Annotated in this window: 57 protein-coding genes and 1 pseudogene (2 of these 58 cut by a window edge); 42 read left to right on the forward strand and 16 right to left on the reverse strand. The window is 63.2% G+C overall.

Going from position 1 to position 55,476, the window contains the following annotated elements; genetic code table 11:
• The 5 genes from TRP66_RS17725 to TRP66_RS17745 all read left to right on the forward strand — a co-directional run.
• Window positions 1-415 carry the 3' portion of a serine hydrolase domain-containing protein gene (locus TRP66_RS17725; protein WP_333405157.1) on the forward strand. The gene continues 734 nt to the left of window position 1, outside the view, so only the last 415 of its 1,149 coding nucleotides appear in the window; its start codon lies beyond the left edge, outside the window; the stop codon is at window positions 413-415.
• Window positions 416-567: 152 nt separating this feature from the next.
• Complete coding sequence (locus tag TRP66_RS17730; RefSeq protein WP_333405159.1) at window positions 568-1,377, forward strand: sugar phosphate isomerase/epimerase family protein; 810 nt, start codon at window positions 568-570, stop codon at window positions 1,375-1,377.
• A 28-nt stretch (window positions 1,378-1,405) separates the two neighbouring features.
• A complete protein-coding gene (locus TRP66_RS17735; protein WP_333405161.1) occupies window positions 1,406-2,803 on the forward strand; it encodes an amidohydrolase family protein in 1,398 nt (465 codons plus the stop codon).
• Between the two features lie 157 nt (window positions 2,804-2,960).
• On the forward strand, window positions 2,961-3,395 hold the full coding sequence (locus TRP66_RS17740; protein WP_333405163.1) for a DUF2946 domain-containing protein: 435 nt from the start codon (window positions 2,961-2,963) through the stop codon (window positions 3,393-3,395).
• A gap of 101 nt (window positions 3,396-3,496) precedes the next feature.
• Window positions 3,497-4,897: a PepSY-associated TM helix domain-containing protein gene (locus TRP66_RS17745; RefSeq protein WP_333405164.1), complete on the forward strand. Its 1,401-nt coding sequence runs from the start codon at window positions 3,497-3,499 to the stop codon at window positions 4,895-4,897.
• Between the two features lie 67 nt (window positions 4,898-4,964).
• Here TRP66_RS17745 and TRP66_RS17750 read toward each other — a convergent pair whose 3' ends face one another.
• Both TRP66_RS17750 and TRP66_RS17755 read right to left on the reverse strand, forming a co-directional pair.
• Window positions 4,965-5,975, reverse strand: a complete 1,011-nt coding sequence (locus TRP66_RS17750) for an NAD(P)H-quinone oxidoreductase (RefSeq protein WP_333405166.1) — start codon at window positions 5,973-5,975, stop codon at window positions 4,965-4,967.
• 66 nt (window positions 5,976-6,041) lie between these two features.
• Window positions 6,042-7,259, reverse strand: coding sequence for a YbfB/YjiJ family MFS transporter (locus TRP66_RS17755; RefSeq protein WP_333405168.1), 1,218 nt, complete (start codon window positions 7,257-7,259; stop codon window positions 6,042-6,044).
• 112 nt (window positions 7,260-7,371) lie between these two features.
• Here TRP66_RS17755 and TRP66_RS17760 point away from each other — a divergent pair, with 112 nt between their 5' ends.
• The gene (locus TRP66_RS17760; RefSeq protein WP_333405170.1) at window positions 7,372-8,244 is read left to right on the forward strand and encodes a LysR family transcriptional regulator; all 873 of its coding nucleotides are present in this window, start codon (window positions 7,372-7,374) and stop codon (window positions 8,242-8,244) included.
• Window positions 8,245-8,293: 49 nt separating this feature from the next.
• Here the strand turns inward: TRP66_RS17760 and TRP66_RS17765 are convergent, their stop codons facing one another.
• Window positions 8,294-8,518, reverse strand: coding sequence for a DUF2188 domain-containing protein (locus TRP66_RS17765; RefSeq protein WP_333405172.1), 225 nt, complete (start codon window positions 8,516-8,518; stop codon window positions 8,294-8,296).
• Window positions 8,519-8,556: 38 nt separating this feature from the next.
• Complete coding sequence (gene ligD, locus TRP66_RS17770; protein ID WP_333405174.1) at window positions 8,557-11,136, reverse strand: DNA ligase D; 2,580 nt, start codon at window positions 11,134-11,136, stop codon at window positions 8,557-8,559.
• 1,123 nt (window positions 11,137-12,259) lie between these two features.
• Here ligD and TRP66_RS17775 point away from each other — a divergent pair.
• The 11 genes from TRP66_RS17775 to TRP66_RS17825 all read left to right on the forward strand — a co-directional run bounded on the left by TRP66_RS17775 (window position 12,260) and on the right by TRP66_RS17825 (window position 21,464).
• A complete protein-coding gene (locus TRP66_RS17775; RefSeq protein ID WP_333405176.1) occupies window positions 12,260-12,802 on the forward strand; it encodes a hypothetical protein in 543 nt (180 codons plus the stop codon).
• A 22-nt stretch (window positions 12,803-12,824) separates the two neighbouring features.
• Window positions 12,825-13,067, forward strand: a complete 243-nt coding sequence (locus TRP66_RS17780; protein ID WP_333405178.1) for a hypothetical protein — start codon at window positions 12,825-12,827, stop codon at window positions 13,065-13,067.
• A gap of 75 nt (window positions 13,068-13,142) precedes the next feature.
• Window positions 13,143-14,729 (forward strand): sensor domain-containing diguanylate cyclase, encoded by a 1,587-nt coding sequence (locus TRP66_RS17785; RefSeq protein WP_442965219.1) that lies wholly within the window; start codon window positions 13,143-13,145, stop codon window positions 14,727-14,729.
• A gap of 98 nt (window positions 14,730-14,827) precedes the next feature.
• On the forward strand, window positions 14,828-15,139 hold the full coding sequence (locus tag TRP66_RS17790; protein ID WP_333405180.1) for a DUF6482 family protein: 312 nt from the start codon (window positions 14,828-14,830) through the stop codon (window positions 15,137-15,139).
• 520 nt (window positions 15,140-15,659) lie between these two features.
• Window positions 15,660-15,821 (forward strand): hypothetical protein, encoded by a 162-nt coding sequence (locus TRP66_RS17795; protein WP_333405182.1) that lies wholly within the window; start codon window positions 15,660-15,662, stop codon window positions 15,819-15,821.
• A 124-nt stretch (window positions 15,822-15,945) separates the two neighbouring features.
• Window positions 15,946-16,893: a SctD/MshK family protein gene (locus TRP66_RS17800; protein WP_333405184.1), complete on the forward strand. Its 948-nt coding sequence runs from the start codon at window positions 15,946-15,948 to the stop codon at window positions 16,891-16,893.
• A complete protein-coding gene (locus TRP66_RS17805; protein WP_333405186.1) occupies window positions 16,890-17,249 on the forward strand; it encodes a hypothetical protein in 360 nt (119 codons plus the stop codon). Before TRP66_RS17800 ends, TRP66_RS17805 begins: the two co-directional genes overlap by 4 nt.
• Window positions 17,246-17,584: a tetratricopeptide repeat protein gene (locus TRP66_RS17810; RefSeq protein WP_333405188.1), complete on the forward strand. Its 339-nt coding sequence runs from the start codon at window positions 17,246-17,248 to the stop codon at window positions 17,582-17,584. The genes TRP66_RS17805 and TRP66_RS17810 overlap by 4 nt, the downstream gene beginning before the upstream one ends.
• Window positions 17,581-19,722 carry a type III secretion system export apparatus subunit SctV gene (sctV, locus tag TRP66_RS17815; protein WP_333405190.1) on the forward strand — a complete coding sequence of 714 codons (2,142 nt, stop codon included), beginning with the start codon at window positions 17,581-17,583 and terminating at the stop codon, window positions 19,720-19,722. The genes TRP66_RS17810 and sctV overlap by 4 nt, the downstream gene beginning before the upstream one ends.
• A complete protein-coding gene (locus TRP66_RS17820) occupies window positions 19,719-21,017 on the forward strand; it encodes a type II and III secretion system protein family protein (protein WP_333405192.1) in 1,299 nt (432 codons plus the stop codon). The genes sctV and TRP66_RS17820 overlap by 4 nt, the downstream gene beginning before the upstream one ends.
• Before the next feature lie 30 nt (window positions 21,018-21,047).
• Entirely contained in the window at window positions 21,048-21,464 is a 417-nt protein-coding gene (locus TRP66_RS17825) for a hypothetical protein (RefSeq protein ID WP_333405194.1), read from the forward strand.
• 2 nt (window positions 21,465-21,466) lie between these two features.
• On the opposite strand, the gene TRP66_RS17830 is transcribed toward TRP66_RS17825, so the two are convergent.
• Window positions 21,467-22,249 (reverse strand): tetratricopeptide repeat protein, encoded by a 783-nt coding sequence (locus TRP66_RS17830; RefSeq protein ID WP_333405196.1) that lies wholly within the window; start codon window positions 22,247-22,249, stop codon window positions 21,467-21,469.
• 152 nt (window positions 22,250-22,401) lie between these two features.
• Here TRP66_RS17830 and TRP66_RS17835 point away from each other — a divergent pair, with 152 nt between their 5' ends.
• The 13 genes from TRP66_RS17835 to TRP66_RS17895 are packed head-to-tail and all read left to right on the forward strand — an operon-like array spanning window position 22,402 to window position 31,383.
• Window positions 22,402-23,001 carry a type III secretion protein gene (locus TRP66_RS17835; RefSeq protein WP_333405198.1) on the forward strand — a complete coding sequence of 200 codons (600 nt, stop codon included), beginning with the start codon at window positions 22,402-22,404 and terminating at the stop codon, window positions 22,999-23,001.
• Window positions 23,002-23,047: 46 nt separating this feature from the next.
• On the forward strand, window positions 23,048-23,266 hold the full coding sequence (locus tag TRP66_RS17840) for a hypothetical protein (protein WP_333405200.1): 219 nt from the start codon (window positions 23,048-23,050) through the stop codon (window positions 23,264-23,266).
• A gap of 9 nt (window positions 23,267-23,275) precedes the next feature.
• Complete coding sequence (locus TRP66_RS17845; protein ID WP_333405202.1) at window positions 23,276-23,707, forward strand: hypothetical protein; 432 nt, start codon at window positions 23,276-23,278, stop codon at window positions 23,705-23,707.
• Window positions 23,708-23,710: 3 nt separating this feature from the next.
• Window positions 23,711-24,490: a type III secretion system inner membrane ring lipoprotein SctJ gene (gene sctJ, locus TRP66_RS17850; protein WP_333405204.1), complete on the forward strand. Its 780-nt coding sequence runs from the start codon at window positions 23,711-23,713 to the stop codon at window positions 24,488-24,490.
• Window positions 24,487-25,125 (forward strand): type III secretion protein, encoded by a 639-nt coding sequence (locus TRP66_RS17855; protein ID WP_333405206.1) that lies wholly within the window; start codon window positions 24,487-24,489, stop codon window positions 25,123-25,125. Before sctJ ends, TRP66_RS17855 begins: the two co-directional genes overlap by 4 nt.
• Window positions 25,118-25,711, forward strand: a complete 594-nt coding sequence (locus tag TRP66_RS17860) for a FliH/SctL family protein (protein ID WP_333405208.1) — start codon at window positions 25,118-25,120, stop codon at window positions 25,709-25,711. Before TRP66_RS17855 ends, TRP66_RS17860 begins: the two co-directional genes overlap by 8 nt.
• A 17-nt stretch (window positions 25,712-25,728) precedes the next feature.
• Window positions 25,729-27,033, forward strand: a complete 1,305-nt coding sequence (locus TRP66_RS17865; protein WP_333405349.1) for a FliI/YscN family ATPase — start codon at window positions 25,729-25,731, stop codon at window positions 27,031-27,033.
• A gap of 36 nt (window positions 27,034-27,069) precedes the next feature.
• The gene (locus TRP66_RS17870) at window positions 27,070-27,543 is read left to right on the forward strand and encodes a hypothetical protein (RefSeq protein WP_333405210.1); all 474 of its coding nucleotides are present in this window, start codon (window positions 27,070-27,072) and stop codon (window positions 27,541-27,543) included.
• Between the two features lie 8 nt (window positions 27,544-27,551).
• Window positions 27,552-28,595 carry a type III secretion system cytoplasmic ring protein SctQ gene (sctQ, locus tag TRP66_RS17875; RefSeq protein WP_333405212.1) on the forward strand — a complete coding sequence of 348 codons (1,044 nt, stop codon included), beginning with the start codon at window positions 27,552-27,554 and terminating at the stop codon, window positions 28,593-28,595.
• Entirely contained in the window at window positions 28,592-29,248 is a 657-nt protein-coding gene (sctR, locus tag TRP66_RS17880; RefSeq protein ID WP_333405214.1) for a type III secretion system export apparatus subunit SctR, read from the forward strand. The genes sctQ and sctR overlap by 4 nt, the downstream gene beginning before the upstream one ends.
• 3 nt (window positions 29,249-29,251) lie before the next feature.
• Window positions 29,252-29,521 carry an EscS/YscS/HrcS family type III secretion system export apparatus protein gene (locus TRP66_RS17885; RefSeq protein ID WP_333405216.1) on the forward strand — a complete coding sequence of 90 codons (270 nt, stop codon included), beginning with the start codon at window positions 29,252-29,254 and terminating at the stop codon, window positions 29,519-29,521.
• A gap of 6 nt (window positions 29,522-29,527) precedes the next feature.
• Complete coding sequence (gene sctT / locus TRP66_RS17890) at window positions 29,528-30,340, forward strand: type III secretion system export apparatus subunit SctT (RefSeq protein WP_333405218.1); 813 nt, start codon at window positions 29,528-29,530, stop codon at window positions 30,338-30,340.
• Window positions 30,337-31,383, forward strand: a complete 1,047-nt coding sequence (locus TRP66_RS17895) for an EscU/YscU/HrcU family type III secretion system export apparatus switch protein (RefSeq protein WP_333405220.1) — start codon at window positions 30,337-30,339, stop codon at window positions 31,381-31,383. The genes sctT and TRP66_RS17895 overlap by 4 nt, the downstream gene beginning before the upstream one ends.
• Before the next feature lie 491 nt (window positions 31,384-31,874).
• Here the strand turns inward: TRP66_RS17895 and TRP66_RS17900 are convergent, their stop codons facing one another.
• A complete protein-coding gene (locus tag TRP66_RS17900) occupies window positions 31,875-34,697 on the reverse strand; it encodes an ATP-binding protein (RefSeq protein ID WP_333405222.1) in 2,823 nt (940 codons plus the stop codon).
• Between the two features lie 535 nt (window positions 34,698-35,232).
• Between TRP66_RS17900 and TRP66_RS17905 the strand changes: the two genes are divergently transcribed.
• Genes TRP66_RS17905 through TRP66_RS17915 form a run of 3 tightly spaced genes read left to right on the forward strand, consistent with a single transcriptional unit; the run spans window position 35,233 to window position 36,618 of the window.
• The gene (locus TRP66_RS17905) at window positions 35,233-35,382 is read left to right on the forward strand and encodes a hypothetical protein (protein WP_333405224.1); all 150 of its coding nucleotides are present in this window, start codon (window positions 35,233-35,235) and stop codon (window positions 35,380-35,382) included.
• A gap of 46 nt (window positions 35,383-35,428) precedes the next feature.
• On the forward strand, window positions 35,429-35,872 hold the full coding sequence (locus TRP66_RS17910; protein WP_442965220.1) for a DNA methylase: 444 nt from the start codon (window positions 35,429-35,431) through the stop codon (window positions 35,870-35,872).
• On the forward strand, window positions 35,869-36,618 hold the full coding sequence (locus TRP66_RS17915) for a DUF72 domain-containing protein (protein ID WP_333405228.1): 750 nt from the start codon (window positions 35,869-35,871) through the stop codon (window positions 36,616-36,618). Before TRP66_RS17910 ends, TRP66_RS17915 begins: the two co-directional genes overlap by 4 nt.
• A gap of 39 nt (window positions 36,619-36,657) precedes the next feature.
• Here the strand turns inward: TRP66_RS17915 and TRP66_RS17920 are convergent, their stop codons facing one another.
• On the reverse strand, window positions 36,658-36,891 hold the full coding sequence (locus tag TRP66_RS17920; protein WP_333405230.1) for a hypothetical protein: 234 nt from the start codon (window positions 36,889-36,891) through the stop codon (window positions 36,658-36,660).
• Window positions 36,892-36,951: 60 nt separating this feature from the next.
• On the reverse strand, window positions 36,952-37,827 hold the full coding sequence (locus TRP66_RS17925; RefSeq protein ID WP_333405232.1) for a LysR family transcriptional regulator: 876 nt from the start codon (window positions 37,825-37,827) through the stop codon (window positions 36,952-36,954).
• A 132-nt stretch (window positions 37,828-37,959) separates the two neighbouring features.
• Here TRP66_RS17925 and TRP66_RS17930 point away from each other — a divergent pair, with 132 nt between their 5' ends.
• Entirely contained in the window at window positions 37,960-38,385 is a 426-nt protein-coding gene (locus TRP66_RS17930; RefSeq protein WP_333405234.1) for a VOC family protein, read from the forward strand.
• A gap of 87 nt (window positions 38,386-38,472) precedes the next feature.
• Here TRP66_RS17930 and mqo read toward each other — a convergent pair whose 3' ends face one another.
• Window positions 38,473-40,125 carry a malate dehydrogenase (quinone) gene (mqo, locus tag TRP66_RS17935; protein WP_333405237.1) on the reverse strand — a complete coding sequence of 551 codons (1,653 nt, stop codon included), beginning with the start codon at window positions 40,123-40,125 and terminating at the stop codon, window positions 38,473-38,475.
• Between the two features lie 897 nt (window positions 40,126-41,022).
• Between mqo and TRP66_RS17940 the strand changes: the two genes are divergently transcribed.
• Genes TRP66_RS17940 through TRP66_RS17955 form a run of 4 tightly spaced genes read left to right on the forward strand, consistent with a single transcriptional unit; the run spans window position 41,023 to window position 45,916 of the window.
• The gene (locus TRP66_RS17940; RefSeq protein WP_333405239.1) at window positions 41,023-41,703 is read left to right on the forward strand and encodes a (2Fe-2S)-binding protein; all 681 of its coding nucleotides are present in this window, start codon (window positions 41,023-41,025) and stop codon (window positions 41,701-41,703) included.
• Window positions 41,703-42,698 (forward strand): FAD binding domain-containing protein, encoded by a 996-nt coding sequence (locus TRP66_RS17945; protein WP_333405240.1) that lies wholly within the window; start codon window positions 41,703-41,705, stop codon window positions 42,696-42,698. Before TRP66_RS17940 ends, TRP66_RS17945 begins: the two co-directional genes overlap by 1 nt.
• A 10-nt stretch (window positions 42,699-42,708) precedes the next feature.
• A complete protein-coding gene (locus TRP66_RS17950; protein ID WP_333405242.1) occupies window positions 42,709-44,925 on the forward strand; it encodes a xanthine dehydrogenase family protein molybdopterin-binding subunit in 2,217 nt (738 codons plus the stop codon).
• Window positions 44,926-44,947: 22 nt separating this feature from the next.
• Entirely contained in the window at window positions 44,948-45,916 is a 969-nt protein-coding gene (locus TRP66_RS17955; protein ID WP_333405244.1) for an XdhC family protein, read from the forward strand.
• Between the two features lie 101 nt (window positions 45,917-46,017).
• On the opposite strand, the gene TRP66_RS17960 is transcribed toward TRP66_RS17955, so the two are convergent.
• Entirely contained in the window at window positions 46,018-46,614 is a 597-nt protein-coding gene (locus TRP66_RS17960) for a nucleotidyltransferase family protein (protein ID WP_333405246.1), read from the reverse strand.
• A 94-nt stretch (window positions 46,615-46,708) separates the two neighbouring features.
• On the opposite strand from TRP66_RS17960, the gene TRP66_RS17965 reads away from it, so the two are divergent.
• Entirely contained in the window at window positions 46,709-47,296 is a 588-nt protein-coding gene (locus TRP66_RS17965; protein ID WP_333405248.1) for a flavin reductase family protein, read from the forward strand.
• 57 nt (window positions 47,297-47,353) lie between these two features.
• On the opposite strand, the gene TRP66_RS17970 is transcribed toward TRP66_RS17965, so the two are convergent.
• Window positions 47,354-48,745 carry an aldehyde dehydrogenase family protein gene (locus tag TRP66_RS17970; protein WP_333405250.1) on the reverse strand — a complete coding sequence of 464 codons (1,392 nt, stop codon included), beginning with the start codon at window positions 48,743-48,745 and terminating at the stop codon, window positions 47,354-47,356.
• Window positions 48,746-48,846: 101 nt separating this feature from the next.
• Here TRP66_RS17970 and ptrR point away from each other — a divergent pair, with 101 nt between their 5' ends.
• Window positions 48,847-49,722, forward strand: coding sequence for a putrescine utilization regulator PtrR (gene ptrR, locus TRP66_RS17975; RefSeq protein ID WP_333405252.1), 876 nt, complete (start codon window positions 48,847-48,849; stop codon window positions 49,720-49,722).
• A gap of 132 nt (window positions 49,723-49,854) precedes the next feature.
• On the opposite strand, the gene TRP66_RS23655 is transcribed toward ptrR, so the two are convergent.
• Window positions 49,855-50,622, reverse strand: coding sequence for a methyl-accepting chemotaxis protein (locus tag TRP66_RS23655; RefSeq protein WP_442965221.1), 768 nt, complete (start codon window positions 50,620-50,622; stop codon window positions 49,855-49,857).
• A 90-nt stretch (window positions 50,623-50,712) separates the two neighbouring features.
• A pseudogene (locus TRP66_RS23660) lies at window positions 50,713-51,795 on the reverse strand (cache domain-containing protein); the annotation flags it as partial.
• Window positions 51,796-52,204: 409 nt separating this feature from the next.
• Between TRP66_RS23660 and TRP66_RS17985 the strand changes: the two are divergent.
• The gene (locus TRP66_RS17985) at window positions 52,205-53,062 is read left to right on the forward strand and encodes an SDR family oxidoreductase (RefSeq protein WP_333405255.1); all 858 of its coding nucleotides are present in this window, start codon (window positions 52,205-52,207) and stop codon (window positions 53,060-53,062) included.
• A gap of 81 nt (window positions 53,063-53,143) precedes the next feature.
• Here TRP66_RS17985 and pbpG read toward each other — a convergent pair whose 3' ends face one another.
• Window positions 53,144-54,079 carry a D-alanyl-D-alanine endopeptidase gene (gene pbpG / locus TRP66_RS17990; RefSeq protein WP_333405257.1) on the reverse strand — a complete coding sequence of 312 codons (936 nt, stop codon included), beginning with the start codon at window positions 54,077-54,079 and terminating at the stop codon, window positions 53,144-53,146.
• Window positions 54,080-54,367: 288 nt separating this feature from the next.
• On the opposite strand from pbpG, the gene TRP66_RS17995 reads away from it, so the two are divergent.
• Window positions 54,368-54,928, forward strand: coding sequence for a hypothetical protein (locus TRP66_RS17995; protein WP_333405259.1), 561 nt, complete (start codon window positions 54,368-54,370; stop codon window positions 54,926-54,928).
• Window positions 54,929-55,012: 84 nt separating this feature from the next.
• Here TRP66_RS17995 and TRP66_RS18000 read toward each other — a convergent pair whose 3' ends face one another.
• On the reverse strand, window positions 55,013-55,195 hold the full coding sequence (locus TRP66_RS18000; protein WP_333405261.1) for a hypothetical protein: 183 nt from the start codon (window positions 55,193-55,195) through the stop codon (window positions 55,013-55,015).
• A 146-nt stretch (window positions 55,196-55,341) separates the two neighbouring features.
• A protein-coding gene (locus tag TRP66_RS18005; protein WP_333405263.1) for a hypothetical protein crosses the window boundary here: on the reverse strand, window positions 55,342-55,476 show its final stretch. Its footprint extends 228 nt past the window's final position; 135 of the gene's 363 nt are visible here — the last part of the coding sequence; the start codon falls outside the window, past its right edge; the stop codon is at window positions 55,342-55,344.

Genomic DNA, 55,476 nt, shown 5'->3' on the forward strand with positions numbered 1-55,476 from the left:
GGCACGCCTGTCGCCGGATCGGGCATTCGACCCCAGGCAGTATCCATCCGGCGGCGCCGGCATGCTGGGCTGCGCCGATGATTATCTTCGCTTGCTCGAATGCCTGCGTCTGGGCGGTGCGCCGCTGTTGCGCCCTGACACCACCGCCCGGTTGCTGAGCAATGCCATTGGCGACGTGCCGATCCAGAGCAGAGGCCCGGGCTGGGCTTTCGGACTCGGCCCCATGCTGCTTACCGATCCGCTGGCGGCGCGGCAGCCGCAGAACGCCGGGACCTGGTCCTGGTGCGGTCTGTATGGCAGCCATTACTGGGTCGATCCGGTCGCTGGCATCAGCCTCGTGGCGCTGACCAATACTGCCGTGGCCGGGGCCTGGGGACCTTTCGCCGATGGGTTGATACAGGCGCTGTACAGGTGACGGATTGTCCGGTGCTGGCACGCGATATCCGGGAAGATTTTGCCGCCGACCTGCAAAAGATGGAACGTGGCGCCCGAGGCTTTCTCTAAAACCCGCGTGCCAGACACATCGCTGGCCGAATCCATCACGATCCGGGGACAAGGAACCGTCATATGAAAATCAGCGTAGTGTCCTGGACACTGGGACTGACCGCCGCCGAAGCGGTTGTGAACAAGGTCAGGGAACTGGGCCTGGAAGGCGTGCAGTATGCGGGCGACCACCGCGATGTGCGGCCGTCGGAGTTGCGTGACCGCGCCGCCGAGGCCGGCATCGAGATCATCGCCGTCGACCCGTTCAACGCAGCGCCGGACGAGCCGGGCAAAGCCAGCGCCGAGGCGGCCATCGATTATTACCGGCGCGTCGTAGACTTCGCTGCGGAACTTGGTTCGGTGCCCGTGACCCTGCAAGGGCTGTCGCAGTGGACCACCAACTGTGCGAACAAGGCCGATGCCTGGCGTCGATTGGTGACCTGCTGCCGCGCGGTGGACGCCTACGCAGGGGACCGGGGCGTTGCCACCTTGTATGAAGTCTGCAATCACTACGAAGTGCCGCTGATCCATACTGCGGATCAATGCCGGTCGCTGATGACTGAAGTAGGCGGCGACAACCTGCGCATGATCCTCGACAGTTTCCATATGAACATCGACGAGCGTGACCCTCTGGAAACCTTGCGGCAGCATGCCAGGCACACCGCTATCTACCACATCTCCGATTCCGGTCGAGGCGGCATCGGCAGCGGCCATATCGACTTCAAGGCGCAATACGATGCGCTAAACGCCTCGGGATTTACCGGCCGGATCGCCATCGAACCGGTGCTTGCCCACCTGACGCCAAGCACGGCGCCGTCCAGTACAGCGGACCGACAGGCGCTGGACGAAGAAATCCGCCGTAGCGCGCGGCTTTGGCGTGCCTTCGCCGCCTGATGCACCTGACCGGATCAAGGAGAAGATCATGCCGCCATTCGAAACCGTTGACCGTCGTACCTTCCTCCGACTCGGTGCGCTCGCGGGAGCTGCACTGTCGTTGCCGGCCTGCGCGGCGGTCGATCAGAGTCCCGACACGGCGCTATCCGGGCACTTGCTGATCCGCCACGCGACCGTGCTAAGCATGGATCCGGCAATCGGTGACGTGGAGGGCGGCGATGTGCTGATAAAGGACGGTCGCATCGTCCAGGTTGGGCGGCAGCTTCAGGTGCAAGGCGCCGAACTTCTGGACGCCCGCGGCATGATTCTGATCCCCGGTATCGTCGACGCGCACTGGCATCTGTGGAACAGCCTGCTGCGCAACAGCGCGCCCCGGCCGGGCGGCGAACCCTTCTTCAAGTCGCAATTGGCAACCAGTACGCGCTTCACGCCAGAGCTGACCGCACTGGGCGTGCGACTGGGGCTGGCCGAGGCGGTCAACGCCGGGATTACCACGGTGAACAACTGGGCGCACAATCTGCGCACGCCTGAATTTGCGCACGCCGAACTGCGGGCCATGGTCGACAGCGGACTGCGCGGACGGATGTGGTACGGCTATGCGCAGGACCTGCCGGCTGGCGCGATGATGGATTTCCAGAACATCGTGCGCATGCACGATCTGCTTGCCGAACGCGGCGACCGCATCGATCTGGGCCTGGCGATTCGCGGCCCGGAGCGCACCGATGCGACCGTCTGGGAGCAGGAGTTCGCCTTTGCCCGACAGCACAGCCTGCCGGTTTCCACCCACATTGCCGTGACCCGCCAAACGCAGCAGAAAAAGGCCGTGCAGCAACTCGTCCGGCACGGGGTGCTCGACGCTTCAGTGCAGCTGGTGCATGCCACCCATGTGGAAGCCGATGACATTGCCAGCATTGCCCGGAGCGGGGCATCGGTGTGCCTGACACCGCTGACCGAAATGCGTGTCGGCTACGGCCTGGCGCCGGTTGCGGCGCTGCGCCAGGCAGGTGTTCCCGTTACCTTGGGCGTCGATACGCTGGTGCTGGGCGGCAACGCCAATCCGTTCATGCTGATGCAGACAACCCTGAATCTTGCCACGGGCATGACCGGAAACGAGCAGGCGCTCACGGCGAGGGACGTCCTGCACTGGGCGACACAAGGTGGCGCTGATGCGATGGGGCTGGGCCACGTGACCGGTTCGATCACGCCCGGCAAGCGGGCTGATCTTGCCCTCATAGACGCCCGGCGGCTCGGCCTGTTTCCGGTTTCCGACTCGGTTGCCGCCGTGGTGCAGTCGGCAACGCCGGCGGATGTGGACACGGTTATTGCCGACGGCCGTCTGGTCAAACGGGGCGGCCGGTTGCTGCACGTCGACGTCACATCGCTGGCGGCCGAAGCCGCGGATGGGCTCCGGGCGCTGCAAGGATGAAAGCTTCAGCGCTGAGCAAAGGCTCCTGCGGCAATCGGTCACACAGAGAAGTTCACCTCGTCGTCAAAGGCGTGGCCGCCGGAAAATCGGCCATGATCAGGGAGCGCCTGCCAAATGCGCATAGGTTTTGTGGGGTGATAGTGGTAGATTTCGCGTCATGAACCTCGTTCTCCATCACCTTCGCACTCGTCGGACCGGCATCGCGTGGCTGTTGCTCGCGTTGATCCTGTTCAACGGCCTGCTGTGCAGTCTCGGCCACGGTCTGATGTCCCGTGCCTCGACCGGGCATGGGCACGGCGCTGCGAGCCAGGTCATGGCCGAGGAGGGCTGCGCCGATCATCACGAGATGACCGGGATGGGCGAGCATCAGGCTCCGATGTCGATGTCCGGTGCGTCTGCGCATGAATCGGGCACCTCCGGCATGATGCCGGAAGGTTGCGCCTTCGCCGCCACGCTGACCATGGCGCTGATCTTTTTCGTGGCCCTGGGCTGGCTCCAGCGCAGTCGTCCTGCCCGCTGCATCCTTCGCGCGCTCTGGCATTCCGTGCCGGCGCGACATTGCTCTTCCGGACTCAATCCGCACGCTCCCTGACAGGCGCCGGCTTGCGCGGCACGCGCCGCACCCTTACCCACACCGCTCACAGCGTGCCCGTACGTATCCGTCCGGGTCTGCGATTCCGTTGGTATGTCCACATGTCAGAGTCTCGTTCCACATCCGCGCCTCAACCCGCTGGCGCCATGATTGCCTTGCTCAAGAGGCTGCATTTCTACATCGGTCTGTTCATCGGACCTTTCCTGTTCGTCGCGGCCCTGAGCGGGGTGCTTTATGCGCTCACGCCGCAGATCGAACAGCATCTGTACGACCATGCCCTGCACACCGATAGTCAGGGACCGCGCCTGAGCCTTGCCGAGCAGGTCAGGCGAGCGCAGCAGCAGACCGGTCCCGATCTGACGGTCGCCGCCGTGCGTCCCGCGCCGGTCGAAGGCGACACCACGCGAGTCATGTTCAGTTCCCCCGAGCTGGGTGCCTCGGAACATCGCGCGCTGTTCGTGGACCCGGTCAGCGGCGAAATACGCGGTGATATGACGGTCTACGGCACCAGCGGCGTGCTGCCGCTGCGCACCTGGATCGATCAGTTCCACCGGGGCCTTTTGCTGGGGGATTTCGGGCGGCTGTACAGCGAGCTGGCCGCGTCATGGCTGTGGGTCGCCGCGCTGGGCGGCGTCGTTCTGTGGCTGGCGCGTCGGCGCCGCAGCCGGGGTGCGGTTCGCGGATTGCGTGGGCTGCACGCCACTGTCGGGCTATGGCTGCTGCTGGGCTTGCTGTTCTTCTCCGCCACCGGCCTGACCTGGTCGCAATATGCTGGCAGCAATATCGGCGTCCTGCGTGGCTGGTACGGCTGGTCGACGCCGAGCGTCGCGACCGCGCTCCCGTCTCCCGGCGCGGGCGCGACGATGGACATGCCGATGTCGATGCCGATGGACGAGCACGCCGAACACCATATGCACATGCCGATGGCCGCTCCCTCCGGCGAGGCAATTGATCCGGCGCTGTTCGACGCTGTGCTTGCCACTGCGCGGCTCGCCAACCTGCAGGCCGAGCGGATCGAGATTAGGCCATCGATGTCGGCGCAGAAAGCCTGGGTGGTCAACGAGATCGATCGGCGCTGGCCGACCCGTGTCGATGCCGTCGCCATCGATCCCGGCACTCTGGAGGTGGTGGACAAGGTTGAGTTCGCTCAGTATTCGTTGCCGGCCAAGCTGACCCGCTGGGGCATCGACGCGCACATGGGCGTGCTGTTCGGACTCGCCAATCAGCTGGCGCTGGTGCTGTTCGCCAGCGGTCTGGCAGTGATGGCGGTGATGGGCTACCTGATGTGGTGGCGCCGTCGCCCGAGCCTGACCGCACAGCCGACCATGACAGATGCCTGGCGCCAGCTGGGGCGGGCCAGCCAGATCGGCGTGCTGGTCACGGCCATCGTGCTGGGTGTCTGCCTGCCGGTGTTCGGCTGGAGTCTGCTGGCGCTGGTGATCTGCGACCTGCTGGTCAGCCGCGGCGCGGCGGCTCGGACTGCGCCCGTAGCCAGTGCCTGAAGAGGCGTCGAACGGATGAGTCGTCGGTAGCGGGCCCTTGGCATTGCGCCAAGGCCCGCGCCAGAGATCAGACCACTTTCAGCACGATTTTGCCGATGTGGTCGCCGGCTTCCATGCGGGCGTGGGCCAGTGCGGCTTCTTCAAGCGGGAAAACCTTGTCGATCAAGGGCAGGCAGCGTCCTGCGTTCAGTGCCGGCCACACATGTTCGTGAAGCTCGCGGGCGATGGCGGCTTTTTCCTCGCCGGTCCGCGAACGCATCAGTGAACCGGTGACCCTGGCGCGCTTGGCAAGAATCGCCATCAGGTTCGCGTCCTTGGCACGATCGCCGCCCAGAAAGCCGAGCATGACCAGCCGGCCGTCCATGGTCAGGGCGCTGAGGTTGTCGTTGAAGTAGGAGCCGCCCATGATGTCCAGAATCACTTCGACGCCCCGATCGTCGGTGCGGGCTTTGACCGCGTCGACGAAATTTTCCTGCTTGTAATTGATGGGCTCGCCGCCCAGGTCGCGAATGGCCTGGCACTTGCCCTCACTGCCGGCCGTCGCGAATGCCTCGACACCAAACTCCTTGCAGAGCATCAGCGCAGTGGTACCAATGCCGCTGGTGCCGCCGTGGATCAGCGCGCGCTCGCCCTTGACGGCGCCGCCGATGCTGAACAGGTTGGCCCAGACGGTGAAGAACGTCTCCGGGATCGCCGCCGCGCGGTTCCAGTCCAGGCCATCGGGGACCGGCAGGGTCTGGCCAGCGGGCGCGATGCAGTACTGAGCATAACCGCCGCCGTTGGTCAGCGCGCAGACCTTGTCACCCAAGGCGAAGGCTGTCACGCCGTCACCTAGCGCGACCACTTCGCCGGCGACTTCCAGCCCGGGGATCGGGCTCATGCCGGGCTTCATGGGGTATTTGCCGTGACGCTGGATCACGTCGGGGCGGTTGACGCCGGCGGCATGCACTTTGATCAGCACTTCGCCGGCGGCCGGCCGCGGCATGGGCGCCTGGCGCGGCTGCAGGACTTCCGGGCCGCCGGGCTGAGTGATTTCGATCAGGGTCATTTCCTGGGGCAGGGTCGTTTGCTGGGTCATTGAGTTCTCCCGTCTTGGCTGTTCAGTAAGGCTGTGACGCCGATGGTGGTCGAGGATTCAGTCCGATCACGGCTGCGCGGCATGGGGGCGCCGCAGCAGGTGCATGGCCGGTTCCAGCAGTATGGCGAGAACCAGCGCCGCGCAGGCAATGGCAAACAGCGCGATATGCTTGCCGCCGGTAGCGTTGAAGACGGCCGAGTAAGCGTAACCGGTGATGGCCTGGCAGGTGGCGAAGGATACCGTAGCCCGGCTCCAGCCCACCTGCTGGCCCTTGTGATCCGGGATCAACTCATGGATGCGCGCCAGCGCCAGAGGCACGATGCCGGGCGGAAAGGAGCCGAACACGATCGCCAGCAGCATCAGCGCCACAGTGCCATGGCAGACGCACAGCAGGGCGAGGGCGACGGCCTGGATGCCCAACATCACCCGTACGCCCATCCGTCCGCCCAGCTTGTCCGCCACCAGCCCGTAAGTGACCGGGCCGGCAATGGCGCCGACGCCATACATGACCCAGACCATTGCCCCGGTGTGGGCGCCCGCGCCGAGGCCCCGCGCAACGAAGTCCACCAGGAATACCATGACCGGCACCAGGCCCGCGGCCATCAGCCCGTACTGAACGTACAGCAGTCCTACGGCCGAATCCGTCCTGACGGCGGGTTTGCCCGGTGCCGTGGCGGCAGCGGGTGCGGCGTGATGCGAGTCCGCCGGCCAGCCAAACCAGCTGGCGGCGGTGAGCAGCAGGGCCAGCATTCCCAGCCCCAGCCAGGTCTCCTGCAGACCCAGGCTGAGCAGCGGCGGCACCAGCGTGCCGGATGCCGCCACACCAAGGCCGACGCCGACAAAGATGGCGCCGCTGGCCAGACCTTTGCGGGCGGCGGGGACGTGCGGCAGAACGGTGGCCGCCACCAGTACGATAATCACCCCGCCGGCAATGCCCGACAGCAGTCGCCAGGCGAAGAACCACAGCATCGACAGTGGCCACGCGCACGCCAGAAACGACAGCGTGACCATGACCATCATCAGCCGCAGCGCCATACGATTGCCCAGCTGCTGGCCAAGCGGCCGGCCGCCGAGCGCGCCGATCAGATAACCGATCAGGTTAGCGGCGCTCAGGTAGACCACATCACCGGCGCTGAACCACTGCGCGTGGATCAAGGCGGGAATCAGCGGGGTATAGGCGAAGCGCGCCAGGCCGACGCTGACCAGGCTGGCGCAGAGGCCGGCGAATATCGGCAACCAATAGCCTTCGCGCGATGGCGCCAGGGCAGTTTCATTGCGGTGCATGAGAGGCGTTTCCAGATTAATAGCGAATGGCTACATCATACCGGCTCGAGAAATGCAATAATGCTGCGTTTTCACACCTTTGCGATGCATATCTGCATCAGGAGTGCACTGCATGAATTGGGACGACGCGAGGGTGTTTCTGGCCGTCTGCCGTGAATCGACGCTGCGAGGGGCCGCGCGGAGGCTGGGCGTGGATCAAGCGACGGTGGGGCGACGTATCGCGTCGCTGGAAAAGTCCCTCGATGCGACCCTGTTTCTGCGGACTTCCGAAGGCTACGCCCTGACAGCCCTGGGCGAAGCGGCGCTCGCCGCCGCACAGAACATGGAGGCGTCGGCGCTGGAATTGCAGCGACGCATCCAAGGGTTGGATGACCGGCTGACGGGGGAGGTACGGGTCAGTACCACCGATTCGCTGGCAGTCGACTTCATCATCCCGGCCATCGCCAGACTGCACGAACAACACCCCGGCGTGCGCGTGCACCTGGACGCATCGACCCAGATGGCCAGCCTCGCCAAGCGCGAAGCCGATATCGCTGTGCGCAATACCCGCCCTGACAACCCGGATCTCATTGCCCGGCGAATAGCTCGCTGGCCGGTGGGCCTGTTCGCTTCCCAGAGGTATGTGGATGCCCGAGGCCTCCCTGAGCCGGGCACCGCGTTCGAAGGTCATGACCTGGTGATGTACCAGCCATATCTGCAACGCAAGGACGCCAGTGTCGTGTCAGAGCCCTTGAATCGCGGACGAGTCGTGTCGACGGTGGGCGCAGGCCTGCTGTTGCGACGCGCCATTGCTGCGGGAATCGGGCTGGGCGAACTACCCGTGTACCTGGGAGAGAAGGATGGGCTGGTACGGGTGTGGCCGGAGCGTACGCGTTCGGCCCCCTACGACGTGTGGCTGGTCACCCATGACGATCTGCGACATACCGCCCGGGTCCGGGCGGTGATCGATGCCATCGTCGCAAGCTTTGCCGAGGCGGCCGGCTGACCCGCGGCCTCCCGCCTGGCGGCTTGGAGCGCGGGTCGGGCGGGCAGTTTCAGCCCTTGCTCTTGGTCGGGTCGGCGCTGCGTGGATAGGTCCGTTCTTCGCCGATGGTGCCGTCCTCCTTGTGGATCTTCAGGGACGCGGTCTTGCCATCCAGGAATTCCGCCGCGACCTTGGTGATTTCAGCTTTGGTGCCAGCGGTCTTGGAGGCCCGCGCTGCGCCTTCCTTCTTCAGTTCCCAGCCGTTATCGGTCTTGGTGATGTGGTAGTTGTCCATGATGATCTCCTGATGGATGTGGGTGGGGAAGGGATGAGTCACTTGATGCCCAGTTGCCGACGCATGTCGGCGGTGATCGTTTGCCTGACTTCCGGTAACTGCGCCCAGGGGTCTTCGTCCAGCCCGGCAAGGCGCTCGTGGACGGTGCGGATATTCCAGGCGTCGGCGCCTTTGATCTCGTGGATCTCTTCCTTGAAGATCGGCACCGATACCGGCAGGCCCGGGCGGGTACGCGCGGCGTAAGCATTGATGGTGGTGGCCCCGCGGCCGTTGCGCAGGTAGTCGATGAAGATGCGTCCTATCCGGTTCTTCGGGCCGGACACTGCGGAAAAGCGGTCGGGGATCAACCGGGCCATGTACTTGACGATGCTCTGGCTGAACGCTTTGACCGTGTCCCAGTCGTCCTTGGGGGTGAGCGGCACGACCACATGTATGCCCTTGCCGCCGCTGGTCTTGATGAAGGATTGCAGGCCCAGTTCATCCAGCAGGGTCAGGGTCAATTGCGTGGCCTCGACCATGCTTTTCCAGGGCAGGGACGGGTCGGGGTCCAGATCCAGTACGAAGCGGTCCGGGCGCTCCAGTTCCGGGGCCAGCGCGTTCCAGGCATGGAACTCAATGGTGCTCATCTGCACCGCGCCCACCAGCGCTTCGGCATTGTTGATGAGCATTACCGAGCCGTTTTCCAGGGTTTCGATGCCGGGGATTGCCAGACGCTCGACGTTTTTCTGGAAGAACAATTCGCCGGTCACCCCCTCGGGCGCACGCACCAGAGCGACCGGGCGGTTCTCAAGGACGGGCAGGATCCACTGGGCGACGCTGATGTAGTACTCGGCAAGCTCGCGCTTGGTGGTGCCCGACTCCGGATCGATCACCCGGTCTGGATGGGTGAGCCGCGCTTTGCCATTGCCGGCGCTATGTACGGGATTTTTCTTGGCCGCTGACTTGGGCGGCGCGGCGTCTGGCTCCACTTCTTTGGCGGCCTTGGGCGTTTCGCGAACGATATCCTTGGCGGGCTTGTCAGAGCGCAGGCCCTGGAAAACCGCGTGGCGCACCGAGCCTTCTTGAGTGATCTCGGCGAAGGCGACCTCGGCGAGCAAAAGCGGCTTTAGCCAGTGCACGCCCTTGGCCTCATAGCCAGTTGGCGGGTTGCTCACCGCCGGTTTCGATATTTCCAGCGGCTTGAGCTGCGCGAGGATGGTCTTGAGCGTCTCGCTGTTGAACCCCGTGCCCACTTTTCCGGCGTAGCGCAGCTGCGCGCTGTCGTCATCGTGCAGACCCAGCAACAGGGCGCCAAACCCGGTGCGCGCCCCTTTGGGTTCGGTGTAACCGACGATCACGAACTCCTGGCGTTGCTTGCACTTGAGCTTGATCCAGTCGTCGCTGCGCCGCGAGGTGTATAGGCTGCCCTGGCGCTTGCCGATCAGGCCTTCCATCTTGATCTGGCAGGCGCTGGTCAGAAGATCGCCGGCGTCTTCGCCGAAATCTTCGGAAAAGCGCAGAATCTCGTCTTCGCTGCGTTCAAGCACGGTGGCAAGCGCGCCGCGCCGCTCTTCAATGGGCACGCCGCGCAAGTCCATACCGTTGAGGTAGGGCATGTCGAACAGGTAGAACACGATCGCGCCGCTCTTGCCGCTTTCGAACGCGTTTTGCAGCAGCTGAAAACTCGGCGCGCCGTCGTCATCAGTCACGATCATTTCCCCATCCAGCCACGCCGATTCCAGCGCCAGACTGGCCAGTGCCTCGGCCTGGCGTGGAAGCTTGGCGGTCCAGTCATGGCCGTTGCGGGTGAAAATTTTTACCTCGCCGTTGTCGATGCGGGCCATCAGCCGGTAGCCGTCGAATTTCAGTTCATAGCGCCAGTCGCCGGCCGGGGCGCTCTCGACCAGAGTGGCCAGTTCGGGCTTGAGAGTTTCGGGCAAAGGCGCGACCTTGGCGCCATTGAGCTTGCCGGACGCAGCCGGAGCGCGGGGAGGCGCGACCTGTGCGGCAGGTTCGACGTCAGGCCTGGCTTCGGGGGCCTTGGCCTTGCGCTTTTTCGGCGGCAACGTGCGGTCGCTCAGTACGCTGTCCGGCTGGGCTTTAGTGATGTCGTAATCGGATTCAGGGCGTGCGGCGGAGTCCTGATGCTTGATCAGAAACCAGGGTTTCTGTTTGCCTTCCTGATGAGTACGGACCAGGTTCCATTCGCCGGAGAGTTTTTCCCCCAGCAGCTCGAACTTGATCCGGCCTTTCTTGTAGGACTCCACGGGGTCGCCCACCGGACGCCAGACTCCGCGATCCCAGACGATGACGTCTCCGGCGCCGTAATGGCCCTCGGGTATGTGTCCTTCGAAAGTGGCGTACTCCAGCGGATGATCTTCGACGTGCATGGCGAGGCGCTTGACCTTGGGGTCGAGGCTCGGGCCTTTGGGTACGGCCCAGCTTTTGAGCGTGCCTTCGATTTCCAGCCGGAAGTCGTAATGGAGGCGGGTCGCGTCGTGCTTCTGGATACAGAACGTCAGGGCGTGATCCTGGCCTTTTCCGGCGGCTTTTGCAGGTTTCCCGGCTACCGATCCCGAGGGTTCGGGCGTCGCCTTAAAGTCACGCTTGCGGTTGTACTCGTCCAGTAAGTCCGACATCGCTTTAACCTCCGTTACCTGAGGTTGAGAGCCGGTCGGCCGGGGATGAGTTCCTTGATCTTGTGCGCCGCTTAACCACCGTGCGGATCACTCACCCGTAGGAGCCAGCTTGCTGGCGATCTGCCGCGAAACAAAAGGCACACCGCGTAATCGTTGATCGTCGGATTGCCGCCCACAACAAGGTGGCTCGCATCAAACAAAAAATCTTTTTGCTGTTTTGCATGCTGAGAATATGCGCTCGCTGTGGGAGGGAGCTTGCTCGCGACGGGTTTACTGCAGTGGCACTGCCGGCTGTGAGCATATCCATTACGGCGTGTGCTGGACCTCCTGGTTCCGGCCCTTACGGCCGGGTCACTTTCCTTTCGGGGAAAGTAACCAAAGCCATTGCCCCGGGCTGGGCCCCTGCGGGGTTCCCTCCCTCCGGCGTTGCTCCGGGGGTCGCGCCCTGATGTTGATTGAGAGCGCCATTCATGGCCTGCGGCCCGACTCGGCTCCTGCCTCGTTCCCCCCTGCGCAACGCCTCCACTCGGCCTGCGCCAACGTCGCGTTCGGCGGCGTCTGCACCACTGTGGAGAAAATCAAAGCCACGGCCAAAGCCGAAGCCGAAGCTTTCGATCTTGATCTTGATCTTTTTACGCAAAACTTACAGACGCCACCGAACGCGACTTGGGCGCAGGCCGAACGCAGGCGACGCGCAGCCGGGGAGCGAGGCAGGACGCCGGCTGGCGCCAATGGCTCATGGACGCCACCCTCAATCCACATCAGGGCGCGGCCCGGTAGAGCGTTGCCGGAGTGAAGGAACCCGAAGGGCCAAGCCAGGAGCAATGGTTTGTCCCCCTTTTGCCGAAACAAAAGGGGGTCGGCCGTAAGGGCCGAAACCAGACAGACCAGCCCGCGCGGTAATGGATATGCTCCCGGCCAGCAGCGCCAGTGCCGCAAAAACCGTCGCGAGCAAGCTCCCTCCCACGGCTAGGGGACCCTAGGCGCGACACAGATCATCGCCAGCAAGCTGGCTCCTACGTTGATTGCGTAGACATTGCGCAGGTCAGCACAAAAAAATCGAGCGCAAGCCGCCGCTTCGTTGTCACAAGCCTGAAGCCGACGCACTGGATGAGGGAAGGATATGAATATTGCTTGTCTGGGATGGGGTTCGCTGATCTGGAAACCGGGCACGCTGCCGCTCGCCGGAGAATGGTACGCCGATGGACCGCATGTGCCGATCGAGTTTTCCAGGGTGGGGGACGGAGGTGAGCTGGCCACGGCGATCTGTCTGAACGCGCCTGTGGTGCCGGTGTACTGGGCTTTGATGGCAGTGGATACCTTGGAGCAGGCGTGCGCCGCTCTGCATGAACGGGAGCAGATTCCCCTTGAACGGGTCGACGGAGTGGGCCGCATGCTGATGGCCAGGATGCCGCTCACTTCCGAAGGACTGGTCGTGCGCTGGGCGCGGGAGCGCGGGGTCGACGCGGTGGTGTGGACAGCGCTTCCGCCCCGTTTCATGCACCAGGAAGGCCGTATCCCAACCGATCAGGATGCGTTGACTTACCTGGCCGGCCTGACCGGCGACAAACAGGAACACGCCCGGCATTACATCGAACAGGTCCCGCGCCAGATCGATACGCCTTACCGGCGCGCCATCGAGCGCCATCTGGGCTGGAAGCGATGAATCCCGGCGAGGGAGGACACCCATGAACGAAAGCAGCAGGAAACGGTTCGACGCGGTATGGGCTACGCTTCAGGAGCTTCGCGACGGTGTCAGGGATCTTCAGGACTGTGAGTTGGAGCGGGTAGAGCGCCTGCGCGGGCATCAGACGGTGGACGACCGGGAAGCTGTCTGCCAATCGTTCGCCAAGCTCGAGACCGCCATACTGGAGATCGAGGAAACGCTGGCAACCATCGGCGAAGCGACGGGAGAAATAGGTAAGCTCTGAGCCGGACCCTTCCTTGGCGACTGTTCACCGATCGCCTGTGGTACGGAATGTTTGAGGTCTTGAACCGGGTTTGCTATGCAACGATTCGACAAAGACGACACGACGGCCGACCCGACCGACGACGGGCTCGGACTGGCCGGTCAGCGCTCCAGGGCGCTGTTTCGCCTGACCGTGTCCTTCATGGTGCTGGTGGTCATGACCTTCATGCTGGTCGAAGGCTGGCGGATCTGGCGTGATTATCGGCACGCGTTCGACGCCGCGCATGACTCGGTGACCAACCTCGCCCGCGCCACCGCCCAGCACGCCGAAGACGCCATTCGCCAGGTGGACGCGCTGACGGCGGTATTGGGCGAGCGGCTGGAGGGGGACGGCATGGACAATATCGACGTGCCGCGGATCCATGCTCTGTTGCAGGAGCAGGCAGCGATTCTTCCGCAGTTGCACGGTCTGTTCGTCTACGATGCCGACGGCGACTGGGTGGTGACCGACAAAGACATCACGCCGGCCAACGCCAACAACCGCGACCGGGACTACTTCATCTACCATCGGACTCATCTTGATTCGCAAGTGCGCATTGGCGCGGTGGTCAAGAGCCGTTCCACCGACGACTACATCATCCCGGTATCGCGGCGGCTCAATGGGCCCGATGGCTCTTTTGCCGGGGTTTTGCTCGGTACGGTGCGGGTCAGTTATTTCGTCGACTACTACGGCGATTTCAAGATCGACCACATGGGCGCGCTGGTGCTGGCGCTGCGCGATGGCACCATTATCACCCGCAGGCCCTTCGATGCATCGGTGATCGGCGAAAGCCTGGCCGACAGCGAGATCTTCAGGAAGTATCTGCCCACCGCAAGCTCGGGCGTGGCCGAGGTGCGAGCCGTGGTGGATGGCACTTGGCGGCTGTATGGTTACCGAGAGCTGGAAAGTTACCCGATGGTGGTGGAAGCGGGGCTTTCCCGCGAATTCATCGTCCAGGCCTGGCGTAACGATTTGATCAAGACCGGGGTGATCCTGCTCATGCTGCTGGCGGGGCTGGGAGGGTTGGGCATGGTGGTGCTGCGTCAGTTGCGCGAACGCATGGTCATGGAACAGGAAATCCGCCGCGCGCATCAGGCGGTCCGGGACATGGCGCTGACCGACAGCCTGACCGGGCTGGGCAACCGGCGACGCCTGGACATGGTGCTGAACGTGGAGATCGCGCGGGCGAAACGGCAGGGCAGCCCGCTGGCCCTGGCGATGCTCGATATCGACTACTTCAAGCGCTTCAACGATCGCTACGGCCACCCGGCGGGGGATGATTGCCTGTGCCGGGTAGCGAAGGTCATCAAAGAAACGATCAAGCGGCCCGCCGATCTGGCGGTGCGTTACGGTGGCGAGGAGTTCACCATTCTGTTGCCCGGCACCGACGGCCATGCGGCCGGGCGCATCATCCAGAACATCCTCGATGCGATTCGCGGGCTGGACATCGAACACCTCGATCATCCATCCGGCCGGGTGACGGCCAGCGCGGGATTGATGGTCAGCCTGCCCGGCGACCAGACCGCCACACCCGCGTCCATGATCAAAGCCGCTGACGCCTTGCTGTACGTTGCCAAACACAAGGGCCGCGACCGCTGGTATTCAGCCGAAAGCCTGAGTCGGGAGGGGCAGCACAGCGACTGACGCTGTGCCGCGATGCTGCTGGTCATCACCGGCGAGGAACGTTCGGCGACGGTCGCGATCCACTTCTCAAGGCGCACATCTTTCATTGCCTTGGAGGAATGACTTTGAATATCGACACCCTGACCCGGCACGTCAAAGCGGGCGAGATTCACGAAATCAATCTGGTGTCCATGGAAGGCGGCTCATATGTGCTGCACGCTCTGATGGATCAACGCTCGATTCCCATCGAGGACAGTCATGGCAAGACGTTGCATATTGCATCGGTAGAAGAAGCCCGCAAGGTCTTGTCGGGAGTGCCCGATGCCAGGCTGTTTCTGGTCCAGTCCATCGCCCATGATGAAATGGTTGGACAGGACAGCGTGACTGCGGAAGCCTCCCGCCACGAGGTGCCGTTGCGCTCCAGTCTCTGAACCGCCAGTACCCCGGCCGGAGTTTCGCTTCCCGATGCAGGCGGCTCCGGCATTTTGACCGTGCCATATCGCGGGTGTCGACCGAGACGGTAGTGTCCTGGCGAAACGTTAACAGGCCAAGATGTCATTTAAACTAACGGCTGCCGCGCTTTCACAACATTTCACACCTCCTTGTTTCTCTCCTTCATGACTTCATATTCGCCGCTCGGCGTTTTATGCACGTTGCTACGGGCTGATATAAAAAGTTCCATCGTCGAATAACTATTTGTGCTGCTGACAACTAGCAAAGTGACATCATCTGTCACCGGTGAATAGCTTTATTGCTCGTTATTTCGATTTCACAAGTTTTCACAGCCGCTTTTCGGACCGCTGAGTAGTATCTGTTCGGCAACGCGGCGAGCCGTGTCGTAGTCCGGATTTCCTCGTTGAAGTTCGGCTATGAAGTTGCCTGGCTGTTTTGCGATGGATCTGACTTGCCGCTGGCAGGCGCATTTACTAATCGAAGCATGGAGAAAACGTCATGAGCACCACACCACCAGTAAGCTCCGGTAACGCTGACGCAGCAATCGAAAAAATGTCGGCCACTTTCGACATGGCCATCGAGAAGTCGGCCAAGATCACCGAGATCTCCACTGCCAAGAAAGCAGAGCTCGACGCGACCAAACAACGTCCGCAGAACTGACGTTGTCGTGCGGGCAGCCTCCACGGGGCTGCTCGCATGTCTGCTGCTGCACAGTCACCCGACCGACCTTCTTTCCCGGCCCTGAACGGCCGTTTACGGTGCATCACACGGTGGCGATCCGAACATGACAGCGCTTGTTTCCCTCGATTCCGTAGCCGGTCCTCTGGCCGGAAACCAGGTCCGTGCGCCCGGCGCCACGGTACTGGAGATTCTCGACGGCTTGCATCAGGGGGTGTCGCTGCCCCTGGACAAAGCGGTCTATCGCGTCGGCCATTCGCCTGACAGCGACCTCATTCTTGGCGACGACGACATCGCTGCGCAGCATCTGCTGCTGCGGATTTTCCCTGACCAAGTGGCGGTCGAGGCGCTGGGCGGCGACGTCAGCGTGGCTTCGCCAGACGGCACCCAACAGCTGATCGGCCAGGGTCACGGCCTCAAAGTACGGCTGCCGGTCGAGCTGACAGTCGGCAAAGCCCGCGTGCGGCTGCGTGACACACGCCCGGCGGTCGCGCCTGCTCAGGTTTCCTCCGGCTCGATCACCTCCCGGCACAGGGCAGCGCTGGCGGCGGTGCTTTTGATGGTGCTGTGCACCCTGGCGTTCGCGTTCCGGTCAGAACCGGCCGCGTCCGTTTCATCGCCGGCTGACGCCAGGGCCGCCGCTCTGCCAGCTGCCGCCCCCACGCCGGAACAGGCCCATGCCTGGCTCGAACAGTCATTGCAGGCCGCCGAACTCGGCTTTTTGCAGACCCGCGTCAACGGCCGGCACGTCAGCGTCACCGGCAGCTATCCAGCGACGCTCAAGGATCGCTGGTTGAACGTCCAACAAGGGTTCGACTCGCGTTTCGGTCAGCACATGGTGCTGACGCCCGACGTGCGGGCCACTGCCACGGTCGCCAAGCCCCGCACGCGCTTTCAGGCAGTGTGGTTCGGCGCCAATCCCTATGTGATCGACGAACACGGCAAGCGCCTATATCCGGGGGCGACCCTGGAAGACAACTGGGTGCTCGACAGCATCGAGGGTGATCAAGTACGCCTGACCAGAGGCCATGAAAGGTTTGTCTTCACACTATGAAAGTCGATCTGCGATCCGTTCTCCCCACGTCCGCTGATCAGCTTCCCGCAGTTCAGCGCGTCACACCCGCCAATCTCAAGCAGGGCACGCAGTTCGAGGCGCTGGTCAATCAGCGCGAAAGACGCATTCGGCGCTCTCTGCGCGCCGACCTCGAGCAGGCAGAACAGTCGGCGCCGGTCAACGCCGAGCTGTTCAGCACCACACGCTCGCTCCAGGTGCTCGATTACCTGTTGGATACCGTGCTGCCCGGACTGGACGCCGAGCCTGAAATCCGCGAACTGGCCGAAATGTTCATTCGCGAAGAGATCGACACCCGACTGATGCTCCAGCAACAGCGCACCGAGGTGGAAGAATGAGCGCCCGTGAAGATCGCGAATGCGTGGAGTTGCTCAACGGACTCGGTGACCTCTACCGGCGCACCGGTCAGCCCCAGCGCGGGCTGGTGATGCTGCTGATCGCCGTGCAGCTCGCGCCTCGTGACCCTGGCCTGCTGCACAGTCTGGTGCTGGCGTTCACCGACAGCGGTGATATCGACCGGGCGCTGGCCGCGCTCGATCGCCTGGTTGACGAGCAGGGCGACAGCGCCAGTCTGCTGTTGCTGCGCAGCCGGGCACTGTGGAAGGGCGGCCGCAAGGCCGAAGCCAGGCAGACCTTCAAAACGTATCTGGCAGCCAGACGGGCGGTGAAATGACTCTCGTCAATCGGCTCAACAGCCTCGCCCGGACCGCCTCGCAACGCACCGATGTGATCATTGTCGCTTTCATGCTGATGGCCATCGCGATGATGATCATCCCGCTGCCGACGTATCTGGTGGATGCGCTGATCGCACTGAACATCGCTCTGAGCCTGCTGATCCTGATCGTCGCGTTTTATATCAACCACTCGGTCGAATTCTCGGCGCTGCCGCCGCTGATCCTGCTCAGCACGCTGTTTCGCCTGTCCTTGTCGATCACCACCACGCGCCTGATTCTGCTCGACGGCAACGCCGGTCACATCGTCAAGGCATTCGGCGATTTTGTGATCGCAGGGCAGGTGGTGGTCGGACTGGTGGTGTTTCTGATTATCACCGTGGCCCAATTCGTAGTCATCACCAAGGGCGCCGAGCGGGTCGCCGAAGTGGCGGCGCGCTTCACCCTCGATGCCATGCCCGGCAAGCAGATGAGTATCGACAACGATCTGCGTAATGGCGATATCGACCAGGCCGAAGCGCGCCGCCGTCGTTCGCGCCTGGAGCGCGAAAGCCAGATGTTCGGCGCCATGGACGGAGCCATGAAGTTCGTCAAGGGCGACGCCATCGCCGGCCTGGTGATCCTGTTCGTCAATCTGCTGGGCGGGATGATGATCGGTATGGTCGAGCGCGATATGCCGTTTGCCGAGGCCGCGCATACCTATTCGCTGCTGACCGTCGGCGACGGCCTGATCGCGCAGATTCCGGCCCTGCTGATCGCGGTCGCGGCCGGCACCGTGGTGACGCGGGTCAACAGCGACGGTCAGGAGCGTGACTTGGGCACGGAAATCGTTCACCAGCTGGGCGCCAGTTATCGCGCGCTGGGCTTGACCGCCCTGATCCTGCTGGGTGTGGGCCTGTTGCCCGGCTTCCCTCTGGCCGTGTTTGTCGGTTTGTCCGCGGTGCTGGCGGGTTGCGCCTGGATGCTCTGGCGCCGCGAGCAGCGCCGCACGGAGGTAGAGCCGGTCGTGGAGGAACTTCCCGAGCCTGTTGCCGAACCCGAGCCGCTGGAGTCGGTCGAGTCCTTTGAGCGACCACTGGACGCGCGGGTAATGCTCAGCCTGGGTGCGGACCTGGTCGAAGCGGCGCCGTTGCAACCGCTGCGTCAGCGCATCGAAACGCTGTGCCACGATATCCGCGCGGATCTGGGCATCGAAGTGCCTGTGCCTGAAGTCTTTGCCGATCGCGCGCTGGCAGCCAACCGGTTCGTGATCGAGCTGGAAGGCGTGCCGGTCAGCGAAGGTGAATTCCCCACCCGGTCGCTGCTGCTCAAGGATGACCCAGTGCACGCCCAGTTGCTGGATGTCGTCGTCGAGCAGGCGCCATCGCCGGTCGGTACGCGCACGGGTCACTGGGTTCAGGCCGAATCCGCCGGCCAGCTCCAGGACGCGGGCATCGCGTTCCTGCATACCGATGAAGTGCTGCGCGAGGTGCTTGACCGGACGCTGCGTCGCTACGCGGCGGATTTCCTCGGCATCCAGGAGACGCGGGCGATTCTGGAGCGCCAGGAAGACCGATACGGCGAACTCATCAAGGAAGTACTGCGCATCATGCCCTTACAGCGCATTGCCGAAGCGCTGCGCCTGCTGGTGGAAGAAGGCGTGTCGATCCGCAACCGGCGCGGCTTGCTCGAAGCCATGGTCGAGTGGGGCAGCCGGGAGAGCGATCCGGGCCGTCTGAGCGAACATCTGCGCGCCGCGCTGCAACGACAGATCAGTCATCAGTTCGCCGACCGCAACCGGGTGATCAGCGCGTTCGTGCTGGCGCCCAGCCTCGAAGAACAGCTGCGCGCGGCGATGCGCCGTCAGGACAAGAGCCGCGACTCGATCCCCGAGGACCTGAACCGGGCGATGCTCAGCCAGTTGCGCCGCCTGTGTCAGATGCTCCCGGAAAACGACCCGACCGTGCTGCTTGTGCATCCCGAGCTGCGGCGCGTCATGCGACGCCTGATCGTGCGCGCCGAACTGGCGCTGTCGGTGCTGTCGTTCCGCGAGCTGGCCAACGAATACAACCTGCAGGCGGTCGGCACCCTGAGCCTGACCGATATCACGGCACGTCCGGCCAGGGCCGCTGCCGCAACTCCAATGGCGACCGCTTCATGATGTGTGCTTCCCGTATTACCCGTTGGCTGGGCTTTGGCCTGTTTCTGACCTGCGCCGGAGTCAGCGCTCAGGACGTCCCCAGGGGCGCGAAGAGCACGCTGGATCTGGCCACCGGCGAAGGCCGGGTGCTGCGCTTCGCCGCGCCGGTGGATTCGGTGATGGTGGCCGAGCCGTCGATTGCCGACCTGCAGGTGGTGTCACCAGGCGTGATCTACGTGTTCGGCAAGACGCCCGGTCAGACCACCCTGATCGCGCTGGACGGTGAGGGGCACGAGACCGCGTCACTGAGTCTGGCGGTCAACAGCGGCACAAGCACCGTCAGCCGTCCGCTCAAGGACCTGCACCCCGGCAGCCACGCGCAGATCGGCGCTTCCGGCAATCGGGTGGTCGCCAAAGGCTCTTTACAGAGCGTCGCGGAGGCCACCGACCTCAACGCATTGCTGAGCACTCAAGGGCAAGGTTTCGACTCGGCGATCAACAGCGCGACCTATACAGGCTCGGCGCAGGTGAACATTCGTGTGCGCTTCGCCGAGGTCTCTCGCTCAGAGCTGCTGCGCTACGGCGTGAACTGGAACGCGCTGTTCAATAACGGCACCTTCTCGTTCGGCCTGCTGACCGGCGGCGGGTTGGCGGCGGATGCCGGGACCAACGTCATTAGCGCCGGCCTGAACTCGGGCAACGTCAACATCGACGCGATGCTCGAAGCCTTACAGACCAATGGGGTACTGGAAGTGCTGGCCGAACCCAATATCACGGCGATGACCGGCCAGACCGCCAGCTTCCTGGCCGGCGGCGAAGTCGCGGTGCCCGTGCCGGTCAATCGCGAAGTGGTCGGCATCGAATACAAACCCTACGGCGTGTCGCTGCTGTTCAGCCCGACGCTGGTGCCTAACGGCCGGATCGCCTTGCAGGTGCGCCCTGAGGTCAGCAGCCTGATGAGCACCAGCACGCTGGACGTCAACGGTTACCAGGTGCCGTCGTTCCGGGTACGGCGCGCCGACACCCGGGTCGAGGTAGGCAGCGGCCAGACCTTTGCAATCGCCGGACTGTTCCAGCGCGAAAGCAGCCAGGACGTCGAGAAAGTCCCGATGCTCGGCGACATGCCGATCCTGGGCAACCTGTTTCGCTCCAAGCGTTTCCAGCGCAATGAAACCGAACTGGTGATTCTGATCACCCCGTACCTGGTCGAGCCGGTGCGGGATCGAGTGGTCGCCACGCCGCTGGATGCCCAGCCCACCCAGACCGCATCGGCCGGACCTCGCACCGGCGGTGCGTTCGGCTTCTACATGAACTGAGTCGCTTATGCCTGACGAAAAGGAACGGTCATGAAGGTTTCAGCAGCGCTGCGTCAACCGGCGGCCCTTGTGATGCTGTGCATGCTGGCCGGCTGCAAGACCCATCTGGACCCGGTCCGTTATTCGCCGGACTACACGGCCATCAACCGCGGCGACGGCCGGGTTGAGCTGGTGCCGATCGCCTGCCTGAACCCTCCCACCGAAGACCAGATCGGCGTCGGCGAGGACTTCCGGCCGTTGCTGGCGCCGGGTTGCGCCAACAATCTGGTACTTCTGCAGATGGTCGAGCAGCGTTCGGACGTCGTCAAAGGGCGGGTCAGCGGCCCGACCATGGCCGCGCCGGTGGGGCGCGCGGCGCAGATCTACATCGATGGCTATGACCGGGAGGAGCTGCGTCGGCGCCAGGCCGAGCAGCAGGCCAGCGCCGATACGCGGGAGGCGCGATGAACCTAGCGCTGGCTGACCAGCCCAAGCTCGCGAGCCTGTTGAGCGGGATCGGCAAGACTTTTGATACGCCGCGCTTCGGTCAGGAGTTGCTGGCGTTCGGCGGCGGGGATGTCGTCCAGGCTGCGGCCCGCGAGCTGTTGTTCGTCGCCGGCCAGGACCAGCACCAGCAGCTCGTTGCGTTGATGCCGGGCCTGCGCCAGCGGCGAGCGGGCCACCGGTTCGATGGTCTGCACGGCTTTCTGCCGTTCGCCGCCCAGCGCATAGGCCAGCGCCAGATTGCAGCGGGTATCCAGATCATCGGGCGCAAGGCCCAGGCTGTGACTGAAGGCGCTCTGCGCCGGCGTCGTCTGACCGCGCAGGATCTGGGCGATGCCCAGCCGGTTCCAGGCCACGGCCCGATCCGAGCCTTCGGCGGCCTGGGCCAGCGCGGTCGCGGCACGCTCCAGTTTGCCTTGGCGCAATTGCGCGGTGCCCAGGCCCAGCAAGGCCTCGGCGTTGCCCGGCCCCAGCTCCAGCGCCCGCTGGAAGGCGCGCTCCGCGCCCCGTGCGTCATTGCCGGCCAGCAGGCTGTCGCCCAGTTTAAGCCAGGTCTGAGGTCCCGCTTCGGGTTGCTGGGTCGCACGTTGGTAGAACGCCGCGGCGGTCGCCGGATCGCCGCGTTTTTCAAGATCGGCGGCCAGTTGCATGGAGCGCTCGTAGCTGGCGTCGGACTTGGGCGCGGTGCTACAGGCGGTCAGGGCCAGACCGACGGACAACAGCAGGGCGGGAGCGTAGCGGTGAGGCATGAACAGGTCTCTTGTGCAGTGGGACAAGTCGTGACCGGGCAGACGCCGTTGGCGGCTGCGGGCGAGCGCTATCTTAAAGCCTCGCTCGCGAATAGCGACTCCTATCTGCGCCGGCCCTGCCAATGGACCGCGAACGGCATGAGGAGGTCCGCATGTCGCTGATCACTGCCCAGCGTCTGACGCTGGTCGCGCTCCTGATGTCGCTGTGCTCACTGGGCCGGGCGGATGAAACCCGCAAGCCTGACTGGTTTGCCGAGCCTTATGCCTATGTGGTGGTGGAGCAGGACGTGCGCGGCGCCCTCACCGAGCTGGGCCGCAATCTGAACCTGATCGTGGTGTTTTCGGACAAGGTTCGTGGCACCTCGCGCGGCAGCATCCGGGCAGCCACGGCCGGCGAGTTTCTCGACCGCCTGTGCGATGCCAATCAACTGAGCTGGTATTTCGACGGCAGCGTGCTGCACATCGCCAGCGCTGACGAAGTCGCCACCCGGATGTTCGAGGTTCGCGGCCGCAGACTTGACGACCTGGAAAGTTACCTGGCGCAACTGGACGTCGCCGGCGAGCCCATGTCGACCCGTGTCAGCCCCGAGCGCGACGGTGTGTTCGCCTCGGGCCCGCCGGCCTGGCTGGCGCAGATCCAGCGCCATCTCGACGCCCAGCCCCTCGCCGAACCCGCACCCGTGGTACGCGAGCGGGGCGTGCGGGTGTTCCGCGGCGGGGTGGTGACCCAGGTCGTGACCGAGCAACCCTGAAACTGAAACCAAGCCGCAACCTACTCATCCCCAAAGGAGCGTGACCATGTCCGTGACACCCGTAGACGCCAATCTCGACATCAGCACCAACACCCAGGAAGCGAAATTCAATGCCGCGGTCGACAACGCGGAACAGTCGGCGGCGGACGATGCCGAGTTCAACGATGCCCTGATCTCCCAGGCGGTGATCATCGGCGGCCAGTTCATCATCATGCCGCGCGCTCAGGAAATCCTGAAGGAAGCGCAGTCCGACGACGAAGAATAGGACCTGTCCATGTCCATCGACTTAGGTGCAGCACCGGCGGCCGCAGCCCTGCAGCCGCCGGAAGGAGGCGGGGTGGCGCAGGCTTCCCAGAACCTCTTCGAGCACATGGCCGAGACCGCTCGCGGGATGCCCCATGGGGCGTCACCGCACCAGATCGGCAGCAACCTCATGGAACGCCTGGACGGTTTTATCGACCGTTCCCGCCAGTTCACCGAACGCGCCGATGCCATGAGTCGCGGCACGGCGCCACAACCGGCCGGGGAAGCGGCCAATGTCTTCAAGGCCGGGGGCGATCCCGCGCCAACCGTGGGCGGTGCACAGGTTGACCAGCTGGTTCATTCGCTGGGCCGGATGTTCGACTACTCCATCGAAACGCAAATGGTGGTGCGCGGGGCCACGCAGATTTCCGGCTCCGCCAACACTTTGCTCAAGGGTCAATGACGCATGTTCAAACGCTGCCGCGCCTTGCGCCTGACGATAGTGGTGATGCTCGCGGGCCTGTTGCAGGCCTGTGATGTCGATCTGTACACCAACCTGGGTGAACGTGAAGCCAACACGATGCTGGCGGTCCTGTTGCGCGACGGCATCCCGGCCTCGCGCAAGGTGCAGGACGATGGCCGGCTCAAGATCGTGGTGGACGAGAAACGCTTTGCCCAGGCGATGGCGGTGCTCGACGACGCCGGTCTGCCAGGCCAGACCTTTTCCAACATGGGCGAAGTGTTCAAGGGCAACGGCCTGGTCTCATCGCCGGTACAGGAACGCGCGCAGATGGTGTTCGCCCTGAGCGAGGAACTGTCGCATACCGTGTCGCAGATCGACGGCATTCTCTCGGCGCGGGTCCATGTGGTGCTGCCCGACAACGACCTGCTCAAGCGGGTCATCTCGCCCTCGTCGGCCTCTGTATTGGTGCGCTATGACCCGCGGACCGAGATCGACGTGCTCATTCCGCAGATCAAGACCCTGGTCGCCAACGGCATTTCCGGGCTGGGCTATGACGGGGTATCGGTCACGGCGATCAAGGCCTCCGTGCCGGCCGGCGTCGAGCGGCAGGCGCCCATGGCCAGTTTCCTTGGCATATGGATGCTCGAGCAGGACCTGCCCAGGGCGCGTCTGCTGTTTGGCGTGCTGCTGCTCGCGGCACTGGCGGCCGGTGGCGTGCTGGGCCGGCAGCTGTGGCGGCGCAAACGCGTCGAACGCCCTTATGTGCTGGGTGATGCGCAATGAACGCTGCGACGCACACCTCCTGGCAGGCATTGGTCGAAAGTCCCCTGACGTTCGTGCGCGAAGCGGCGTTGCTGGAAAGCTTCGGCCGCCCGCTGAGCTCCGAGCAGCTTGTCGCGCTACGCCAGGCGCCGCGGTTCGCGGTCAGGCTGGAGCAGCGTCTGACCGAACATCACCGCTTGCAACCGCTTGATCGGGTGCCTGCACCGGACGAGGCTGACTTGAAGGTGCTGTCGCTGACCGCTGAACAATTCGCTCGGCTCACGACCCTGTGCGGCGCGGTCTGGCATGCCGCGACCCTGAGCCGGGAAATCCGTGGCGAAGTGGTCGCTCACTATCGGGAGCGGCTTGGCGCGCCGACCCTGCGTCTGGCCCTGCGACTACGCGACCTGGCCGGCGCGGCCGATCTGTTGCGCTCGCCCGCTGCCTTGTTCGACGCCATCGAGCAGGACGGCGCGGCCTGCCTGAATGCGTGGCTGGCGGCGCAGCCTGGCCCATTGCGCGACTGGCTGGTGCTGCGCCTGCCGTTTCCACCCTTGACCAGACCCATAGACGCACGCCAGGCAGAGGTGGTGCGCCGTGTCGCCGCCGCGCTTGTGTCCGGCGACAGCGATTCCGAGGCCCGGCCCCATGACTGACCTGCCGACCCGACCCGCCGCCCGCATCCTGCGTGCGGCCGAAGCCCAGCGCTGGATCGACGGCTATGCGTTCGTGGATGCGGCCCACGAACAGGCCCGACAGATACGCGAGCAGAGCCAGCAGTGGCTGGAACAGGCCCGCGCCGAAGGGTTCGAGAAGGCCCGCCAGGAAGGCGCCGAGCAACAGGCGCTGCTGTTGGCGCAGACCAGCGCCCATGTCAATGACTATCTCGCCGGGCTGGAAGCCTCGCTGGCCGAACTGGCGCTGGGCATCGCGCGGCAAGTGCTGGGCGAAATGAACGAACGCGAGCGTCTGCTGCGCTGCACGGCGCAGGCCCTGTCGGCGTTTCGCCAGGACCAGCAACTGAGTCTGCTGGTGCCGCGCACCGAGGTCGAGGGCCTGCGCCAGCGTATTGCGCAGGAGCCCGGGGCATTGCGCGATCTGAACATCGAAGGCGACGATCAATTGCAAAGCGGCCAGGCGCGGCTGGTCAGCCCGGCAGGCTCCGTGGAACTGGGCCTGGAAGAGCAACTGGACAATCTGCGCCGCGCCTTGCTGCCGCTGGCCGAGGGAGAAGGCCTGTGAAGCCGCTGCTCGATGCCATGCTGCCCAGCCTTCATGAGCGTTTGCGCCGGGCTCAGCCGCGGCCGATGCGCGGCACCCTGCGCAGCATTCGCGGCGTGCTGCTGCGCGCCAGTGTCGCCGGGGTCAGGATCGGCGAGCTGTGCGTGTTGCACGATCCGGGCAACGGCCGTGAATTGTCCGCCGAGGTCATCGGCTTCGACGAAGACGACGCTATCCTGTCGCCCATCGGCTCAATGGAAGGGCTGTCGACGCGCACCCGGATCATCGCCACCGGGCAGGCGCTCGGCGTTCAGGTCGGTGATGCCTTGCTGGGCCGGGTGCTGAGCCCGATGGGCGACTTTCTCGACGGTCCGGCGCCGATGGCGGTGGGGCTGCGTCGTTATCCGCTGCACGCCGAACCGCCGGCGCCTTTCAGCCGCCAGATCATTTCAGCACCCATGTCACTGGGCGTGCGCGCCATCGACGGGTTGCTGACCCTGGGGCAGGGCCAGCGCATGGGGATCTTCGGTGAGCCGGGCGTGGGCAAGTCCTCGCTGCTGGCAAGCATCGTGCGCAACAGCGATGCCGACGTGATCGTCATCGGCCTGATCGGCGAGCGGGGGCGAGAAGTGCGCGAGCTGTTGCAGGAACAGCTGGATACCCAGGCGCGAGCGCGGACCGTCGCGGTGGTTGCGACGTCGGACCGCCCGGCCGCGGAGCGGGTGCGCGCTGCCTACGTGGCCACCGTACAGGCTGAATACCATCGCGATCAGGGTCGCAATGTTTTGCTGTTGATGGACAGCCTGACACGCTTCGCCCGCGCCCAGCGCGAGATCGGCCTGGCGGTGGGCGAACCGCCGACCCGACGCGGTTATCCGCCGTCATTCTTTTCCGCATTGCCAAGGCTCCTGGAGCGCGCCGGGCCGGGTTCGGCCGGGAGCATCACCGCGCTGTACACCGTGCTCACCGAAGGCGAGGCCGCGATGGACCCAGTCGCCGAAGAAAGCCGTTCGATCCTCGACGGCCATATCGTGCTCAGCGGCGAGCTGGCCCAGCGCGAGCACTTCCCGGCCATCGATGTGCTGCACAGCCGCAGCCGGCTGATGGATCAGGTCGCATCCACCGAACACAAGCGTCTGGCGGCGCGCATGCGCGAATTGATTGCCCGCCGCCAACAGATCGAATTGCTGATCCAGGTCGGCGAATATGCCGCCGGCAGCGACCCGCTGGCCGACGAAGCCATCGCCCGGCAGGACGCCATCGAGGCGTTTCTTCGTCAGCCGCCCCACGAGCACGACAGCCCTCAGGACATGCTCGCACGCATGCGCAAGGTGCTGGCATGACCCAGATCGAACAGGCCTCGAAGGCCGGAGTACATGATGAAAACCGCTGACCTCCATAGCCTGCAAGCCTTGCGGGAATTGCGTGAACAACGTGCATCCAGTCGCCTGGCGGCTCAACAGGCGCGCTGCCGGGAGATCCGCACCGAGCTGGATAAGTCGCGCGAGGCGCTGCATCAGCATCGCGAGCGTCTGGCGCGGGAAGCCGAGGAAGTCTTCGGGCGATTCAGCGAAGGCCTGTCGGTCAGCGCCTGGCGCGCGGCACAGGATGAGCTTCAGCGCCTGGAAGAGCAGGGCGAGTCGCTCGCGGAACAGGCCGTTGTCGCGACTCGCGAAGTGGAAAATCAGGAGCAGCTGCGCCAGGAACTGCGTCAGCAGCACGCGGCGCAGCAACAGAAGACGGTGGCCTGGGGTGCCCTGGTGGAGCAACGCGCGCGCCGCGAGGCGCGTGCCGGCGAACAGCGTGACGAGGCCGACGAACTGCCGGGTGCCAGGCCGGGGCATCCGCAATGACGTGCCGAATGTCGGCGACGCTCGAAGGCGTCGACGCCCAGGCCTGGCAGCCCTTGCGCGATTTGCCGCGCTTCGAAGCGGGACAGGTCGCGCTCCACAACCGCTTGCTGCGGTCCTGTGCGCCCTGGCAGGGAGTTCTGGCCGGCGAAGCGTTGCAGGTGCGCTGGGGCAGCGCGGTGGCGGACGTTGCGCAGAAGCCGCTGACCGTTGTCTTTCTGTCGCTTGATGGTCAGCCCGTCGAACTGCGGGTGGCGGCGGATCTTCTGGCGCTGTCCGGCTGGACGCCTCAGTCATCGGCAGCCCACCCGTGCGCCGACAGTGACGCCATGCTGCTGGAGCTGGCCTGGCTGAGCTGGATCGAACCTCTGGAAAAGTTGCTGGGCGTTTCGCTGCGGGTCACGGCGGGTGATACCCCCGAGATCGCTCACACGCTCGCCATACCGCTGGAGATCCGGGTCGGCGAGCGCGCGGCAGTTCCCGCCAGCCTTCACGTCAAATCTGAAACCGCCGAACGTATCGCCGACTGGCTCGATCAGCACGGCACATCCGCGCCCGACCCGCTGACCGCGCTGCGCTTCAATCTTGCTGTGGAAAGCGGCGAAGCGCCGCTGACCCTCGGTGAGCTGCGCAGCCTGAATGCCGGTGACGTCGTCATGCTCGACTGCCCGCCTGACCGACAACTGCGCCTGCGCCTTGGCGAACACTTTCACTGCCTGGCGCGCCGTGATCATCAAACCCTTGAATGCCTGGCTGCGCTGGCAGCCATCAGTCCCGACAGGAACCTTGCAATGACCGATACCCTGACACCCGATGCGAGCGAAATGGATGCGGCGCTGGATGAGCTGCCGCTCAAGCTGGTCTGTCAGCTCGGCAGCGTAGAGGTGACATTGGCCCAACTGCGGGAAATGGGGCCTGGCAGCCTGTTGCAACTGACCTCGGCGGCGCAGGACGGCGTCGACCTGATGGTCAACGGACGTCGCGTCGGTCGCGGTGAACTGGTCAGCATCGGCGACGGACTCGGCGTGCGGCTGCTGGGTTTCTGCGCCCCATGAGCGGCTATCAGCCGAATCTGATCGAGATCATCCTGGTCGTCGCGACCATCGGCCTGATCCCACTGGCGGTCGTGACCCTGACCGGTTTTTTGAAAATCTCGGTCGTGCTGTTCCTGATCCGCAACGCCCTGGGCGTGCAGCAGACGCCGCCAAACCTGGTGCTGTATGGCATCGCGCTGATTCTCTCGGTCTACGTCACCACACCCCTGATCGGCGACATGTACCGGCAGGTGCAAGGCCGGGAAATCAGCCTGCAGAACGTGGAACAGCTCGAAGAGCTGGGCAGCGCGCTGCGGCCGCCGTTGCAGGCGCATCTGGCGAAGTTCGCCAACGAGAATGAGCGTGGCTTCTTCGTACAGGCCACCGAGACTATCTGGTCACCCGAAGCCCGCGCCGATCTGCGTGACGACGATCTGGTGGTGCTGATTCCCGCGTTCGTCAGTTCCGAGCTGACCCGCGCTTTTGAAATCGGCTTTCTGCTGTATATCCCGTTTCTGGTGGTGGACCTGCTGGTGTCCAACGTGCTGATGGCGATGGGCATGTCGATGGTTTCGCCGACGCTGATCTCGATCCCCTTGAAGATCTTCCTGTTCGTGGCATTGAGCGGCTGGTCGCGCCTGATGCACGGGCTGATCCTGAGTTATGGAGGCTGACGCATGGGGCAGGACGTATTTCTTTCGCTGATGAACCAGGCCTTGATGACGGTGTTGCTGTTGTCGGCGCCGGCGCTGGCGGCGGCGATCATCGTGGGCTTGAGTGTCGGTCTGTTGCAGGCTTTGACCCAGATCCAGGACCAGACCCTGCCGCAGGTGGTCAAGCTCGTGGCGGTCCTGCTGGTGATCGTGTTCGTCGGCCCTCTGCTGGCCGGCCAGGTGGCGGAGCTGGGCAGCACGGTGCTCGACAACTTTCCACTCTGGACTCGATGAGGCGTCATGCAAGCTGAACTGACCAACGCCTTCATCGAAGTGGCTTACCCGGTCATCAGCTCCACGTCGCTGGCGGCCAGCCGGGCGCTCGGGCTGGTGATCATCACCCCGGCATTCAATCGCCTGGGCCTGACCGGCATGGTCCGCGGCTGTGTCGCGGTGGCGATTTCCGTGCCCATGGTGCTGCCGGTCTTCGCCGCGTTCACCTCGATGCCCGAGCACAACGGATTCTTCCTCGCCGGGCTGATGATCAAGGAATTCATCATCGGCCTGATGATCGGCCTGCTGTTCGGCATCCCGTTCTGGGCGGCAGAGGTGGCGGGCGAGCTGGTCGACCTGCAGCGCGGCTCGACCATGGAACAACTGCTCGATCCGCTGGGGCAGGGCGAGGCCAGCGTGATGGCGACCCTGCTGACGGTGATGCTGATCACGCTGTTCTTCATGTCGGGCGGTTTCATTCTGATGGTCGACGGCTACTACCACAGCTACCAGCTGTGGCCGGTAACCGCCTTCACGCCTATTTTCAGCGGCGCTTCCCTCAGCTCCGTGCTGGCGATCCTCGATCAGGTGATGCGCATCGGCGTGCTGATGATCGCGCCGTTGATCGTGTCGATGCTGATCACCGACCTGATGCTGGCGTACCTGTCACGCATGGCGCCGAGCCTGCATATCTTCGATCTGTCGCTGCCGGTCAAGAACCTGTTTTTCTCGGTGCTGATGGTCATTTACATAGGCTTTCTGATCCCGGTGATGCTCGATCAACTGGCGCAGTTCCGCGGCACGGTTGAAGTGCTCAAAAGCCTGGCGGGCGACACGTGAGCGGCACCAGCGAGGAAAAAAGCCAGCCGGCCACGGACAAGAAACTGCGCGATGCGCGCAAGAAAGGGCAGGTCGCCAAGAGTCAGGACTTGGTCTCGGGCATGGTCATTCTGCTGTGTACGCTGTGCATCGCCGTGCTGGTCCCCCGTGCCCAGGCGCAGATCACCGCGCTGATCGACCTGGCCGCGCTGATATACATCGAGCCGTTCGCCGGCGTCTGGCCGCGTCTGCTGGATCATGCCGAGCAGATCGTCATCACCCTCACGCTGCCGGTGGTGGGGGTGACCACGGCGGCGGTGGTGCTGACCAATATCGTCACCATGCGCGGCGTGGTGTTCACGGTCGAGCCGATCAAGCCGGACATCAAGCGGATCAATCCCGTCGAAGGCTTCAAACGCATTTTCGCGATGCGCAATCTGGTGGAGTTTCTCAAGGGCCTGGCGAAGGTCCTGATGCTGGGGCTGGCGTTCTACGTGGTAGGGCGTAACGCCCTGCAGGCTTTGATGGAGTCGTCACGCTGTGGCGCCGGTTGCATCGAGTCCACTTTCTATCTGGTGCTCAAACCGCTGGTATTCACGGTGCTGGCAGCGTTCCTGCTGGTGGGCGCGGTGGATGTGTTGATGCAGCGCTGGCTGTTCGGCCGCGACATGAAGATGACCCGCAGCGAGCAGAAACGCGAGCGCAAGGACGCCGATGGCGACCCGACCATCAAGCGCGAGCGCCAGCGTCAACGGCGGGAAATGCAGGCGCTGGCGACCAAACTGGGGCTGGGCCGCGCGTCGCTGATGATCGGCTGCCCGGGTGGTTGGGTGATCGGCGTGCGCTATGTGCGGGGCGAAACCCCGGTGCCGATCGTGGTCTGCCGCGCCGCGCCCGAGGATTCGCGCACCCTGCTCGCCGAAGCGGCGCCGCTGGGTATCCCCCTGTGGCCAGTGGACGAACTGGCCAGTCAGGTCGCCAAACGCAGCGTGCCGGGCGATCCCGTGCCGGAAAACACCTTCCAGGCCGTGGCCGATGCGCTGGTGGCGCATCGGTTGATTTGATCATCCGTAGGCGTAGGAGTCAGCTTGCTGGCGATGAACGATGACGCGATCTAACTGACACACCGCATCGCCCGGTTTTGCTGCCGCTTCGCGGCAGATCGCGACCAAGGTCGCTCCTACCGGTCCGTGGGAGCCAGCTTGCTGGCGATGAACGCTGACGCGGTTTGCCTGATACCCCGCGCCGCCTTGTTTTGCTGCCGCTTTGCGGCAGATCGCGGATAAATCCGCTCCTACGCAGACCGTGGGAGCCAGCTTGCTGGCGATGGACGATGACGCGATCTACCTGACACACCGCATCGTCCGGTTTTGCTGCCGCTTTGCGGCAGATCGCGGATGAATCCGCAACGTAGGAGCCAGCTTGCTGGCGATGAACGATGACGCGATCTAACTGACACACCGCATCGCCCGGTTTTGCTGCCGCTTCGCGGCAGATCGCGACCAAGGTCGCTCCTACAAGGTCTGTGTACGCCGCGAATACGGATGTTCGGCGATCAATGCATCGCCGAACGCGGTCGGGCTGCGGGTGAGGCTGCGGCGGTCTTGAGGTGATTCAGGTCGGTATTGATCCGCCACGCCCAGAAATGCGTGCCGTCTTCGCGGGCGATTTCCAGGGCCTGGGACAACAGCCGGCGCACGTCTTCCAGGGAATGGGCATGGGGCTGGCTGTGCATCAACTGCGCCTTGACCCGCATCAGCTCGGGCAGGTACCAGCGGTCGTGGCGCGCAAGCGCGGTCTCATGCAACCCGGTGAGCGTTTCCAGCGCAAGCGATTCCAGGCCCAGGCTTGCGAGCCCCAGCGCATACTCGACGTGCAACATCGAATGTAACGGCGTCTCGACACAATTGCGCAACTGATTGAGCGCTTCGCCCAGTTGCGGAACCCCGACGCTGGCATCGCCCTCGCGGATTTCCAGCACGCATTCGAAGCACTGGGTCAGCTCGCGCCAGATCGGCAGCGGCTGACGCGCGGTGCTTTCCTTGAGCTGGGCAAGAAAGCGGCGGGTCTTGTGCAGGGTGCCGGCGATGATAGTCGCCGGAATGGCACTGAGCGCCAAGGTGTACCAGAGCGTCGCTGGGTGGCTGAGCGCCACGGCCTGTTGCAGATTGGTGTCCAGGGTGACCATTGCCTGGCCGATGTGGCCTTCGAGCAGCTGAATCAGGGCCTTGAGCGATTGCGCGGCGATGCGCTGGTCGAAATGCATGTCGACGATATGCGAAGCCAGCGACAACGGCGCTCCCAAGGCCTCGTTGATGGCCTGGCCTGCACTCTGCAGGTCGCCCATATAGAAGGCGCTGGTGGCGCGCATGCGTTTGCCCAGCAGCAGACAGTCCGCGACCCGCGGGTCCTTGCCGAGCGCCAGGAAACGTTCGGCCACCTCGCTGGCCTCCCGATGCAGGTTGCTGCCGCACAGATCGTTCCACAGGCCCCATAGCGAGCGCAGTCGGTGCTCGGAGTCGTCGAGGGCTTCGGCGTCTTCGCCGACCTGGCGCCAGACGTCGCGCATCTTCTGGCCCGCGCCGTAAGTGAGCATCATGATGCTGCCCGACACGGTCAGTAGACGCATCCGCTGTCGACGGTCCATCTGCTCGACTTCGGTGTGACGCGGCAGGCCGCGGTTGACCCATTCGTGGTACTCGCCCACGAGCGACAGACGCAGCCACAGCGGCGAGCTGAGCAGTGTCAGTTCAATCCCCAGTTGCTGGCCGCCGGGCACCGTATAAGCCCACTCCAGCGCGGCGCGAACTGTGTCGATTTCCACACCATAGCGCCGGGTCCAGGCGTCGTGGCTCAGTTGTTCAAGATCCAGTCGCGCACCGTCCAGCAGCCGCAGCGCCCAGTTGGCGTGGGCGCGTTGCAGTCGATCGCTGTCGTCGAGCTCGAACAGTTTCTCCCGCGCGTACAGGCGGGTGGTGCCCGGCAGACGATAGCGCTTGCCCTGGTCGTGCTCGACCGTGGCGAGCAGCGACTTGTCGAGCAGGCTTTCAATCATGGGCAAGGTCATGCGCACGTCGGGCAGGCCGATGTCGACGATCGCCATCACCCCGTCAAGGGTGAACGAACCATTGAAGATCGACAGCTGCCGCAGCAGGGCCTGCTCGTCGTCCGACAGCATTCCGTAGGTCCAGTCCAACGTTGCGCTGAGCGAACGCTGACGTGGCAGCGCGGTACGGCGGCCGGTCATCTGCAGACGAAAGCTTCCGTCCAGCAGCCCGACCAGCTCTCGCAGGCCGAAGGTTCTGACCCGTGCCGCAGCCAGTTCGATGGCAAGCGGATTGCCGTCGAGCTTGCGGCAGATCGCCGCCACCGCTTCGGTGTCGCTGTCGTCCAGGACGAAGGTCGGGTCTTGCTCCCGGACTCTGGCGACGAACAGCGCAATGGCGGAAAACGTCATCGCCTGCGCGGCGTCCAGAACCAGATGATCATGAGGGACGCGCAACGGCGCCAGTTCGTGCACCCATTCGTCCTCGGCGCGCAGCGGCTCGCGGCTGGTGATGAGTACGCGGCAGAGTGGGGCATTGAGCAGCAGGGTTTCGACCGCCGCGGCGGTTTCGTCGAGCAGATGCTCACAATTGTCCAGCACCAGCAGGTGCGGGCGGTCGATGAAGCTTGCCGGTATATCGCGCAAAGGGCGTTCGGTTTCCGCGCCCAGCCCCAACGCGCATGCGATCAGCCCCTGCACCGGATTGCCGGACGACACCGGAGCCAGGTCGACGAACCCGAAAGGTTGCGGGAAGCGCTGCGCCATACTTTCCGCGACCGCCAGCGCAACCGTCGTCTTGCCAGCGCCGCCCGCTCCGGTCAGGGTGATCAGCCTGCGCGTGGTCGCCAGGTCCGCCAACTGCTGCACCAGCTTTTCGCGGCCAATCACCTGTCGCTTGAGAACCGGTGTGCCGGGTGCGACGTCCGCGACGGGTTCCGCTAGCGCCGGGGCGGCCTGGGTCGTCCGAACCGGCGCGTTGAACCGGTAGCCGCGGCCGGGCACCGTCACGATGTATTCGAACGCTTCGTCATCGCTGAGGGCGCGCCGCAGTGCGACGATCTGCGCGCGCAGATTGCATTCCTCCACCACTGCCTTGGGCCAGGCGAGAGACAAGAGCTCGTTTTTCTCCAGCAGTTGCCCCGGCCGCGCCGAGAGCGCTACCAACAGTGACATCGCACGGCTACCTAACGGAACGGGCTCGGAATGTCTGAATAGCAGATGTTCGCGCGGCAGCAGCACGAAAGCGCCAAAGCAGATGGCGTCGTCGCGCTGCAGATGTTCCGGGGCCTTAAGGATATCGCGTGGTTCCGGACCCTTTGCTTCGTAATCCATGGTCAGACCTGTATCAGAAGTAGTGGCGGGGCTTGAAGGGGATAGAAAGCGGACGGCCGTTTTAGCGGGCCGTCATGACTCAGCCTGTGGCATTGCAACCGGCGTAATGTGGCCAGGGTCATGAGTAAAGCAATTAGAGAGCCAATACGTCGAAAGTGTAAGCACTTTGTATCAAGAGTGTGCGCTGGGTCCGTAAAGAATTTTCCTACGTTATAGGGCAAGTGCAGCGTCAACATGAACGAAGTATCGATATCGGGCAAGAACGGGAGATGCATTATTGCGACGCTAGATGGCAGATTTGCGTACATCTCGAAAATAAGCTGGATACAAATGAGCCGTCGGAGCCAGGCTCGTAGCGAGATATCAGAGTGATACTGGTCAGGGTGCCGTTGGTCGAGTGTTTTACAAATCATGACAAACTCTCGGCCTCAGGACGGTCTACCGAAACGAGTTTGACGCTTTGCGCGGCCGTGCCAGTGCACTGCCGTGCGGCACGCGTTGCTCATAAATGAAACACGGTATCAAGGAGACTGTCATGAAAAAGCCGGGTGTGTGTCTGTTGTTCATTTCGTTGTTGGCGCTGCATGGCTGCTTCGATAACTCAGGCAACGAGACCAAGGACAATACCGACGGCAGCAAGTCTTCCGTGCAGATGCAGGAAGGCAAATCGGATCAGAGCAAGTAATCCGAGGCCGGCGCGGCGCTGCCGTGGCCGGCTTTGCTTCGCAGCGATGGAGGTTGCGGTGAGTAAGGTGATCGGCGCGGCGGATCTGGGCATCGATATCGAGTCCGGAGACGAGCGCGCACTGTTCAAATGGTTTCTGGCCAGTTTTCTGATGGGCAAGCGTATTCAGGCAGACATTGCCTGCAATGCCTATAGGGTGCTTGTCGAAAAGCACCAGCGCGACACGCCTCGCAAGCTTGCCCATTGCAGCCACCGCGAGCTGGTGGCCATGCTTGGCGAGGCTCACTACGTACGTTACGACGAATCCACGGCTGACCGGCTTTCGGCGCTGAGCGCAAAACTCAACGACGAATACGCCGGCAAGTTGAGCAACGTCCATAAAGCCAGCGCGGACCGGGCGGAGTTCGAGAAGCGCCTGTTGGCCTTTGATGGCGTAGGTCCCAAGACTGTCGAGATTTTCATGCGTGAGGCGGGAGGCGTGCTGTATTGAATGGGGCGGCAGAGGCAAGGGGTGATCTGCGTATCGGCTGCGCCGGCTGGAGCCTGGCGCGTCAGTACTGGCCTGAGTTCGAGTCCGAGGGCACCCACCTGCAGCGCTATGCTTCGCGCTTCAACGGCGTGGAAATCAACAGCTCGTTTTACCGTCCACATCGAGCCCAGACCTATGCCCGCTGGGCGGAGTCCGTGCCGGAAGCTTTTCGTTTCGCGGTGAAAATCCCCAAGCAGATCACCCATGAGCATAGGCTTGCGGATTGCCAACTTCTGCTGGACGAGTTCCTCGGTCAGTGCACGGCACTGGAAGACAAATTGGGTTGCCTGCTGATTCAGCTGCCGCCCTCTCTGGCATTTTCCGCCCAGGCCGCTGAAGCTTTCTTCCGGGCCTTGCGTGACCGCTTCGCTGGGCACGTGGTACTGGAGCCCCGGCACGTCTCCTGGAATGACGCGCAAGCATTGTTGCTGGAGCAGCGGATCGCACGAGTGGCCGCCGATCCCGCGCCGTTTGCCGGTGCCGATCGGCCCGCTGGGTGGCAAGGGCTTCACTACTGGCGACTGCACGGCTCGCCGAGCATTTATCACAGCGCCTACGCAGCGCAGTTTTTGGAGTCGGTGGGGCGGTCGATCGAGACAGCGATTGCCCAGGAAGTGCCGGTCTGGGGCATATTCGACAACACCGCCAGTGGCGCGGCGGTAGGCGATGCTTTATCGCTGGGGAGGATGCTGCATCGGTCGGAGTAGCGGCCGCCAGGACGCGACCGCTCTGGTCCGGGCGACGGATCAGTCCTGATCCGCCAGCTTGCGCTCGGCTTCCGCAGTCTTCTCGCGAATGGTCTGAGCGTCCTGTTCTTTCTCCTTGATGGAGGTGGGGGTAATGATCTTGTCGACACCTTCGGTCGACGAATGCTCATGCTCGATATCCTTGCGGACCACGTCGACAGGCTTGCCGGACTGATCGACAGCGCCGGCTTTTGGTGACTGATGCGTGGCCGTGTGGGAGCGTTCTTCGTTCATGTCGTTTCCTCGGCAGTGGGTGATACCGCTTGGATAGGGCGGAGAGTCGCCGAGTTCGATTTATCTGCCAAGGGCCGAGGCCTCTTCGATCAAACGAATCAGCAGGCTAGTGGGCTCATTGAAATCGCCCTGGGTCCTGTGCACCAGCCCTACATCACGATGAAAGCTGTGCTCACCGAGATCCAGCGCCCGCACCGACGCCGGCCATGGGTCGCTGGCACGGGTCTGCGGCACCAGCGCAACGCCGACGCCATTGCTCACCAACCGGACGATGGCGTCCAGCTCGTCCAGTTCGCAGATTTCCCGCACCGCAAAGTGCATGCCGCGCAGGAAACGGTCGACCTGACGTCCCCCGAAAGAGGAACGGTCGTAGCGGACCAGTGGCTCGGTCGCCAGCAGTTCTCGCCAGTCTTCACCGCGCATGTCGGTCGGCACGATCAGTCGGTACGGCTCGCGGGCGAGGGTAGTCCAGCGCAGATCGCTTTGCAGTGTGAAGGGCGGACGGATGATGGTCGCCAGGTCCAGGTCCCCGGCGTCGACTTGATTGAGCAATTCCATGGATACGCCAGGGATGATCCGCGTCCGACAATGGGGCAACTCCCGGTGAAACGAAGCCAGCGCATCCGGCAACCAGGAGCGTTGCACCGAAGCGATGGCGCCCAACGTCAGGCGCACGCTGGGGGTTTCGCCGGATACCGACGAACCCAGGTTGTCATACAGGCGGATCAGTTCCTGCGCTTGCGCGAGCGTGTGCTGGCCCATGGCGCTCAGGTGGGCATTGCGACCCTTGCGTTCGAACAGGCTCAGTCCCAGTTCGGTTTCCAGACGCTGCATCTGTGCGCTGACCGCCGCTTGTGTCAGGCCTACTCGCTGGCCAGCCGCCGCGAAGGTGCCCTCCCGGGCCACGGCCACCAGCGTTTTCAACTCGCGGATCATTGATCGATTTCCGTTGTGCTTTCGCCAAATATATATTGATTTTATTGTTACGTCCGTCTGCCTATGATTTGTCTTGCCGCTGGAAGCCCGCGTGGGCTTCCAGCCATGACTAGAACAGAGCCGGAGCACCTGATGAGCCTTTCACCCTTCCACCTCGCAATCCCCGTTCACGACCTGCCCGCGGCCCGTAACTTCTATGGCACGGTATTTGGCCTGGAAGAAGGCCGCTCCAGCGAGCAGTGGGTCGATTTCAACTTTTATGGGCACCAGTTGGTGATCCACGAGCAGGCCCGTACTGCTGCACAGGAAAGCGCGCACAGCAACCCGGTCGACGGACATGACGTTCCGGTTCCGCACTTCGGGATCATTCTGCAGTGGGAGCAATGGGAAGCGCTGGCCGAGCGGCTGCGTTCGTTCGATACGAAGTTCGTGATCGAACCCTATGTGCGCTTCAAGGGGCAGGTGGGCGAGCAGGCGACCATGTTCCTGTTCGACCCGTGCGGCAACGCCCTGGAGTTCAAGGCGTTCAAGGACATGAGTCAGATTTTCGCCAAGTGACCATAGGGCCAGACAATCGGCCATGAAAAAGCCCCGCCGGATCGGATCCGGCGGGGCTTTTATGTTGCGTACGCGTCGAGAGCCGGCTTACAGAGCCATGTCGCGAGCAGCGTTGCCTTCAGGCTTCTGGGCTGGCGCAGCGGCAGGAGCCGCAGCCGGCGCGGAGGCCTTGTTGACCGCAGGCGGGGTAATAGCCAGCTGCAGTACTTCGGCGGTGTAGGCCCATTCCTGGGCAACGGCATCAGGATTGTCGTTCAGCTTGGTGCCGTAGCTCGGAACGATCTGGCGCAGCTTCTGCTGCCACTCAGGCGTCGCGACCTTGTCTTTGAAGACCTTTTCCAGCACGCCCAGCATGATCGGAGCGGCGGTGGAAGCACCTGGCGAAGCGCCCAGCAGGCCGGCGATGCTGCCGTCCTTGGAAGCGACGATTTCGGTACCCAGTTTCAGGACGCCGCCTTTCTCTTCGTCACGCTTGATGATCTGCACGCGCTGACCGGCCTGCCACAGACGCCAGTCTTCTTTCTTGGCGTTCGGGAAGTATTCTTTCAGCGCCTGGTAGCGATCGTCGTCCGACAGCATCAGCTGACCGGCGAGGTATTCCACCAGCGGGTATTCCTTGATGCCCACACGGGTCATCGGCCAGACGTTGTGCAGGTTGGTGCTGGTCAGCAGGTCCAGGTACGAGCCTTCTTTCAGGAACTTGGTGGAGAAGGTCGCGAATGGGCCAAACAGGATCACGCGCTTGCCGTCCAGGACACGGGTGTCCAGGTGCGGAACCGACATGGGTGGCGCGCCGGTGGAAGCGATACCGTAGGCCTTGGCCATGTGCTGCTGAGCGATCTCGGTGTTCTCGGTGACCAGGAACGAACCGCCGACCGGAAATGCGCCGTATTCCTTGGCTTCAGGAATGCCGGACTCCTGCAGCAGGTGCAGTGCGCCGCCGCCGGCGCCGATGAACAGGAACTTGGTGTCGGTCGTGGTTTCGGTACCGTCCTTCAGGTTCTTGTAGATGACGCGCCAGGTGCCGTCGTCGTTGCGCTTGATGTCTTCGACTTCGCTGGACAGCTTCAGGGAGAAGTTAGGCTGAGCTTTCAGGTGACCTACGAACTGGCGGGTGATCTCGCCGAAGTTCACGTCGGTACCCAGCGGGCTCCAGGTCACGGCCAGCTTCTGGTTCGGATCGCGGCCTTCCATCATCAGTGGAACCCACTTCTTGATCTGCTCGTGATCTTCGGAGAACTGCATGCCGCTGAACAGCGGGCTCTTCTGAAGAGCAGCGTAACGCTTCTTCAGGAACTCGATGTTGTTGTCACCCCACACGAAGCTCATGTGCGGCGTGGAGTTGATGAACGAACGCGGGTTCTTCAGAACGCCGTTCTTGACCTGCCACGACCAGAACTGGCGGGAGATCTGGAAGGCTTCGTTGATTTCGATGGCCTTGGAGATGTTGACGTTGCCGTCTTTGTCTTCAGGGGTGTAGTTCAGCTCGGCCAGAGCGGAGTGACCGGTACCGGCGTTGTTCCAGCCGTTGGAGCTTTCCTGGGCGACGCCGTCGAGGCGCTCGACCATTTCCATCGACCAGCTGGGTTCCAGCTCGTTGAGCCAGACAGCCAGGGTGGAACTCATGATCCCGCCGCCGACCAGCAAGACGTCGACTTTCTTGGTTTCTGCAGCGTGCAGCGGCGTCAGGCCCATGGCCAGAGCCAGGCCCACAAGAGCCGTGTTCACTTTCTTCAACATACTGTCTTCCATCTGATAAATCGCCATCCGCCCTCTGAACCCCAAGGCAACTACGACCGGGCCGCACGCGGTGCCGCATGCGACAAAGTCTCACACCCGAAGGGACTGGAGGTGGACATACAAGGCCAATACAATACCGCTCTAGACCTCAGTTCATGTCCCGTTGCGCTGACTTGTTATCATCGTTGGCACCAGCGTCTTGCGTGACATTTGCCCGTTTGGTGCAGCGCGTCCGCCGGCATCTTTCGAATGCACCGGGCGTGCGCCGCCTCACCAGGTCAGCCTGTTCACGGGGTCTTGGACGCCGCGCAGGTTGAACAAGACACGTCGGGCAGGGAATTTTTTGCTCCGTTGAGTGTCGCCCTGGCGTTCCGGTTCGGCAAAGGCGCGCCATTTTGGCACAAGTGCCCTCATGGCGCGAGCGTGCCGACACGCCGCGCAACCCTCCTTCCATCTTCCGTCAGTCCCGCCTGACTTGCTCGAACCTCTATATCGCCCGTTTCGCGCCGCGCTTTAGGCGGCTGACCGAAATGGCACTTGCGCCATGAACTGAGCTGGTCGCATTCATGAGTGTCGTGAATAAGTGCTTGCCGATTTCTTTGGTTAATCGAGGCGGGTAGCAGCTGCTAACGTCGTCACTCAGGGCGGCGTCGCGATTCTGCTCATGATGCGGCCCCGATGCGCGACGGAAAGTGAACTTTTACCGACTTCACCAGTTAAACACTTATCCACCGTACGAGCGCCGCAGAGCGCTTGACCGATCCCGTGACTGCAACACCCTTTTATGACTGCCCGTGACCCAAGCTGCACGTCGACGCACCGGGCCATCCCTGGCCGCCGACGCACCATAACGCCCGCCGCTTCACGAAAAGCGGCGGCTCATGACGAGTGATCCTGATGAACGAACCCGACAAGCGTCAAGACGCGGTAGAAGAAGGCGACTCGGCCCGGCCTTCGCGCCGTAATTTCCTCAAGTTCGGCGCGTCCGGCATCGCCGCCGCCACGCTCTCGACCTGGATCCCCGCCGATGGCACCGCGCAGGCAGCGCCGGTGGCAAGCCTCGGTCCCGTGGTCAATGACACGGGCGCGCCTGGCGCCGGCGAGCAGCGTATAACCCTCAAGGTCAACGGCCAGTCCCATACGCTCAATGTGCCGGCCAACGCGATACTGCTGGATGTGGTGCGTGACCGCCTGCAACTGACCGGCACCAAGAAAGGCTGCGACCAGGGCCAGTGTGGCGCTTGCACGCTGCTGGTCAATGGCATGGCGATCAACTCATGCCTGTCGATTGCGGTGCAGCACGATGGCGACGAGATCACCACCATCGAAGGGCTGGCCCAGAATGACAAGCTGCATCCGGTGCAGGAAGCCTTCTGGGAACATGACGCTTATCAATGCGGTTATTGCACCTCGGGTCAGATCATGAGCGCGGTGGCGATTCTCAAGGACCCGAACATCCCGGGTGACGACGCCAGCGTGCGCGAGGCCATGAGCGGCAATATCTGCCGCTGCGGTGCGTACAAGAACATTCTCTCGGCCGTGCAGTCGGCACGTTCGAAAATGGGAGGAGTCGCCTGATGCGTACTTTCGATTATGCGCGGGCCGAGTCATCCGCCCAGGCAGTCAGCAGCGCCTCCGGCGCGCCTTCGCGCTTCTATCTGGCCGGCGGCACGACCCTGCTGGACCTGGTCAAGCTGGACGTCATGCAACCCAGCCAACTGGTGGACATCAACCGTCTGCCGCTCAAGCAGGTGGAATCGCTGCCCGACGGTCGCCTGCGTATCGGGACCCTGGTGAGCAATACCGATCTGGCCAATCACGCGCTGGTTCGTGAACGCTATCCGGTGCTGTCGCAAGCGATTCTCGCCGGCGCATCGACGCAGCTGCGCAATAAAGCCACCACCGGCGGCAATATCCTCCAGCGGGTGCGCTGCAATTACTTTCGTGACGGCGTCTCGCCGTGCAACAAACGCCAGCCGGGCTCCGGCTGCGCGGCGCAGGGCGGCATGAACCGCAGCGTGCACGCGGTGCTCGGCACCAGTGAACACTGCATCGCCACTCATCCTTCGGACATGTGCGTGGCGATGGCCGCGATCGGCGCCAAGGTCACGGTTCAGAGTGCAGGCGGCAGCCGCGACATCGACTTCGCCGACTTCCATCTGCTGCCCGGCAACACCCCTGAGCGCGAGCACGCGCTGCAACCCGGCGAGCTGATTACCCACGTGACGCTGGACGCGCCGCTTGCCGACAGCCGCTCGGCCTACCTGAAGCTGCGCGACCGTACCTCGTATCAGTTCGCGCTGGCGTCCAGTGCGATCATCCTGGTGATGGACGGCAAGCGCATCAGCGACGCGCGCATCGCGTTGGGCGGCGTGGCCACCAAGCCATGGCGGGCTGCTGAAGCGGAGCGGGCGCTGGTGGGTAAACGCGCCGATGCCGACACCTTCGCGCAGGTCGCCGAACTGGCGATGAAGGGTGCGCGGGGTTACGAGCACAACGCCTTCAAGATCCCGCTGGGACAGCAGGTGGTGGCTCGCAACCTACGTGATCTTTCAGCAGATGTGACGGCATAAGGAGGCCAGCATGAGCGAATCCATTATCGGTAAACCTCAGCGCCGCATTGACGGCCGGCAGAAGGTCAGTGGCGAAGCGCGTTATGCCGCCGACCATCCCATGACCGGGATGCTCTACGCCTACGGCGTCTACAGCACCATCGCCAGCGGCCGGATTTCGGCCATCGACGACCGCCAGGCTCGAAGCATGCCCGGGGTGGTCGACATCTTTCACCATGGCAATTTCCCCAACCTCCACCGCACCCCTGACGCAGCGCTGAATTTCTCGGCGATGCTGTCCGCAAGCAAGGCCGACGAACATCGGCTGCCGTTCGAGGATGACCGTGTCTGGTACCCCGGCCAGTTCGTGGCGCTGGTGGTCGGCAAGACCTTCGAGCAGGCGCGCGCCGCGGCGTATGCGGTCAAGGTCCATTATCAGGAAAGCGAGCCGGTCAAGAGCCTGGCCGAAGGGCTGAAACGCAACGGGGCGAAGGACGGCGGAGCAGGGCACAGCCGCGGCGACTCGCAGGGTGCCTTCCAGAACGCCGCGCACCGCATCGACCAGACCTATACCACGCCGGTCGAAGTGCATAACCCGATGGAAATGCATTCCAGCACGGCCTGGTGGCAGGACGGCAAGCTCTATCTGTATGAAAGCACCCAGGGTGTCGTGAACCACCGCAACTTTTTGGCCAACGTGTTCGACCTGCCGCCGGATCGAGTCGAGGTGCGAGCGCCCTTCATCGGCTCCGGGTTCGGCAGCAAGCTCTGGCCGTGGCCGCATTCGGTCGCCGTGTGCGCGGCGGCGCAGGTCACCGGGCAACCGGTACAGTTCATGCTACCCCGGCCACAGATGTTCACCACCGTGGGACACCGTCCGGAAACCAGCCAGCGTCTGCGTCTGGCAACCGATGCGTCAGGCAAGCTGGTCTCGATCAGCCATGAATCCTTCAACAGTACCTCGACCCTGGACGTCTACACCGAAAACTGCGGTGGCGTCACCAAGAGCCTGTATTCCTGCCCCAACGTGCTGGTCAGCCATCAGTTGGGCGAGGTGAATCGCGGCACCCCGACCTCGATGCGCGCCCCCGGCGCGGCGCCGGGGCTGTTCGCGCTGGAGTCGGCCATCGACGAGATGGCCCTGGCGGCGAACATGGACCCGCTGGCGTTCCGCAAGCTCAACCTGTCCGACAAGGATGAGAGTCAGGGGCTTCCGTGGTCCAGCAACCACTTGCCCGAGGCCATCGATCAGGCCGCCGAACGCTTCGGCTGGCACCAGCGCAATGCCGCGGTAGGTTCGATGCGCGACGGTGATGAGATCATCGGCTATGGCATGGGAGCCTGTAACTGGGAGGCCTACCAGGTGCCCACCGAGGCGCGGGTGATCCTGCGCGCCGACGGCACAGCGCTGGCGCAGTGCGGCTTGCAGGACATCGGTACCGGCACCTACACCATCGTGGCGCAGACGGTGAGCCAGATCACCGGCCTGCCGCTGGACAAGATCGATGTGGAACTGGGCAGTTCGTCTTTCCCGGCAGGGCCTGTATCCGGCGGTTCGTGGGTGACGGCCAGCGTGTTGCCAGCAGTTGCCGGCGCGACGCGTGAGGCGCTGAAGAAGCTACAGGGTTACGCCGTGGACAAGGACGGTGTCTTTGCCGGGCAGAACGCCGAAACGCTGAAGGTCGAAGATGGCCAACTGGTGAATGGCGAGCAGCGGATCGCCTTTTCGCAAGTCCTCAACCGCAAGCGCCTGGCACGGGCCGAGGGCACCTTCCACAGCGACATGAGTCAGGACAAGGAACACGCATTCCGCTCCTTTGGCGCGCATTTCGTGGAGGTGCGCTGGGATCCGGGCATTTCCAGCCTGCGGGTGTCGCGAGTGGTGAGCGCCATCGACGTCGGCAAGATCATCAATCCCCTGGCGGCGCGCAATCAGGTCGAAGGCGCGATCGTCATGGGCATCGGCATGGCGATGTTCGAAGCGGCCGAGTTCGATCCGCGCAATGGCCTGCCGGTCAACAATAACTACGCCGAATACGTGGTGCCGGTGCACGCAGACCAGCCGGAAATCGACGTGATACTGCTTGATTACCCTGACTACGGGATGGGCGAGTTCGGAGCGCGCGGCATCGGCGAAATTGGTTTCACCGGTCTGGCGGCCGCGGTCGCCAACGCCGTGTATCACGCGACGGGCAAGCGGGTTCGCAGCCTGCCCATCACCAAGGAAAAACTGATGGCCGGGTTATGAGTCGCCAGCGAGGTCATCGACGATGAAACAACTGGACTTGCAGGTGGTTCAACAGGCCCGGGACTGGCTCGCCGCTGGCAAGTCGGTGTGGCTATGCACGGTGTTGTCGACTTTCGGGTCGGCGCCGCGTGGGCCGGGTGCCATGCTGGTCGCGCTGGACGACGGCGAGCATTGCGGCTCGCTGTCTGGCGGATGCGTAGAAGAGGACTTCCTCGAACGGCTGGCGAACCGGCAATTCCAGCAGGTCAATCAGGTGGTGCGCTACGGCGAGGGTGGCCTTGCGCCGACCTTGGCGTTGCCCTGCGGAGGCGTGCTGGACGTGCTGGTCGAACATTTTGCACCTGGCAAGGAGCAGGATTTGCACCTTGCCGAGGTGGAAAAGGCGTTGTCCGGGCGCGAGCGGGTCACCCGACGGATTCATCTGGACGGATCGGAGCGTGGCTTGATGGCCGCGCAGCGTGGTCAGCCTCGGGTGGAACGCAACGGCGACGAGGTGCTGGTCCGCATGGGGGCAGTTTACCGACTGCTGCTGGCGGGCCTGTCTCCAGTGGCCGAATACTGCGCCAGCTTCGCGGTCGCGTTGGGCTACGAGGTCATCCTCTGCGACCCGCGCACCGAGGTTCTTGCCGGATTCGCCATGGACGGCGTCGAAGTGCGCAATGTCTTGCCTTCGGTCTTCATCGAGGAGGGCGGATGTCACGCCTCGACCGCCGTGGTGGCGCTGACCCATGACCCTCGGCTCGACGATCTGACCATGCTTGAAGCCGTGCGCAGTGAGTCTTTCTACATTGGCGCCATGGGCTCGCGCCGTACCAGCGCAAAAAGGATGGAGCGCCTGGCACGAATCGGCGGGCTGGATGAGCGGGCGCTGGCGCGTATTCATGCACCTATCGGTTTGAACCTGGGCAGCAAGACACCGGCCGAGATTGCCATGGCGGTCATGGCCGATGTACTGCGCAAGGCGAATGGTGTGAGCCGGTCGGCGATTTAATACCACCCGTGTCTGTTGGATTTGCGGTGTATTGATCGCCAGCAAGCTGGCTCCTACGCGGGCGTAAGTCGTAGGAGCCAGCTTGCTGGCGATCGGTTTACCTATCTATCACTGCTCAACGCCTCAGGCGTATCCGCATCCCGCAACACCCCAGCATCATCACATTCCACCATATCCACCCGCTCGGCGTGCCTGGCAATCACCGCTCTGGCGCCCTGATCCCCCGTCAGCCGCAGCAACTCAGGCCAGAACCTGCGCCCGATAATCACTGGATGACCCCGATGCCCCTGGTAACAGGGCAGGGCGATCCGCTCGGGATCGGCCAGGCGTGCCAGGTCGATCAGGACGTCCTCACCGATCCAGGGCATGTCAGCCAATAGCACCGCAACGGCGTCCGCGCCGGTGGACTGCAGAGCAGCAATCCCGGCCGCAAGGCTGTTCCCCATGCCAAGATCGGCATTGGGGCTGCGGACGATCTGTGTCTTATCGGGAACTCCCAGCGATGCTGGATCATCATCGCCTCTTAATACCACCCATACTTCATCGAAAACGCCGACGGCGTTGCCGATGCTGGCCTGCAACATGCTGCGGCCGCATGGCAGCAGCGCGTGGCGTTTGTCGCCGCCAAAACGCCGGCTACGACCTGCGGCTAATACCAGCCCGAACACGCGGGTTGTTTCGCTGTCTATCCTGCTCACTTTCTGGCCCTGGGCGTGAATGGGTGTCAGTCTGGGATACTCGTACGCATGCCCGGCTCCGCCGGATACGCTTTTCGCTTTAAAGGGGTTGCACGTGGTCAATCATATCCGCCCAGTTGAACTGGAAAAGGCTTATCGCCTGCTCAATCACGGGCCTACCGTGCTGGTTTCGTCCAGTCATGAGGGGACGCATAACGTCATGTCTGCGGCCTGGGCCTGTGCGCTGGATTTCGCGCCGCCCAAGGTCACGGTCGTGATCGACAAAATGACCAAGACTCGTGGGTTAGTCGAGAAGAGCGGTTGGTTCGCGCTGCAGGTGCCGAATCTGGGCCAGATCGAGCTGACCCATCAGGTCGGCACTCAGAGCCTGATGTTCACCCCCGACAAACTTGACCGTGCCGGCGTCGAGCTGTTCCGCGTCGAGGGGCATGATACGCCGTTGGTGGCCGGCTGTTCGGCCTGGCTGATCTGTCGGTTGATTCCCGAACCGCACAACCAGCAGACCTACGATCTGTTCATCGGCGAGGTCGTGGGCGCCTGGGCCGACGCACGAGTGTTCGAGGACGGACACTGGAAGTTCGAAACCGCTGATCCGAGTCTGCGAAGCCTGCACTATGTGGCTGGCGGGCATTTCTATACGATCGGTGATCCGGCGGTGGTGAAGACCGACGAGCCATCGTAAACGAGCCATGAAAAAAGGGAGCGTCATGCTCCCTTTTTCTTTCCGCTTACGGCTTGTTTACTTGCGGTCGCGCCAGACCGTGCGAGCGTTGCAGAACTCCTTCACCCCGAAGTGGGACAGCTCGCGACCATAGCCGCTTTTCTTGACGCCGCCGAAGGTTACCCGTGGATCGGAAGCGCTGTAGCCGTTGATGAACACTGCGCCACTGTCCAGCTCGGCGGCCATGCGCTCGGCCAGTTCCAGGTCCCGGGTGTAGACCGTGGACGACAGGCCGAACTCGCTGTCATTGGCCAGTTCGAGCGCGTGCGCTGCATCGCGGGCGGTGATGATCGAAGCCACCGGGCCGAACAGCTCCTCCCGGAAAGACGTCATCTGGTCGGTGACACCGCCCAGAATCGTGGGCTGGTAAAAATTACCCGCTCCTTCGACCTTGCCGCCACCCAGCAACAGCGTTGCGCCTTGAGCGAGGGTGGCCTGGACCTGGCCGTCCAGCTCATCCCGCAGATCGAAGCGCGCCATCGGCCCCAGGTAGGTCGATTCGTTCAACGGATCGCCCATTTCCAGTTGGCGTGTGGCTTCGACGAACTTGCGCGTGAAGTCTTCGACGACACCTTCCTCGATAATGAGCCGTTTGGCGGCGGCACAGACCTGACCGGTGTTCTGGTAGCGGCCTGCGACAGCGGCCGTTACAGCTTCATCTAGGTCCGCGTCGTTGAGCACGATGAACGGGTCGGAACCACCCAGCTCAAGCACGGACTTCTTCAGCGCGGCACCCGCCTGGGCGCCGATCGCCATGCCCGCCCGGACGCTGCCGGTCAGGGTCACCGCAGCGATGCGCGGGTCGGCGATGGCGCTGGACACACCGTCAGGCGTGACGTTGATGACTTCGAAGACACCCGGCACGAAACCCGCCTGGACGAATGCGTCGTGCATCAGATAAGCGCTGCCCATCACGTTGGGCGCGTGCTTGAGCACATAAGTGTTGCCGGCCAGCAGCGCCGGAACCGCGCCGCGCAGCACCTGCCAGACCGGGAAATTCCAGGGCATCACTGCCAGGATCGGGCCGAGCGGGTGATACTCGATGCGCGCCTTGTCATTCTCGACGAGAGTTCGTTCAGGGGCCAGCATCGCCGGGCCGTGTTCGGCGTACCACTCGCACAGCTGGGCGCATTTCTCGATCTCGGCCCGGGCCTGACGGATCGGCTTGCCCATTTCCAGAGTGATCATCCGCGCCATAGCCTCGACATTGTCCCGAAGCGCCTGGGCAAGGTTGATGAGCATTCCGGCGCGATCCACCACCGGCGTGCGGCGCCAGGTCTTGAAGCCGTCCGCAGCGCGAGCGAGCGCCGCATTCAGCGCCGCATCGGATTCGAAAGGGTACTGCCCGATCTGCTCGCCAGTGGCGGGGTTGATCGACAGCGCGTGGGTTTGCGGCGAAACAGTAGTCATGGCGTCATCCTGGGTGTTTGACAATGAGTTCAGACTACCGGCAAGCTGCGTTTTCCGAAACTGAATAATGGTGAGCGTAACGTTCACGTTTGGAGAATGCCGTGGATCTGGTTCAGCTGGAAATTTTCAAGGCCGTGGCGGAGCAGGGGAGCATCAGTGCCGCCGCGCAGTTGATACATCGCGTGCCGTCCAATCTGACCACGCGCATCAAGCAGCTGGAGACCGATCTGGGGGTAGACCTGTTCATTCGCGAGAACCACCGACTGCGCCTGTCACCCGCAGGCTGGAATTTTCTTGACTACGCCCGCCGTATCCTGGCGCTGGTGGAAGAGGCGAGGGTAGCGGTGTCCGGCGACGAGCCCCAAGGTCCGTTCGCGCTGGGATCACTGGAGAGCACGGCCGCCGTGCGGATACCCGCGCTCTTGGCAAGGTACAACCAGCAATACATGAAAGTAGAGCTGGACCTCAGCACCGGCCCGTCCGGCGCGATGATCGATGGTGTTCTGTCAGGCCGACTGGTGGCCGCGTTCGTCGATGGTCCTGTGTTGCATCCGGCTCTTGACGGGGTAGCGGTGTTTGGCGAGGAGATGGTAGTCATTGCGCCTCTCAACCATGCCCCGGTCAAGCGGGCGCGAGATGTGAACGGCGAGAACATCTATGCCTTTCGCGCCAACTGCTCGTATCGGCACCACTTCGAACGCTGGTTCAGTGACGATTCGGCGGTGCCGGGGAAAATTTACGAGATGGAGTCCTACCACGGGATGCTGGCCTGCGTCAGCGCGGGCGCCGGACTGGCGCTGATGCCTCGCAGCATGCTTGAAAGCATGCCCGGCTGTGCGACGGTCAGCGTCTGGCCGTTGCAGGAAAGCTTTCGGTCATTGCAGACCTGGCTGATCTGGCGGCGCGGAACCGTGTCGCAAAGCCTGACCCGATTTGTCGAGCTGCTGGAAGAGCAGGATATCTCCGCACTCGCTTAATACCACCCCATAATAAATGCTCCAATCACTCCCTCACATCGGCGCAAACAGTAAACAGGAAGGTGGCGGGTCGCCAAAAAATCCACGCCCGCCGCTCATTGAGATCGGCGGGCGCGGATCCTCACAGCAGGATCACGTCTTGAACTTGCGTACCAGGGCGTCCAGCTCGTCGGACAGCGCCGCCAGACTGCTGGAGTCGGCACGGGCGGCGTCGGACAACTCGGCGATCAAACGAGCGTCGCCGTGGATCTGGCTGATGTGCCGATTGATGTCCTCGGCGACCTGATGCTGTTCTTCAGCGGCGGTGGCGATCTGGGTGTTCATGTCGCGGATCACATCCACCGATTCGCGGATCTGCCCGAAACTGTTGCGTGCCATGCCAATCTTGGCGACCGACTGCTGAGACACATCGAGGCTGGCGTGCATCTGCTGAGCCACCGAAGCGGTGCGCTTGGCGAGATTGCCCAGCAGGCCGTCGATCTCCGCGGTCGAATCCGCAGTGCGCTTGGCCAAAGCACGAACTTCGTCGGCGACCACGGCAAAGCCACGACCTTGTTCGCCGGCACGCGCAGCCTCGATGGCGGCGTTCAGGGCCAGCAGGTTGGTCTGCTCGGCGATGGAGCGGATGGTGTCCAGAATCGACTGAATGTCGTTACTGTCCTTCTCCAGCTGTGACATGTCTTTGGCCGAACGCTCGATTTCCGCGCTGAGCTGATCGACGCTGCGTACAGCCTCGTCGATCTGACGCTGGCCGTCGCGCGCCTGCTGCTGGCCGTTGTCGGCGCTGTCGGCGGCCTGGCTGCAGGAGCGGGCAACTTCGTTGGAGGTTGCGACCATCTCATGGAACGCGGTCGACACCATGTCCACCGCTTCGCGTTGCCGGTCGGCGGCTTCGGCCATGTCTCGCGACACTTGGGTGGAACTGCGCGAAGCATCGAGGATCTTGCTCGCGGCTTGACCGATGTGCTGGATCAGGCTGCGAATCGCAGACAGGAACTTGTTGAACCAGCCGGCCAGTTGCGCGGTTTCGTCCTTGCCTCGGACCTGCAGGTTATGAGTCAGATCGCCTTCGCCCTGGGCGATCCCTTCCAGACCGGACGACACGCTATGGATGGGCCTCACGATAACCCGCGCGAAGCTGGCGCCGACGATCGCGAAGATGACCGCGAGTACGGCGGCAATGGCTGCGATCAGCCAGATCAGTCGCGTGGCATCGGCCATGACCTCGTCCTGGCGGATCAGACCGATGAAATTCCAGCCCAGTTCGTCCGACGGCCGTACGTTGGCCATGTATCGCTCGCCATTGAGCGTGACTTCCACCAGCCCGCTGGACGTTTTCGCCAGTTCGGCAAAGCCGTCGCCCAGTTCGCCGAGTTTCTTGAAGTTGTGCTCCGGTTGCTTGGGGTCGACCAGTACGGTGCCGTTCTTTTCCATCAACAGCAGGTAGCCGCTTTCACCGAGTCGGATCTGCTTGACGATACCCGTCAGTTGCTTGAGCGAGACGTCGATGTTGACGACGCCGCCGGGGTTGCCCAGTTTGTTGGGAATGGCGCGGATGGTGCTGACCAGCACGGAGTCGTCACCGGCCCAGTAGTAGGCTTCGCTGCGGACCGTCTTGCCGACGTTCGCCATTGCCGTCTTGTACCAAGGGCGTACGCGAGGATCGTAGTTACCCATCTTGGGATCTTCCGGGGTCATCACGTAGCTGCCGTTGATCAGGCCGTACGAGACGAACGAGTACGCGGGATGCGCCTTGGCAATGCTGGTGAACAGCTCGGTCGCCGCCTTGTCGTTTTCGGACTGAGGGGTGGGCGTGGCGCCCATGAAGTTGCGCAGATCATCGCCCGCGCCCGAGATCAGCGGATGAGCAGCGAGGAAGTCGACGTTCTGCGAGATGCCATCGAAAAAGAGCTGCATGGCGTTGTCGACCTGACGGATTTCCCGTCCGCTGCTGTCGACGAACCCGTCCGTGGCGTCCTGGCGCAGGTTGACGATGACCAGTGCGGCCACCACCAGAACCGGCAGGGTCGCGATCACTGCGAATGCCCAGGTGAGTTTTTGTTTGATATTCATTCGAGCTCCGGAATGCCGGCTGTCGCCGAGGCTTTGATCGGACGGGGGCGGAATCAGCCAGCGCAAGCGCCCGGTACCGGGTTTTTGTGATGGCTACCTCAATTGCGTCGGCGCTGCGCGGGCTTTCTTGACTCACGCGCATGGCGTTTCGTCGGACGGTATGTCAGGCAAACCGCGTCGTTTCCATCGCCAGCAAGCTGGCTCCTACGGCACGCCGGTCCCGGGAGAATTACCAACGACTGCCACGGCGGGATCACCCTGCCATTCGTCAGGTCCGCCGTGGATTGCGCTGAACGATGGCCGGGGGAGGCGGGCCAGATAATCAGTGGAGCCGCAAACGGCTTTCAGATTCAACGCCTTGCCTGACGGCCACGCCCGTCGACGGGGAACGACACTCAAGGAGACTGCAATGACTGATTACCCAAGACCACCGTTCCCGAAACAAAGCCAGCCGGTGCCCGGCGACCAGGGTCGCATGGACCCGTATCCGGACTGTGGCGAAGAGAGCTACACCGGTTCAGGCCGATTGCAGAACAAGATTGCGCTGATCACCGGCGGCGACAGCGGTATCGGCCGCGCGGTAGCCATCGCGTTCGCGCGTGAAGGTGCCGACGTGGCGATCTCGTACCTCGATGAGCACGAAGACGCCGAGGAAACCGCGCGCTGGGTCAAGCAGGCCGGCCGCCAGTGTCTCTTGCTGCCCGGTGACCTGGCGCAGAAACAGCAGTGCATCGACATCGTCAGCAAGACCGTCGAAGAATTCGGGCGGATAGACGTTCTGGTCAACAACGCAGCGTTTCAAATGACCCACGAAACCTTCGAGGAAATTTCCGACGAGGAGTGGGTGCGCACCTTCGATATCAACATCACAGCCATGTTCAGAATCTGCCAGGCGGCCGTGCCGCACATGGGGCCTGGCAGTTCGATCATCAACACCAGTTCGGTGAACTCGGACATGCCCAAGCCGACGCTGCTGGCTTACGCTACCACCAAGGGCGCGATCGCCAACTTCACCGGCGGTCTGGCGCAGATACTGGGCGAGAAGGGCATTCGCGTGAACAGCGTAGCGCCCGGACCGATCTGGACACCCTTGATCGTGGCCACCATGCCTGAGGAGGAGGTCCAGAACTTCGGCAGCCAGACCCCGCTGGGGCGTCCCGGCCAGCCCGTCGAAGTCTCGCCGATCTATGTGCTGCTGGCGTCCGACGAGGGCAGCTACATTTCCGGCACCCGCTATGGAGTCACAGGCGGCAAGCCGATCCTGTAACCGCTGCCCTTGCTGGTGGCAAACGCTTAAAAAAACGGTCGCGAGGTGTACACCTGGCGACCGTTTTTTCTTGAGCGACCGTTATTCCTCGGGACGAATTCCGGATTGGCGCATCACCAGATTCTTTTCCTTTTTGTATTGCAACGCCACGGCCGGCGCCGGCCCGCTTTGCCCTGTTTCCAGCCACTTGCGCAACCGGCTCGCGTCGGCGAAATGGGTGTACTTGCCGAAGGCGTCTAGGATAACCACCGAAACCGGCCGATTAGCCATCGTTGTCAGCAACACCAGGCAGTGCCCGGCCTGGTTGGTGAAGCCGGTTTTGGTCAGGCGGATATCCCAGTTTTCCCGATGCACCAGATGGTCCGTATTGCGGAAACCGAGGGTGTAGTTGGGCTTGCGGAAACTCACGGTCTTTTCTTCGGTGCTGCTCAGCTCGCTGAGCAACGGGTATTTGCGCGCGGCCAGCACCAGTTTCGTGAGGTCGCGAGCGGTCGAAACGTTATAGACGGAAAGGCCGGTCGGCTCCACGTAAGCGGTGTGCTTCATGCCCAGCGCCTTGGCCTTCGCACTCATCGCCAGGATGAAGGCCGGATACCCGCCGGGGTAGCTGTGGGCCAGACTGGCGGCGGCGCGGTTCTCCGAAGACATCAGGGTAATGAGCAGCATGTCTTTGCGCGTCAGCTGGCTGCCCAGCTTGACCCGCGAGAAAACGCCTTTCATTTCCGGTGTCTGGGAAATATCGACGGGGATGTATTCGTCCATGGACTGTTTGGCGTCCAGGACGACCATCGCTGTCATCAGCTTGGTCACCGACGCGATGGGAACGATCACGTCCGGGTTGCTGGAATAAAGCACCTTGTCGGTTTGCAGATCGATGACCATTGCACTGCCGGACGCCAGGTGGAGTTGCGCCGGGTCACGGTTGAGCGCTGGCGTTTCGTTTGCCAGGGTGGAAGCACAGAAGCCTGGGCCTGTGAGCGCGAACAGAAGGGCCAGGAAAGGCAGACGGGTTTTCAAGAGCGATGCTCACAGAAGAAAAGTGCGGACGCACGGGATGTCGGGGAAAACGCTGCATTCTAGGAGCACGCTCCGAGCAATGTCGATGGGTAAACACCGGCCTGGGCCGTTAATTGCGGGGAAAGGTTCTTTCGTTAAGTCGGCGTTAAGTCCAGGCCCGTCCGCGTGCAGGTCGGAAAGAACCCGACAGGTAGCCGGCCAGAACGGGCAACAGATATTCATGGTGTCCAGGACGCAGTGCGATTAGCATTCGAGGCGATAAAAAGCCATCGTTCAAGGAGTCGGGCAATGCTCAAAGGGTTCATCGGCAAAGATTACGTCGTCATGGTGATCATTGCTTCGCTGGTTGCCGTCTTGTTGTTGGGCGCCGGCTTCTTTTCAAGACCTGCGGACTGGGCAGGCTGGGTGCAGGCGATCGCCGTGCTGATCGGAGTACTGATTGCCGTGGCGGTGCCCAGTCTGCAGCGCAAACAGGAAGCGGAGGTGGCGCGTACCCGCCATCGCGAGCGGGAAATCGGTTACGCGCGGCGCATGCAATACCTGTGTGGCGAGCTCGCTGAATTGCAGGGGCGTATCAACCTGAATCTCAGCCACCTGAGGGCCAGCGACCGACATCGCCTGCAGAACACGCTTCAGGATTACCTGCACCGCCTCTTCGAATCCCATAAGCACGATCTCAATGACGACCGGGTGGTGCTGGCCCACGAGCTGCGTCAGGTCGCCAATGACCTGATCGATGAACTGGAGAGCGGACGGACCGATCGGGTGGTGTTCACGGCCTTGGAGAAGCGTCTGCAAAAACTGGCACAGCGTTGCCAGATCAACGCCGCAATGGCCGAACGGCTGTGAATCAAGCATAAAAAAGCCCGCTTCAAAGAAGCGGGCAAGGGGATGTGCGGAGCGACGCACGAGAATGCGAGGGACAAGGAGGCGTCAGTTGTCCAGCCGGTGAGCCTGGAACTTCTCAGAGTGCGCCCTGGCGTCCGGCAGTGAAGTGAAGGGGCCGGTCACCGGCGTACCATCCAGCATCAGATACCAGCACGCCAGCAAACCACGCTCCCGAAGCTGCGCCGGGACGGCGCTGCCGACCACCGACATGATATGAACCTTGTTCATGAGTGCCTCCTGAAAATCCATGGCGCCACTGTAAAGCGGCGGCGCCATCCTCAGAAATCAACATTCTCGATAGTGGTCATTGATAAAAAACGCTAAAGAGCATCGGACACCATGGAAAAACCCCGCCGGCCGGGCGGGGCTTTCCGTTACCAGCGATCGTGACGGTAATGCCCGTGGGGCGGGCCGTAATACACCGGAGGTGGCGGCGCGTAGCGGCGGTAGTAGACCGGTGGCGGCGCCGGGTAACGCTCGACCACCTGATAGGCCGGCTGATAGTAGAC

The sequence above is a fragment of the Pseudomonas sp. JDS28PS106 genome (genome assembly GCF_036706555.1).
In the GTDB taxonomy this organism is placed as follows: Bacteria; Pseudomonadota; Gammaproteobacteria; order Pseudomonadales; family Pseudomonadaceae; genus Aquipseudomonas.

Bases quoted from the DNA above. Each gene is read 5' to 3' on its own strand.
- TRP66_RS17765 (WP_333405172.1), bottom strand. From the start codon at position 8,518: ATGGACAACTACCACATCACCAAGACCGATAACGGCTGGGAACTGAAG.
- TRP66_RS17865 (WP_333405349.1), top strand. From the start codon at position 25,729: ATGCTGCCCAGCCTTCATGAGCGTTTGCGCCGGGCTCAGCCGCGGCCG.
- TRP66_RS17805 (WP_333405186.1), top strand. From the start codon at position 16,890: ATGAAAGTCGATCTGCGATCCGTTCTCCCCACGTCCGCTGATCAGCTT.
- TRP66_RS17745 (WP_333405164.1), top strand. From the start codon at position 3,497: ATGTCAGAGTCTCGTTCCACATCCGCGCCTCAACCCGCTGGCGCCATG.
- TRP66_RS17740 (WP_333405163.1), top strand. From the start codon at position 2,961: ATGAACCTCGTTCTCCATCACCTTCGCACTCGTCGGACCGGCATCGCG.
- TRP66_RS23655 (WP_442965221.1), bottom strand. From the start codon at position 50,622: ATGGCCGAAGCCGCCGACCGGCAACGCGAAGCGGTGGACATGGTGTCG.
- TRP66_RS17730 (WP_333405159.1), top strand. From the start codon at position 568: ATGAAAATCAGCGTAGTGTCCTGGACACTGGGACTGACCGCCGCCGAA.
- TRP66_RS17905 (WP_333405224.1), top strand. From the start codon at position 35,233: ATGAAAAAGCCGGGTGTGTGTCTGTTGTTCATTTCGTTGTTGGCGCTG.
- TRP66_RS17780 (WP_333405178.1), top strand. From the start codon at position 12,825: ATGAACGAAAGCAGCAGGAAACGGTTCGACGCGGTATGGGCTACGCTT.
- TRP66_RS17775 (WP_333405176.1), top strand. From the start codon at position 12,260: ATGAATATTGCTTGTCTGGGATGGGGTTCGCTGATCTGGAAACCGGGC.
- TRP66_RS17800 (WP_333405184.1), top strand. From the start codon at position 15,946: ATGACAGCGCTTGTTTCCCTCGATTCCGTAGCCGGTCCTCTGGCCGGA.
- TRP66_RS17790 (WP_333405180.1), top strand. From the start codon at position 14,828: ATGACTTTGAATATCGACACCCTGACCCGGCACGTCAAAGCGGGCGAG.
- TRP66_RS17885 (WP_333405216.1), top strand. From the start codon at position 29,252: ATGGGGCAGGACGTATTTCTTTCGCTGATGAACCAGGCCTTGATGACG.
- TRP66_RS17845 (WP_333405202.1), top strand. From the start codon at position 23,276: ATGTCCATCGACTTAGGTGCAGCACCGGCGGCCGCAGCCCTGCAGCCG.
- TRP66_RS17795 (WP_333405182.1), top strand. From the start codon at position 15,660: ATGAGCACCACACCACCAGTAAGCTCCGGTAACGCTGACGCAGCAATC.
- TRP66_RS17870 (WP_333405210.1), top strand. From the start codon at position 27,070: ATGAAAACCGCTGACCTCCATAGCCTGCAAGCCTTGCGGGAATTGCGT.
- sctT (WP_333405218.1), top strand. From the start codon at position 29,528: ATGCAAGCTGAACTGACCAACGCCTTCATCGAAGTGGCTTACCCGGTC.
- TRP66_RS17955 (WP_333405244.1), top strand. From the start codon at position 44,948: ATGAAACAACTGGACTTGCAGGTGGTTCAACAGGCCCGGGACTGGCTC.
- sctV (WP_333405190.1), top strand. From the start codon at position 17,581: ATGACTCTCGTCAATCGGCTCAACAGCCTCGCCCGGACCGCCTCGCAA.
- TRP66_RS17930 (WP_333405234.1), top strand. From the start codon at position 37,960: ATGAGCCTTTCACCCTTCCACCTCGCAATCCCCGTTCACGACCTGCCC.
- TRP66_RS17825 (WP_333405194.1), top strand. From the start codon at position 21,048: ATGAAGGTTTCAGCAGCGCTGCGTCAACCGGCGGCCCTTGTGATGCTG.
- TRP66_RS17910 (WP_442965220.1), top strand. From the start codon at position 35,429: ATGGAGGTTGCGGTGAGTAAGGTGATCGGCGCGGCGGATCTGGGCATC.
- TRP66_RS17750 (WP_333405166.1), bottom strand. From the start codon at position 5,975: ATGACCCAGCAAACGACCCTGCCCCAGGAAATGACCCTGATCGAAATC.
- sctR (WP_333405214.1), top strand. From the start codon at position 28,592: ATGAGCGGCTATCAGCCGAATCTGATCGAGATCATCCTGGTCGTCGCG.
- TRP66_RS17920 (WP_333405230.1), bottom strand. From the start codon at position 36,891: ATGAACGAAGAACGCTCCCACACGGCCACGCATCAGTCACCAAAAGCC.
- TRP66_RS17855 (WP_333405206.1), top strand. From the start codon at position 24,487: ATGAACGCTGCGACGCACACCTCCTGGCAGGCATTGGTCGAAAGTCCC.
- sctJ (WP_333405204.1), top strand. From the start codon at position 23,711: ATGTTCAAACGCTGCCGCGCCTTGCGCCTGACGATAGTGGTGATGCTC.
- TRP66_RS17785 (WP_442965219.1), top strand. From the start codon at position 13,143: ATGCAACGATTCGACAAAGACGACACGACGGCCGACCCGACCGACGAC.
- TRP66_RS17900 (WP_333405222.1), bottom strand. From the start codon at position 34,697: ATGGATTACGAAGCAAAGGGTCCGGAACCACGCGATATCCTTAAGGCC.
- TRP66_RS17860 (WP_333405208.1), top strand. From the start codon at position 25,118: ATGACTGACCTGCCGACCCGACCCGCCGCCCGCATCCTGCGTGCGGCC.
- sctQ (WP_333405212.1), top strand. From the start codon at position 27,552: ATGTCGGCGACGCTCGAAGGCGTCGACGCCCAGGCCTGGCAGCCCTTG.
- TRP66_RS17840 (WP_333405200.1), top strand. From the start codon at position 23,048: ATGTCCGTGACACCCGTAGACGCCAATCTCGACATCAGCACCAACACC.
- mqo (WP_333405237.1), bottom strand. From the start codon at position 40,125: ATGTTGAAGAAAGTGAACACGGCTCTTGTGGGCCTGGCTCTGGCCATG.
- TRP66_RS17830 (WP_333405196.1), bottom strand. From the start codon at position 22,249: ATGCCTCACCGCTACGCTCCCGCCCTGCTGTTGTCCGTCGGTCTGGCC.
- TRP66_RS17820 (WP_333405192.1), top strand. From the start codon at position 19,719: ATGATGTGTGCTTCCCGTATTACCCGTTGGCTGGGCTTTGGCCTGTTT.
- TRP66_RS17995 (WP_333405259.1), top strand. From the start codon at position 54,368: ATGCTCAAAGGGTTCATCGGCAAAGATTACGTCGTCATGGTGATCATT.
- TRP66_RS17925 (WP_333405232.1), bottom strand. From the start codon at position 37,827: ATGATCCGCGAGTTGAAAACGCTGGTGGCCGTGGCCCGGGAGGGCACC.
- TRP66_RS17810 (WP_333405188.1), top strand. From the start codon at position 17,246: ATGAGCGCCCGTGAAGATCGCGAATGCGTGGAGTTGCTCAACGGACTC.
- ligD (WP_333405174.1), bottom strand. From the start codon at position 11,136: ATGTCGGACTTACTGGACGAGTACAACCGCAAGCGTGACTTTAAGGCG.
- TRP66_RS17755 (WP_333405168.1), bottom strand. From the start codon at position 7,259: ATGCACCGCAATGAAACTGCCCTGGCGCCATCGCGCGAAGGCTATTGG.
- TRP66_RS18000 (WP_333405261.1), bottom strand. From the start codon at position 55,195: ATGAACAAGGTTCATATCATGTCGGTGGTCGGCAGCGCCGTCCCGGCG.
- TRP66_RS17940 (WP_333405239.1), top strand. From the start codon at position 41,023: ATGAACGAACCCGACAAGCGTCAAGACGCGGTAGAAGAAGGCGACTCG.
- TRP66_RS17735 (WP_333405161.1), top strand. From the start codon at position 1,406: ATGCCGCCATTCGAAACCGTTGACCGTCGTACCTTCCTCCGACTCGGT.
- TRP66_RS17835 (WP_333405198.1), top strand. From the start codon at position 22,402: ATGTCGCTGATCACTGCCCAGCGTCTGACGCTGGTCGCGCTCCTGATG.
- TRP66_RS17945 (WP_333405240.1), top strand. From the start codon at position 41,703: ATGCGTACTTTCGATTATGCGCGGGCCGAGTCATCCGCCCAGGCAGTC.
- TRP66_RS17760 (WP_333405170.1), top strand. From the start codon at position 7,372: ATGAATTGGGACGACGCGAGGGTGTTTCTGGCCGTCTGCCGTGAATCG.
- TRP66_RS17950 (WP_333405242.1), top strand. From the start codon at position 42,709: ATGAGCGAATCCATTATCGGTAAACCTCAGCGCCGCATTGACGGCCGG.
- TRP66_RS17970 (WP_333405250.1), bottom strand. From the start codon at position 48,745: ATGACTACTGTTTCGCCGCAAACCCACGCGCTGTCGATCAACCCCGCC.
- TRP66_RS17985 (WP_333405255.1), top strand. From the start codon at position 52,205: ATGACTGATTACCCAAGACCACCGTTCCCGAAACAAAGCCAGCCGGTG.